Source organism: Flavobacterium fluviatile, from assembly GCF_010645065.1.
Taxonomy (GTDB): domain Bacteria; phylum Bacteroidota; class Bacteroidia; order Flavobacteriales; family Flavobacteriaceae; genus Flavobacterium; species Flavobacterium fluviatile.
This window is the reverse complement of record NZ_JAADZW010000008.1, coordinates 1-57,671: the sequence shown is the minus strand read 5'-3', so window position 1 is coordinate 57,671 and position 57,671 is coordinate 1. Positions and strand designations below refer to the sequence as shown.

The 57,671-nt window shown below is 34.1% G+C and carries 50 protein-coding genes, 1 tRNA gene and 2 pseudogenes (1 of these 53 running past the window's edge); 31 read left to right on the top strand and 22 right to left on the bottom strand.

The genetic code is table 11. The annotated features are described in order from the left end of the window. The 4 genes from GXM17_RS10485 to GXM17_RS10470 all read left to right on the top strand — a co-directional run. Positions 1–482, top strand: partial view of a transporter gene (locus GXM17_RS10485; protein WP_208796434.1) — the 3' portion only. It extends 439 nt beyond the left edge of the window; only the last 482 of its 921 coding nucleotides appear in the window; its start codon lies beyond the left edge, outside the window; its stop codon occupies positions 480–482. 449 nt (positions 483–931) lie between these two features. Continuing rightward, positions 932–1,498 carry a hypothetical protein gene (locus GXM17_RS10480; protein ID WP_163399287.1) on the top strand — a complete coding sequence of 189 codons (567 nt, stop codon included), beginning with the start codon at positions 932–934 and terminating at the stop codon, positions 1,496–1,498. A gap of 1,100 nt (positions 1,499–2,598) precedes the next feature. Beyond that, complete coding sequence (locus GXM17_RS10475; RefSeq protein WP_163399286.1) at positions 2,599–2,835, top strand: hypothetical protein; 237 nt, start codon at positions 2,599–2,601, stop codon at positions 2,833–2,835. Beyond that, complete coding sequence (locus tag GXM17_RS10470; RefSeq protein ID WP_163399285.1) at positions 2,826–3,143, top strand: type II toxin-antitoxin system RelE/ParE family toxin; 318 nt, start codon at positions 2,826–2,828, stop codon at positions 3,141–3,143. Before GXM17_RS10475 ends, GXM17_RS10470 begins: the two co-directional genes overlap by 10 nt. Before the next feature lie 502 nt (positions 3,144–3,645). Here GXM17_RS10470 and GXM17_RS10465 read toward each other — a convergent pair. From GXM17_RS10465 to GXM17_RS10435, 7 genes are all read right to left on the bottom strand, one after another. Next, positions 3,646–5,451: an acyl-CoA dehydrogenase family protein gene (locus tag GXM17_RS10465; protein ID WP_163399284.1), complete on the bottom strand. Its 1,806-nt coding sequence runs from the start codon at positions 5,449–5,451 to the stop codon at positions 3,646–3,648. A gap of 156 nt (positions 5,452–5,607) precedes the next feature. Then, positions 5,608–6,792, bottom strand: a complete 1,185-nt coding sequence (locus GXM17_RS10460) for an acetyl-CoA C-acyltransferase (RefSeq protein WP_163399283.1) — start codon at positions 6,790–6,792, stop codon at positions 5,608–5,610. Next, positions 6,785–7,786 (bottom strand): PDDEXK nuclease domain-containing protein, encoded by a 1,002-nt coding sequence (locus tag GXM17_RS10455; RefSeq protein WP_163399282.1) that lies wholly within the window; start codon positions 7,784–7,786, stop codon positions 6,785–6,787. The genes GXM17_RS10460 and GXM17_RS10455 overlap by 8 nt, the downstream gene beginning before the upstream one ends. A 2-nt stretch (positions 7,787–7,788) precedes the next feature. Continuing rightward, on the bottom strand, positions 7,789–10,179 hold the full coding sequence (locus GXM17_RS10450) for a 3-hydroxyacyl-CoA dehydrogenase/enoyl-CoA hydratase family protein (protein ID WP_163399281.1): 2,391 nt from the start codon (positions 10,177–10,179) through the stop codon (positions 7,789–7,791). A gap of 120 nt (positions 10,180–10,299) precedes the next feature. Next, positions 10,300–10,782 (bottom strand): MarR family winged helix-turn-helix transcriptional regulator, encoded by a 483-nt coding sequence (locus tag GXM17_RS10445; RefSeq protein WP_163399280.1) that lies wholly within the window; start codon positions 10,780–10,782, stop codon positions 10,300–10,302. A 228-nt stretch (positions 10,783–11,010) separates the two neighbouring features. Continuing rightward, positions 11,011–12,039 carry a helix-turn-helix transcriptional regulator gene (locus GXM17_RS10440; RefSeq protein WP_163399279.1) on the bottom strand — a complete coding sequence of 343 codons (1,029 nt, stop codon included), beginning with the start codon at positions 12,037–12,039 and terminating at the stop codon, positions 11,011–11,013. A 109-nt stretch (positions 12,040–12,148) separates the two neighbouring features. Further along, a complete protein-coding gene (locus GXM17_RS10435) occupies positions 12,149–12,763 on the bottom strand; it encodes an HD domain-containing protein (RefSeq protein ID WP_163399278.1) in 615 nt (204 codons plus the stop codon). Positions 12,764–12,857: 94 nt separating this feature from the next. Between GXM17_RS10435 and GXM17_RS10430 the strand changes: the two genes are divergently transcribed. From GXM17_RS10430 to GXM17_RS10385, 10 genes and pseudogenes are all read left to right on the top strand, one after another. Continuing rightward, positions 12,858–13,247, top strand: coding sequence for a hypothetical protein (locus GXM17_RS10430; RefSeq protein WP_163399277.1), 390 nt, complete (start codon positions 12,858–12,860; stop codon positions 13,245–13,247). A 165-nt stretch (positions 13,248–13,412) separates the two neighbouring features. Then, positions 13,413–13,530: transfer RNA gene (locus GXM17_RS10425), tRNA-OTHER, on the top strand. Positions 13,531–13,777: 247 nt separating this feature from the next. Next, complete coding sequence (locus GXM17_RS10420) at positions 13,778–16,018, top strand: hypothetical protein (RefSeq protein ID WP_163399276.1); 2,241 nt, start codon at positions 13,778–13,780, stop codon at positions 16,016–16,018. A 310-nt stretch (positions 16,019–16,328) separates the two neighbouring features. Further along, on the top strand, positions 16,329–17,750 hold the full coding sequence (locus GXM17_RS10415; protein WP_163399275.1) for an RtcB family protein: 1,422 nt from the start codon (positions 16,329–16,331) through the stop codon (positions 17,748–17,750). 301 nt (positions 17,751–18,051) lie between these two features. Beyond that, positions 18,052–18,849 (top strand): TatD family hydrolase, encoded by a 798-nt coding sequence (locus GXM17_RS10410; protein ID WP_163399274.1) that lies wholly within the window; start codon positions 18,052–18,054, stop codon positions 18,847–18,849. A 172-nt stretch (positions 18,850–19,021) separates the two neighbouring features. Further along, positions 19,022–19,522 (top strand): annotated as a pseudogene (locus GXM17_RS10405) (nucleotidyltransferase domain-containing protein); the annotation flags it as partial. Between the two features lie 46 nt (positions 19,523–19,568). Next, positions 19,569–19,958 carry a hypothetical protein gene (locus tag GXM17_RS10400; RefSeq protein WP_163399272.1) on the top strand — a complete coding sequence of 130 codons (390 nt, stop codon included), beginning with the start codon at positions 19,569–19,571 and terminating at the stop codon, positions 19,956–19,958. A 3-nt stretch (positions 19,959–19,961) separates the two neighbouring features. Beyond that, complete coding sequence (locus tag GXM17_RS10395; RefSeq protein ID WP_163399271.1) at positions 19,962–24,314, top strand: nSTAND3 domain-containing NTPase; 4,353 nt, start codon at positions 19,962–19,964, stop codon at positions 24,312–24,314. A 1-nt stretch (position 24,315) separates the two neighbouring features. Beyond that, positions 24,316–25,370 (top strand): annotated as a pseudogene (locus GXM17_RS10390) (DNA polymerase beta superfamily protein). A 64-nt stretch (positions 25,371–25,434) separates the two neighbouring features. Further along, the gene (locus tag GXM17_RS10385; protein WP_244307375.1) at positions 25,435–26,082 is read left to right on the top strand and encodes a putative polyvalent protein kinase domain-containing protein; all 648 of its coding nucleotides are present in this window, start codon (positions 25,435–25,437) and stop codon (positions 26,080–26,082) included. Between the two features lie 64 nt (positions 26,083–26,146). Here GXM17_RS10385 and GXM17_RS10380 read toward each other — a convergent pair whose 3' ends face one another. Continuing rightward, positions 26,147–27,925, bottom strand: a complete 1,779-nt coding sequence (locus tag GXM17_RS10380; protein ID WP_163399270.1) for an AMP-dependent synthetase/ligase — start codon at positions 27,923–27,925, stop codon at positions 26,147–26,149. 147 nt (positions 27,926–28,072) lie between these two features. Then, a complete protein-coding gene (locus tag GXM17_RS10375) occupies positions 28,073–28,519 on the bottom strand; it encodes a hypothetical protein (protein ID WP_163399269.1) in 447 nt (148 codons plus the stop codon). Between the two features lie 245 nt (positions 28,520–28,764). Here GXM17_RS10375 and GXM17_RS10370 point away from each other — a divergent pair, with 245 nt between their 5' ends. The 6 genes from GXM17_RS10370 to GXM17_RS10345 all read left to right on the top strand — a co-directional run bounded on the left by GXM17_RS10370 (position 28,765) and on the right by GXM17_RS10345 (position 34,250). Then, positions 28,765–29,469, top strand: coding sequence for a toxin-antitoxin system YwqK family antitoxin (locus tag GXM17_RS10370; RefSeq protein WP_163399268.1), 705 nt, complete (start codon positions 28,765–28,767; stop codon positions 29,467–29,469). 138 nt (positions 29,470–29,607) lie between these two features. Next, positions 29,608–30,795, top strand: a complete 1,188-nt coding sequence (mnmA, locus tag GXM17_RS10365) for a tRNA 2-thiouridine(34) synthase MnmA (protein ID WP_163399267.1) — start codon at positions 29,608–29,610, stop codon at positions 30,793–30,795. A gap of 47 nt (positions 30,796–30,842) precedes the next feature. Continuing rightward, positions 30,843–32,447, top strand: coding sequence for a S8 family serine peptidase (locus GXM17_RS10360; RefSeq protein WP_163399266.1), 1,605 nt, complete (start codon positions 30,843–30,845; stop codon positions 32,445–32,447). A gap of 10 nt (positions 32,448–32,457) precedes the next feature. Then, the gene (locus GXM17_RS10355; RefSeq protein WP_163399265.1) at positions 32,458–33,402 is read left to right on the top strand and encodes an NAD(P)H-dependent flavin oxidoreductase; all 945 of its coding nucleotides are present in this window, start codon (positions 32,458–32,460) and stop codon (positions 33,400–33,402) included. 19 nt (positions 33,403–33,421) lie between these two features. Further along, on the top strand, positions 33,422–33,832 hold the full coding sequence (locus tag GXM17_RS10350; protein WP_163399264.1) for a hypothetical protein: 411 nt from the start codon (positions 33,422–33,424) through the stop codon (positions 33,830–33,832). An 85-nt stretch (positions 33,833–33,917) separates the two neighbouring features. Then, the gene (locus GXM17_RS10345) at positions 33,918–34,250 is read left to right on the top strand and encodes a DUF202 domain-containing protein (protein ID WP_163399263.1); all 333 of its coding nucleotides are present in this window, start codon (positions 33,918–33,920) and stop codon (positions 34,248–34,250) included. Positions 34,251–34,278: 28 nt separating this feature from the next. Here GXM17_RS10345 and GXM17_RS10340 read toward each other — a convergent pair whose 3' ends face one another. Continuing rightward, positions 34,279–34,710: a DUF4268 domain-containing protein gene (locus GXM17_RS10340; RefSeq protein ID WP_163399262.1), complete on the bottom strand. Its 432-nt coding sequence runs from the start codon at positions 34,708–34,710 to the stop codon at positions 34,279–34,281. 95 nt (positions 34,711–34,805) lie between these two features. Between GXM17_RS10340 and GXM17_RS10335 the strand changes: the two genes are divergently transcribed. Both GXM17_RS10335 and GXM17_RS10330 read left to right on the top strand, forming a co-directional pair. Next, complete coding sequence (locus GXM17_RS10335) at positions 34,806–35,456, top strand: NUDIX hydrolase (protein WP_163399261.1); 651 nt, start codon at positions 34,806–34,808, stop codon at positions 35,454–35,456. A gap of 126 nt (positions 35,457–35,582) precedes the next feature. Beyond that, positions 35,583–36,413: a lysophospholipid acyltransferase family protein gene (locus GXM17_RS10330; protein WP_163399260.1), complete on the top strand. Its 831-nt coding sequence runs from the start codon at positions 35,583–35,585 to the stop codon at positions 36,411–36,413. Positions 36,414–36,466: 53 nt separating this feature from the next. Here the strand turns inward: GXM17_RS10330 and GXM17_RS10325 are convergent, their stop codons facing one another. The 3 genes from GXM17_RS10325 to GXM17_RS10315 all read right to left on the bottom strand — a co-directional run bounded on the left by GXM17_RS10325 (position 36,467) and on the right by GXM17_RS10315 (position 38,927). Next, the gene (locus GXM17_RS10325; RefSeq protein WP_163399259.1) at positions 36,467–37,099 is read right to left on the bottom strand and encodes a hypothetical protein; all 633 of its coding nucleotides are present in this window, start codon (positions 37,097–37,099) and stop codon (positions 36,467–36,469) included. Positions 37,100–37,108: 9 nt separating this feature from the next. After that, on the bottom strand, positions 37,109–37,603 hold the full coding sequence (locus tag GXM17_RS10320; RefSeq protein ID WP_163399258.1) for an RNA polymerase sigma factor: 495 nt from the start codon (positions 37,601–37,603) through the stop codon (positions 37,109–37,111). Positions 37,604–37,865: 262 nt separating this feature from the next. Continuing rightward, on the bottom strand, positions 37,866–38,927 hold the full coding sequence (locus tag GXM17_RS10315) for a DUF3810 domain-containing protein (RefSeq protein ID WP_163399257.1): 1,062 nt from the start codon (positions 38,925–38,927) through the stop codon (positions 37,866–37,868). Positions 38,928–39,036: 109 nt separating this feature from the next. On the opposite strand from GXM17_RS10315, the gene GXM17_RS10310 reads away from it, so the two are divergent. Next, entirely contained in the window at positions 39,037–40,497 is a 1,461-nt protein-coding gene (locus tag GXM17_RS10310) for an aminoacyl-histidine dipeptidase (RefSeq protein ID WP_163399256.1), read from the top strand. A gap of 56 nt (positions 40,498–40,553) precedes the next feature. Here the strand turns inward: GXM17_RS10310 and GXM17_RS10305 are convergent, their stop codons facing one another. The 5 genes from GXM17_RS10305 to GXM17_RS10285 all read right to left on the bottom strand — a co-directional run bounded on the left by GXM17_RS10305 (position 40,554) and on the right by GXM17_RS10285 (position 46,129). Further along, positions 40,554–41,828 (bottom strand): porin, encoded by a 1,275-nt coding sequence (locus GXM17_RS10305; protein WP_163399255.1) that lies wholly within the window; start codon positions 41,826–41,828, stop codon positions 40,554–40,556. 322 nt (positions 41,829–42,150) lie between these two features. Further along, complete coding sequence (locus GXM17_RS10300; RefSeq protein ID WP_163399254.1) at positions 42,151–42,924, bottom strand: carboxypeptidase-like regulatory domain-containing protein; 774 nt, start codon at positions 42,922–42,924, stop codon at positions 42,151–42,153. 171 nt (positions 42,925–43,095) lie between these two features. Further along, entirely contained in the window at positions 43,096–44,985 is a 1,890-nt protein-coding gene (locus tag GXM17_RS10295) for a DEAD/DEAH box helicase (protein ID WP_163399253.1), read from the bottom strand. A gap of 194 nt (positions 44,986–45,179) precedes the next feature. Continuing rightward, positions 45,180–45,758: a non-canonical purine NTP diphosphatase gene (locus GXM17_RS10290; protein WP_163399252.1), complete on the bottom strand. Its 579-nt coding sequence runs from the start codon at positions 45,756–45,758 to the stop codon at positions 45,180–45,182. Continuing rightward, positions 45,755–46,129 (bottom strand): ribosomal maturation YjgA family protein, encoded by a 375-nt coding sequence (locus GXM17_RS10285; RefSeq protein WP_163399251.1) that lies wholly within the window; start codon positions 46,127–46,129, stop codon positions 45,755–45,757. The genes GXM17_RS10290 and GXM17_RS10285 overlap by 4 nt, the downstream gene beginning before the upstream one ends. A gap of 150 nt (positions 46,130–46,279) precedes the next feature. Here GXM17_RS10285 and GXM17_RS10280 point away from each other — a divergent pair, with 150 nt between their 5' ends. From GXM17_RS10280 to GXM17_RS10270, 3 genes are all read left to right on the top strand, one after another. Next, on the top strand, positions 46,280–46,729 hold the full coding sequence (locus tag GXM17_RS10280; RefSeq protein ID WP_163399250.1) for a NanQ anomerase/TabA/YiaL family protein: 450 nt from the start codon (positions 46,280–46,282) through the stop codon (positions 46,727–46,729). Positions 46,730–46,749: 20 nt separating this feature from the next. After that, the gene (locus tag GXM17_RS10275) at positions 46,750–47,154 is read left to right on the top strand and encodes a hypothetical protein (RefSeq protein WP_163399249.1); all 405 of its coding nucleotides are present in this window, start codon (positions 46,750–46,752) and stop codon (positions 47,152–47,154) included. Between the two features lie 232 nt (positions 47,155–47,386). Next, positions 47,387–47,824, top strand: a complete 438-nt coding sequence (locus tag GXM17_RS10270; RefSeq protein ID WP_163399248.1) for a hypothetical protein — start codon at positions 47,387–47,389, stop codon at positions 47,822–47,824. Positions 47,825–47,894: 70 nt separating this feature from the next. On the opposite strand, the gene GXM17_RS10265 is transcribed toward GXM17_RS10270, so the two are convergent. Both GXM17_RS10265 and GXM17_RS10260 read right to left on the bottom strand, forming a co-directional pair. Continuing rightward, complete coding sequence (locus GXM17_RS10265) at positions 47,895–49,403, bottom strand: FMN-binding glutamate synthase family protein (protein ID WP_163399247.1); 1,509 nt, start codon at positions 49,401–49,403, stop codon at positions 47,895–47,897. 33 nt (positions 49,404–49,436) lie between these two features. After that, the gene (locus GXM17_RS10260) at positions 49,437–50,222 is read right to left on the bottom strand and encodes an NYN domain-containing protein (RefSeq protein WP_163399246.1); all 786 of its coding nucleotides are present in this window, start codon (positions 50,220–50,222) and stop codon (positions 49,437–49,439) included. Between the two features lie 284 nt (positions 50,223–50,506). On the opposite strand from GXM17_RS10260, the gene capB reads away from it, so the two are divergent. The 4 genes from capB to GXM17_RS10240 all read left to right on the top strand — a co-directional run bounded on the left by capB (position 50,507) and on the right by GXM17_RS10240 (position 54,432). Beyond that, positions 50,507–51,769 carry a cysteate-C-fatty acyltransferase gene (capB, locus tag GXM17_RS10255; protein ID WP_163399245.1) on the top strand — a complete coding sequence of 421 codons (1,263 nt, stop codon included), beginning with the start codon at positions 50,507–50,509 and terminating at the stop codon, positions 51,767–51,769. A 103-nt stretch (positions 51,770–51,872) separates the two neighbouring features. Beyond that, entirely contained in the window at positions 51,873–52,370 is a 498-nt protein-coding gene (locus tag GXM17_RS10250; protein WP_163399244.1) for a type 2 periplasmic-binding domain-containing protein, read from the top strand. A gap of 268 nt (positions 52,371–52,638) precedes the next feature. Beyond that, positions 52,639–53,103: a GNAT family N-acetyltransferase gene (locus GXM17_RS10245; RefSeq protein WP_163399243.1), complete on the top strand. Its 465-nt coding sequence runs from the start codon at positions 52,639–52,641 to the stop codon at positions 53,101–53,103. Between the two features lie 72 nt (positions 53,104–53,175). After that, positions 53,176–54,432, top strand: a complete 1,257-nt coding sequence (locus GXM17_RS10240) for an MFS transporter (RefSeq protein ID WP_163399242.1) — start codon at positions 53,176–53,178, stop codon at positions 54,430–54,432. 392 nt (positions 54,433–54,824) lie between these two features. Here the strand turns inward: GXM17_RS10240 and GXM17_RS10235 are convergent, their stop codons facing one another. Further along, entirely contained in the window at positions 54,825–55,199 is a 375-nt protein-coding gene (locus tag GXM17_RS10235) for a hypothetical protein (RefSeq protein WP_163399241.1), read from the bottom strand. Positions 55,200–55,244: 45 nt separating this feature from the next. Next, positions 55,245–56,330 carry a Ppx/GppA phosphatase family protein gene (locus GXM17_RS10230; protein WP_163399240.1) on the bottom strand — a complete coding sequence of 362 codons (1,086 nt, stop codon included), beginning with the start codon at positions 56,328–56,330 and terminating at the stop codon, positions 55,245–55,247. 477 nt (positions 56,331–56,807) lie between these two features. On the opposite strand from GXM17_RS10230, the gene GXM17_RS10225 reads away from it, so the two are divergent. Further along, on the top strand, positions 56,808–57,440 hold the full coding sequence (locus GXM17_RS10225; protein ID WP_163399239.1) for a response regulator transcription factor: 633 nt from the start codon (positions 56,808–56,810) through the stop codon (positions 57,438–57,440). Positions 57,441–57,671: the final 231 nt, after the last annotated feature.

Sequence of the window (57,671 nt, the reverse complement as noted above, 5' to 3'; positions counted from 1 at the left end):
AGACAATTTTAGGGGTGAGTTTGGTAACCTCAATTCCAACAGGGAAATATTATGGCGACAAACGAGTCAATATAGGTACAAATCGTTGGGCTTTTAAACCTGAGATTGGTGTTTCTAAACGTTTTTCACAAGTATATGCAGAGCTTTACGGAGGAATATGGTTTTATACAGATAACAATGATTTTTTAGGTAAAAAACTGGAGCAGAAGCATACTTACAGTTTGCAGGGACATGCAAGTTATTACTTTAAAAATAGTATGTGGCTAGGTTTTAATACGAATTGGTTTTTTGGAGGAAAAACAATAACAGACGGAGTCTCAGATGATAGTGAAATTGATAATTGGAGGATTGGCGCTACTTTTTCTACGCCAATTGCAAAAGGACAGTCGCTCAGATTTCAATATCATGTAGGTGCCTATACCAATAACGGACTTAATTATTATGCTCTGACTGCGGCTTATCAATATTCTTTTTTTAAATAATTTAGATAAAATTTTAAAAGGTAATTATTTATATTTCAATGTATTCTGAAAGCAGATTTAGATAAATGAAAGGGGAGGAAACAATTGTACAGCCACAACAGCTCCCTTCAACATTAGGGAAGCAATTGTACGGGTAAAACCGGATCCCTCAGTTTGCGGGAGAGTATCACAGGGTTACGACAGGTCCCCTCAACTTTCGGGAAGCAATTGTAGGGTTATGACAAGATCTGCCAGTTTAAGGGATAGAATCGCAGGAGTATGACAAGCAAACCATTTGGTAAATAACTAAGTTTATTTTGTGGATAATTCACCTTGTAAAACCTACTGAATTTTTGTACTATTGTTTTTATTACTTCTGGCGTATAATATTCTATTTTGGATGAGAATAGGAAGGGAATATGCGGTAATAGAGAAGTTAGCGGTAATTTTGGCACCCTAGAATAAACCACATGAATATAGAAATTTTAGACAATTTAATAGCTGAAGGAGAAACTTTTACTCAAACAATAAGCTTTGTTCCAGCAGGACATAATGTTATTAGAACATATTCAGTTTACACGACTCCTGACAAAGAAAAGTACCAAAATTGGCAATCTTCAGTTTTAAGGTTCGTAAAAACATACCATTCGAGCGATTTAGAAGAAGTAAAAGAAGTTTCGAAAAAATTAAGCCCAGAAAATCATAGAAAAATGATGGGAATTTTAAAAGCTATCAAATTACTTCCAAATGAACCAGAAAAATCAAATGAAACTAAAGGTTCTAATAATATAAATATTACTAACACTCAATCTGTCTCGCAACAATTGACATTGAATATATTTCTTGATTCTATCAAAGATGAAATTACAGGGAAAGATTTTAAAACTTTAAAAGAAATAATGAAAGATTATGAAAAAGAGCCAGAAAAGACAAAAAGTAAAATAATTGAAAAAATTAAAGGATTTGGCGGAGATGTTTTATCCAATATTGTCGCAAATATTTTGACCAATCCAACAATTTATAGTGGTTTATTTTAAAACAAAATACCGCTAACAGCTAGTAACCGCAAGTTAGGGTTTTGGTGACTATTGAAAGTCGATTTTGTATTTGCAAAATTTTTGTTTAATGGAAATAAATCGCATTTTTAATCCCAAACTGCGCCTAATAGCGAACGTTAGGGGTCAGTTGAAACCGAACTTACACAGAAAATATTTTAATTAAAAGATGATAGAAAATATTAAAATTCCTGATATTCTGAAAGAAGCCGTTGGAAGCGAAAAATAGAATTTTTTGTAAAAGCCAAAAAAGAACAGCCAACTAAAAATTGTCTTTCTGTAATTTATTTTGGCATATTTTGGGGTTTAGTAATATGTTTAATATTTTCAGGGTTCGTTTGGAAATTGTTTTATGGACAGTGTACCACACTTTCAATTGACGGAATTCCAACAAAAGTCTGTCCTAATGATTTATCGCCCTTAAAGATTTTATTTGTCTATTTTAGTTTTTTTATATCTCCTGGGATTATTTGTCTTTTACTTGGTTTTTTTGGTTTATTTAAATCAGGAAGCTATTTTATTGGAACTCAAAGTAAATTAATCTGTTATCGATGGGGTAAAATACAACTTCATCCGTGGAAATCCTTTACTAATGATATTGAAGTTTTTGGAAATAAAAATAGTGGCAATATAATATTCAAATTGAAAACCGGAGTTTATATCATCCTTAATCATAAAAAGTATTGTCTAACACGAAAATAAACATTGGAGACATTATTTATGCATTCGAAATTGAAAAATATTGTCGCAATAGAATATTAGAAATGGAAAGTGTAGAAATTATATAACTAAAAACATAAAACGAAAAATCCCCCGCTCGTGAACACAATCCAAAACAATATTTTTAAGCAAAGTTTCCAGATGGTATAATAAATGCGAAAATAACACGAGCAAGATGCTCGCGCCAGCAAAGGGATTTAGTGGAATTATCGTTTTTAAACACTATTTTCGTTTAGCAGAAAATACTCTGCTTCGTAACCCGAAAACCGCTTGTAGCATCAGAACGTGACAAGCTTTTGGAAAATCTGCCGACAGAGAATGAACATTTAAAGTTTATTCGTAATTTTGAAAAAAAGAAAGAAATGGACTTGCAAACTCGAAAATTAAACTTCATTAAAGATTTTCTCAAACTAGAAAGTGAGAAGGCAATTTCTCATTTAGAAAAGCTATTACAGAAAGAAACTCAAAAGAGTTCCGGACTGAAACCAATGACTATGAACGAGTTTCAGAAACGAATTGACCAATCAACTGAAGATTCTAAAAAAGGAAGATTAACTGAGAATGATGACTTAATTTCCGAAATAGAAAAATGGAGTTGAAAATTTATTGGACTGATTTTTCAAAACAAGAGCTCAAAAATATATTTGATTACTACAAAGAGGAAGCTAGTATAAATGTTGCGAAAAACATTGTTCTTGGAATTACAAAAGAAGCTGCAAAACTAAAAAAGCATTCTATAATTGGACAAGAAGAAGAATTATTGGACAGAGATCCTAGAGGTTTTCGCTATCTTGTTTATAAAAATTACAAAATTATTTATTGGATAAATTCAGAGGAAAAGAGAATTGAAATTTTCGATGTTTTTGACACAAGACAAAATCCAACAAAATTGATGAGAGTTAAATAAAACTATCCCCTGCTGGCGCGAGCGCAATGTCATTAAGTTAAGGGATATTGTCGTCAGTTCGAGTGTTTTCTTTAAAAATGCGATAGTTTTTTTTAAAGAAAATGTATCGAGAACCTTAGTATTAGAAAGCTTCTCGATACAATTTTTAATGATAAAGCTATCGCATTATGATTAAAAATCACTCGAAGTGACGTTAACTTAATGACATTGGGCGCGAGCGTCGCGTTCGTGAACAAAATCCAAAACAATATTTTATAAGCAAAGTTTCCCAATAACGCAGATTTGCAATCCGTGCCCACAACAGTAAAACACAAAACGAATCATTAAAAACAAAAGCGACAGAAATTGATTTGTTTTTTTATATATTTTCAAAGAGAATTAACCATTCTATCATGTTCTAAAACAATATGCTTTTTAAAATAATATTATAATTAAAAAAGCCGCATTTGTTTCGGGACAAATGCGGCTTTAACAAATTAAAAGCTAAAAAACTATCTTTGAATTAGAAGCAATATGAATTTTCGGCTACTAATTTTTCTGCAATTTTTTCTCTCAATGCCACAACATTTGGCAGGTTCGTATATTTAGTGAAACGTTTCAATCCCATTAACATCATTCGTTGTTCGTCTCCTTCAGAGAATGAAGCAATTCCTTCTTTTCCTCTTAAGTTTACAATGTCAACTGCTTTGTACAAGTATAATTTTGCCATAGCAATTTGCTCTTGCACTTTATCTTCGCCTTGAGCTTTTGCTAATTTCTCAGTTCTCAGGATAGTACTTTCAGCCATGTAGATTTCGATTAAGATATCGGCAGCAGCCATTAATAATTGCTGGTGAGAATCTAATTCAGGGCCGTATTTTTGAACAGCACTTCCGGCAACCATTAAGAAAACTTTTTTCAGGTTAGCCACCATTACTTTTTCTTCAGAGAATAATTCAGAGAAATCAGGCGTATCAAAAGACGGAATTCCCATTAATTCTTCCTGAACTTTCATTGCTGGTCCAAGTAAATCAACGTGTCCTTTCATTGCTTTTTTGATCAGCATCCCTACAGAAAGCATTCTGTTGATTTCGTTTGTTCCTTCGTAGATACGAGCGATACGGGCATCTCTCCAGGCACTTTCCATTGGAGTATCTTCTGAGAATCCCATTCCACCGAAAACCTGAATACCTTCATCAGAACAGTTTTGAACGTCTTCTGAAACCGCAACTTTCAGGATAGAACACTCGATAGCATATTCTTCAACACCTTTCAACTCTGCTTCCTGGTGAGAAGTTCCTTCCGCTTCACGGGCAGCGATTCTGTCTTCGATGTCTTTTGCAGCACGGTAAGAAGCACTTTCTCCCGCGTAAGCATTAGTTGCCATTTCAGCTAATTTAGAACGGATAGCACCAAAAGTTGCAATAGGAGTATTGAACTGAATTCTTTCGTTAGCATATTTTACAGCTCCGGAAGTAACCCTTCTTTGAGCATCTAAACAAGCTGCAGCTAATTTAATACGTCCAACGTTTAACGCGTTCATAGCGATTTTAAAACCGTTTCCTCTTTCAGACAACATGTTTTCAACCGGAACTTTTGTTTCGTTAAAGAAAACCTGACGAGTAGAAGAAGCACGGATTCCTAATTTATGCTCTTCTTCATTCATAGAAATTCCGTTTGCTGGATCGTTTTCTACGATGAAACCTGTAATATTTTTATCATCTCCAATACGGGCAAAAACAATGAAAACGCTGCAGAAACCTGCATTCGAAATCCACATTTTTTGTCCTGTGATAGAGTAGTATTTTCCATCTTCAGATAAAACCGCTTTTGTTTTTCCTGAATTAGCGTCAGATCCTGCGCCTGGTTCAGTTAAACAGTAAGCACCAAACCATTCTCCGGAAGCTAATTTTGGAACGTATTTTTGTTTTTGTTCTTCGGTACCGTAAAGGGTAATTGGCATCGTTCCAATTCCTGTATGCGCACCAAAAGCAGTAGAGAATGAACCCGTTGCTCCGGAAATGTAGTCGCAAACCAACATGGTAGAAACAAATCCCATTCCTAATCCGCCGTATTCTTCCGGAACTGCAACTCCAAGAAGTCCAAGTTCACCGGCTTTGCGCATAGAAGCTTCTGTGTATGCGTAATCTTTTTTCTCAAAACGATCTTTATGCGCCCATAATTCTTTGTCAACGAACTCTTTTACAGAGTCACGCATCATTAACTGCTCTTCTGAGAAATCTTCCGGAGTAAAGATATCCTCGCATTTTGTTTCTTTAACTAAAAACTGACCACCACGAGTCACGTTTTTTTCGATTGTATCTGCCATGATTATATTTTTTTATTTTTTATTTATGCTCAATCTTGTCATTTCGACGAAGGAGAAATCACACTAGAAGCTCCGCAACGTAATGTGCCAATCTTTGTCGATTCCCGAGTGCGATTTCTCCTTCGTCGAAATGACAAATAGGAGAGAATACTTTCTTTATAACACCTCGTAAACCCCTGCAGAACCTTGCCCGGTACCCACACACATAGAAACGATTCCGTACTTATTACCTCTGCGTTTCATCTCATCAAATAACTGAACAGATAGTTTAGCACCTGTACATCCCAGAGGGTGTCCCAATGCAATTGCACCACCGTTTACGTTTACGATATCAGGATTTAAGCCTACTTCGCGAATAACTGCTAAAGACTGAGAAGCAAATGCCTCGTTTAATTCCACTAAATCAATATCATTTAAAGTCAATCCTGCTTGTTTTAACGCTTTCGGAATCGCCTTAACTGGTCCGATACCCATGATTCTTGGTTCAACGCCAGAAGAAGCAAAGTTTACTAATCTGGCAATTGGCTCAAGGTTTAATTCTTTAACCATGTCCTCACTCATGATTAAAACAAAAGCAGCGCCGTCACTCATTTGTGATGAGTTACCGGCAGTTACACTTCCGTCAGCAGCAAAAACCGGTTTTAAACCTGCTAAAGCTTCTTTAGAAGTTCCGGCTCTTGGTCCTTCGTCTTTATTAACAACGTATGATTTCGTTTCTTTTTTGCCGTTTTCGTTGATAAAAGTCTGCTCAACAGTAATTGGAACGATTTGTTTGTCGAATTTTCCGTCAGCCTGCGCTTTCAAAGCTTTCATGTGAGAGTTGTAAGCAAACTCATCCTGATCTTCTCTGGAAACATTGTATTGTTTAGCAACCGCTTCGGCAGTTAAACCCATTCCCCAGTAATAATCTTCGTGACCTGCAGCTGCCACTTTATAATCCGGAGTTGGTTTGTAACCTCCCATCGGAATATAACTCATACTTTCTGCACCACCCGCAATGATACAATCGGCCATTCCAGACTGGATTTTAGCAGTTGCCATTCCGATAGTTTCTAATCCGGATGCGCAGTAACGGTTTACTGTAACTCCGGGAACATCTTCTACTTTTAATCCCATTAAAGAGATCAAACGACCAACGTTAAGACCTTGTTCTGCTTCCGGCATAGCATTTCCTACCATAACGTCATCGATACGTTTTTTGTCAAAATCAGGCAGTTCATCCATCATAAACTGAATGGTTTCAGCAGCTAATTCATCCGGTCTTTTAAATCTAAAAACTCCTTTTGGTGCTTTTCCAACTGCTGTTCTGTATGCTTTTACTATATATGCTGTTTTATTCATCGTTTTTATTTTTTATGTTATCAAGTTCAAATTGAACCCTGTCTTGGTCAATAAGTTGTTTTAATTCTTCTTCTTTAGGTAAATACAAAACATATTTTGAAGCAAAAAGATTGTTTTTATCATTCAAAACGGAATACTTTACGATAGTTTCATCTTTTTCGGTACATAATAGTAATCCAATTGTTGGGTTATCATCATCAGATTTTTTTAAGTCATCGTACATTCTAACGTACATATCAATTTGTCCGATATCCTGATGCGATAGCTCTGTTGTTTTTAAATCAATAATTACAAAACATTTTAGTATATAATTGTAGAATACCAAATCAATATAAAAATCTGAAGTATCAGTAACAATATGCTGTTGTCTTGCAACAAAAGCAAAACCTTTTCCAAATTCTAATAGAAACTTCTGAATGTGTTCTAAAATTGAAGACTCAATTTTGTTTTCAGTATTCTTAATATTATTTTCTAACCCTAAAAACTCAAAAATATAGGGGTCTTTGATTATATTTTGAATATTTATTTTCTCTGAAACCTCGTTACTATTCTTTAAAACTCTGTCAAAACTTAAAGTATTAATTTGTCTTTGTAAAGTCCTGCTGTTCCAATTTCCAGTAACACTTTCGTTTAAATAATACATTTTCTTTTCTTCAGAATCGATTCTTGAAAGCAGTCTATAATGCGTCCAGCTCAATTCTTGACGCAGTGCGTCAAGAATTGGAAAAGCCAAATAAAAGTTCCTCATATTGGTTAGGTTTGTATAATCAAAACCTTTTCCAAATTCAAAAGTCAGTTCTTTTGATAAGTTTTTCAAAGTCGCTTTTCCGTAAACCGCTTTTGCATTTCCGTTTTGCTCATGTTCAATAATTAATCGTCCAATGTTCCAATAGGTTTCCAGTAAAACTGAATTTACCATCTTATAAACTTGTTGACGAGATTGAATAATAATCTCTTTAACAGAAAGTAAAAGATTTGGATTATTGATTTCCATAATTAGTTTCTCAGCGGTTTACCTTTGGTCAACATGTATTGAATTCTCTCCAAAGTCTTACGCTCTGTAGATAAACTCAGGAAAGCTTCACGTTCTAAGTCAAGTAAATATTGTTCAGATACTAAAGTTGCTTCAGATAAATCACCACCAGCCATTACGTAAGCCAGTTTGTTGGCGATTTTCTTATCGTGTTCTGAGATGTATTTTCCAGCTTCCATTTGGTCTGTTCCTACTAAGAACATACCAAGAGCTTGTTTTCCTAACACTTTAATATCGCTTCTTCTGATTGGCTGTGTGTAACCTGCTTCTGCCATTAGTATGGCGTGTTTTTTAGCTTCGGCAATCTGACGGTCTTTGTTTACTACGATAATATCTTTACCATGCTGAAGAAGTCCTGTATCAAAAGCTTCATAGCCAGAAGTCGAAACTTTTGCCATAGCGATTGTTAAGAAATACTCCTGAAGAACGTTCAATTCCACATCATTTTTGCGGAATAAATCTGAAGCTCTTAAAGTCATTTCTTTAGAACCCCCACCACCTGGGATAACTCCAACACCAAATTCAACTAATCCCATATAGGTTTCTGCAGCAGCAACCACTTTATCAGCATGTAAGCTCATTTCGCATCCACCACCAAAAGTCATTCCGTGAGGCGCCACTACAACCGGAATAGAAGAGTAACGAACACGCATCATGGTATCCTGGAACAATTTAATTGCCATATTCAATTCGTCGTATTCCTGCTCAACTGCCATCATAAAAATCATTCCGATATTAGCTCCAACAGAGAAATTCGCTGCCTGGTTTCCGATAACTAACCCTTGATATTCTTTTTCAGATAAGTCGATTGCTTTATTGATAGCCTGAAGCACATCCCCACCAATGGTATTCATTTTAGACTGGAATTCTAAGTTTAAGATTCCGTCTCCTAAATCCTGAATAATAGCGCCGCTGTTGCTCCAAACTTTTTTGCTTTCGCGAATGTTGTTTAGGATAATAAATGAATCTTGTCCAGGAACTTTTACTTGCGATTTTGTTGGAATATCATAGAAATAAGTTGCTCCCTCTTTTACAGAATAGAAACTTTCGCTTCCGGAAGCCAGCATTTCATTTACCCATGCAGCAGGCTCTAAACCTTCTGCTTTCATGATTTCGATTCCTTTTGCAACACCAATAGCATCCCAGATTTCGAATGGACCATTTTCCCATCCAAAACCAGCTTTCATAGCATCGTCAATTTTATATAATTCGTCTGAGATTTCAGGAATTCTGTTTGAAACGTAAGCAAACATTCCGGCGAAACTCTTACGGTAGAATTCTCCCGCTTTGTCTGTTCCTTTTACTAGAACTTTAAAACGATCAATAGGTTTGTCGATGGTTTTAGTTAATTCTAAAGTCGCAAAATTTGCTTTTTTGGCAGCCCGATATACTAATGTATCTAAGTCAAGAGAAAGAATGTCTTTATCTACTTTTTTGTAGAAACCTTGTCCGGTTTTAGAACCAAGCCATTTGTTTTCCATCATTTTGTTGACAAATTCAGGAAGTTTGAACAATTCGTGTTGCTCGTCCTTCGGGCAGTTTTCGTAAATACCATTGGCAACGTGTACCAATGTATCCAAACCAACAACGTCAACCGTACGGAAAGTAGCCGATTTTGGGCGGCCAATAACCGGTCCGGTCAATTTATCCACTTCTTCAATCGTTAATCCCATTTCTTTAACTAAATGGAATAAACTCTGGATTCCGTAAATCCCAATTCTGTTTCCAATAAATGCCGGAGTATCTTTGGCAACAACCGAAGTTTTTCCTAAGAATTTAGATCCGTATTCGTTTAAGAAATCCAATACTTCTTTTGAAGTTTTTGGACCAGGAATAATTTCAAATAATTTTAAGTAACGCGCAGGGTTAAAAAAGTGAGTTCCGCAGAAGTGTTGTTGGAAATCTTCGCTTCTTCCTTCACTCATAAAGTGAATTGGAATACCAGAAGTATTAGAAGTAACCAAAGTTCCCGGTTTACGGAATTTGTCGATTTGTTCGAATACTAATTTCTTAACATCCAAACGCTCTACTACCACCTCAATAATCCAGTCCACATTAGCAATTTTAGCCATATCGTCTGTCGTATTTCCAGTTGTGATTCGGCTAGCGAATTTCTGACTGTAAATAGGAGACGGTTTCGATTTTAATGAGTTCGCCAAATGGTCATTTACCAAACTGTTGCGAACGGCCTTGCTTTCAAGCGTTAATCCTTTTTTAGCTTCAGCTTCTGTCAACTCGCGCGGAACGATGTCAAGCAGTAAAACTTCAACACCAATGTTGGCAAAATGACAAGCTATACCTGAACCCATGATTCCGGATCCAATTACAGCAACTTTTTTAATTGTGCGTTTCATATTTGTTAATTTTTTTTCTATTGGTCAAATATGTTACCGCCTTTTTATTAATTAGAAAATACTTTAAGGTTGGCGATTTCATATTTGTTTTGTTTGTATGAGAATTAGAATCTCTTATGATTATTCTTCTATATTTTCTGTTTGCTTCGCCAGTTCGCTGGCACTCGTGTGATTAAATATGTTTTTATCCTGAATTAATTCGTTGATGATTTCAGAAACTTCGATAAAATGATTCAGTTTTTCGTCTGAAACATGTTTTCTAACCGTCTCATTAAATTTCAGAACAGTATTTTTAGATAATTCTCTTTTTTCTTTTCCAAATTCGGTCAGGTAAATCAATACGCCTCTTCCGTCACTTGGATTTTTCTTGCGAACAATCAAACCTTTGTCTTCCATTGATTTTAATGTTCGTGTCAGGCTCGTGGCTTCCATACCCATTCTTGGTCCTAAAGCGGTCGATGGAGTTCCTTCTTCCTTGTCAATACTCAACAGAGCAAATCCCGTTGCCATTGTAGCATCGTATTTTGCAGCTTCTTCATTATACATTCTGGATACAGCCTGCCATGTTGCTCTTAAAATGTAATCTATCGTTTTATCTTTCATAAATAACTATATCGATTTCAAATATAATGAAAAAATACTATGCATGCATATTATTTTTTCATAAATTTTAGGTTAATTAGAAAATGTCTTTGAAATTATGGGGGCTAAAGCAATTCTTTTTAATTGAAATATACTATTCTTTTTTTATGTTTTAAAGAATTACTGCTTTAAAAAGTAGCATTATAATAAAATGGAGTAAAGAAATGTTGTTTTGTAAATAAATCTTTTTCATTTTGCTGAATCCGGTGCATCATATTTTGCCAGCGCTTTTTGCAGTGTTTCCTTCATTCGTTTTCTAAAACCTTCAGGACGCAAAATTTCGATTCCACAGCCGAATCCCAATAGCAGACGCTCCATTTCATAATTCGGAATAACAAACAGATGAATAATAATACTTTTATCCTCATTTTCCAGAATGAGCCTTTGAGTTGGATGCAAAGGCTTGGTCAGGACATACGGTGCATTATCAGCGTCAATCCAAAGTTCGATTCGTCTCGGTTGCAAACCCGAATTGACTGTAACCCCAATTACATTTTTATAATAGGATTCGGCATCAAAATCTTCTTCCAAATATAGAAGATTAAAATCGTAATCAATCGAGATGATTCTGTCCAGAGCTAAATTGGTAATAGCCTGTGATTTTTTCTTCTTCCCAACTAAAAACCATCGATTATTGAATTCCTTCAATATAAAAGGATGAAAATGAAATTTGGTTTCTTCTCTCGATTTAAAAGATTTGTACGTAATAATCAGTACCATTTTCTTGATAATCGCCTGATATATTTCATCTAAATAATGTAAGCCCTTTAGATTTTCGTTTTTGTCCAGATAAATAACCGGTTTGGTATGCGATTTTTCAGAATAGATTTTATCTTCCAATCGCTGTAAAATATCCGATACATCATTAAATAAAGAGAAATCTTTAAACTGCTTCAGCATCGAAACCGTTTCGGTCAAAACATTCATGTCGGTTTCTGTAAGAGGAATATCAGTTATCGAAAAATCTTCGTCTTCATATTTATAATACTTTTTATCGTAAACCACGATTGGCGCATTATAACCCAGTTTTTCACTTCGCATTAGCTGAATATCCATTTGAATGGTTCGTTTGCTGATCGGAATTTTACGACCCTCATATTCTTCTAAAGCCTGTGAACAGCATTCGATTAAGTCCTCCAATGTCCATTGCCTGTATTTATTCTGCAGACATTTGTCAATTGTTTTGTAGCGTATTAAGGCGTTTTTGTTTTGTGACATAAGAGTTTTGTTTGTTGGTTTTGTATTGTAGAGACGCACTGCAGTGCGTCTACGCAACGAATATCCACAATACGTTAGACGCACTTCAGTGCGTCTCTACAGATATGCTTTATGTTAATAATGAAATCTCTTTTTCAATGTTTCGCCTGGCTTTCTCATCATATAAATTCCTAAACTCATTCGTTTGAAAAATAAATTCATTTTCCAGAAAATGTTTCAAAGCTTTTGCTCGTCCGGGTTTGTATAAAAAATCGGGATAAATGCGATATTCTTTTCTGATTTGCTCAAAATAGGTTTTATAATCTTCCCAGTCTTTCGCTAAAATTTTCAAATCAAAATCTATTAGCCAGTTAATATCTTCGTTTATATTGTACGCATGAAGCTGTGTCGCACAGATTGCATCAAAAACCAATTGTTTATTTAGATTGACATTTTCAGGTAAAACCGACAAAGCATATTCAGCACTTTTCAATTCATTATCTTTTTTTGAAGCCGAATACACAAAATCATGATAAAAAATAGAGAATAATATTTCGTTTGGATTTTGAAGTCGATCACGATAGGTTTCAAAACACTCAATCATTTCTTTTAAATGTGTTAGATTATGATAATGTCTTGATTTCTTGGAGTATGATTTTTCTAAATTGATCCAGTTTTTCTGGATTTCATTTGCTGAAAAGCCAATTTTTGAGAGTAAATCAGAATAAATTTCCTGTAGATTCATCTTGTTTTTTACTCAAATTTAAAATTCTTTTTTTACTGCGCAAAATAATTGCGTAGTGGTTTTGAAATCTTTGTCATGTTAAAACGAAACAATTATGAGAACTATTAAAATTTATTGTAGAGAATGCAAAATAGAGCTGACTCAGGAATTATATGAAATTCCTGAAATGAATTTATGCTGGGAGGAGAATATGGATATTATGCCAAAAAGTAATTTTTCTCTTGTCATTAATGAACAAGGTAACAAAAAATCTATTATGGTTGCGATTGATAATTATAACTTAAAAAATCATTCTGATAAAACGAGATTTACAGGATGTTGTGGAAGTTCAAGTTTTAATAGCTTAAATAAAGTATGCCTTTGCGGAAATGAAGTTGCTACAGAAATTTCAGATTGTTGGCTGAGCCATTATATAGAATTTGATTTAAACAAAGTAATTGTTAAGGGCAAAATAAGTAATATTTATAAAGAACTACTATTATAATTTTTACTACGCAAAATAACTGCGTAATAGTTTTAAAATCTTTGTTGAGAAATAAAAAACAAACGTTCATACAAATAAAAAAGAATAAACAGGTCAAGTTTAAGTTACTTCACGAAACCATTTAAAGTCATACTTAGATCATTACCTTTTATTAAACTTTTAAAGGAAGCAGTAGCTCAGCGGTTAGAGCAGGTAGTTTTGAAATTATCCTTCAAAGGTCAATTAAAACTTACTTCGTACACTTCTAATGTCCGGGTCGTGGGTTCGAATCCCATCTGCTTCACAATTAAAGGTCAATTAAAACTTACTTCAGAACACGGCTACTTTAGGTTCGAGTCCGAAATATAGTTTTAAAAACATCATTAATAAAAAAGAGGGTCAAGATTAACTTACTTCTTTCGCGGTAGCCCGCTCCATTTTAGCTTAGTTAACTCATTACACTCCAATTTCAGGTCAAGTGTTTCTTACTTCAAAAATCTTTTAGGTAGAACTCAGAAACACCATTATCTAAATTTTAAAAATTAAAAAAAATGAAAACAACAGGATTATTAAAAATCAGTTTGCGTCAGAACGGTATTTTCATTCCGTCAGAAATGATTACGAATGACGTTAAGAATTTATCAGGAACAACCTCAGTTTTGTTAGCTAATGTTTCAAAGCTTGGATTTACATTTTCTGAATCATTATTGCATGCTTTAAATAATGTCAACCCAAATTATAAAGTTGAGGTTTTAGAAGTTTTGAAAGCAATTTTAGGAACCGATAAAAACTGGACGCCACTGGTAAAAGAATGGAATATTCCAACAAATGAATCTGTTATCGATCATATCATGACGTTTTTTGGAAATGTTTTCCAAACTAAAAACGGAACAACTTTACAATGCGGACATACAATTCCGGATAACACTTTTCCATTAGAAAAATATAATGGGTGCCCTTTCTGCGGTACTCCGTTTGAATTTGGAAAACTGGAAAAAATCGGTCAGGGAAGCAAATTGAAAGTCCTTGAATTATGGAATGAAAAAGATTTAGAGAATTTCTATATTTCGTTATTGCAGTCAAAAACCGCTTTAGACGCTACTCAGGCAGATAGTTTAAAAATAGCGATGCAATATTTGCCTTTACCAAAAATAGAAGTTGCAATGAAGGAAACTTTAATGCTGGTGATTGATCTTTTGATCGAAAATGGTAAAGAAGAAGACGCTTCTCAGTTTTTGAAAACGCCAACAGATATCTTACGATATTTGTGGTATAAAAATACAGGAATGCTTCAGATTATTGAGCCAAAAACGATTATCAAAAGAGCGGCTAAAAACGGTCAGCATTTTCATATTTCATTGGATACAAGCGTACAAACTAGAATTGCATCTCAAAAAGATTTGAAACTAAAATATTCCCGAAAAGAATGTTTGATGGTGGCAAATTGGTTGAATAATATGGAAATGGATGTAGAAACAATGTGCGAAATCATGCATCCAAAAAGAGGAATGTGGGTTCGTTTTATCCGGGCGTTGCGTTTGGCGGAATATAGTAAAAGAAAAGGATTTGAGAAATTGAATTTTTTGATGGATGTATTCTACAACCAGGTGTACGATGTCTGGCAAAGCAAAGTGAATTCGTCAAGATTGAAATTTGATGCCGATAAAACATTTGCCTTATTAAAACAGCGCCCGGGATTGTTTGCTCGTTCGTTATTTTCGAATATGCTTTGGTTTGGTGCGAAAGAAACAATCGCTCATTTTGAAGAAGTTATCGATAAGGTTCCGGCAAGACTGGTATTTACATTAAACATGTATGCCCAAAATTACTTTGATGTCAACATGCAGAGAAGCGTGAAGCCTTTGGGCGGAACTAACAAACGTGTGGGATCAAATCCGTTGTTGAAGTTGTACGATGATGCTCAGTTGGAAACAATGAAAATTCAAAGCGAAGACTTAACTATTTTGGCGATGAAAAAACGATTTGAGTCGGTTTCAAATCCAAATAAAACAATGTATATCGATCCGCAATTGTTTAATGTGCCGGTTGCTATAGGAGATCGAAGCGAGACAATTCAGGATTTACCGGTTGCTTTAATGGGAACACGTTTCCCGGTTGAAGGTAACGAAGTGCGATTGTTTATGCAATGGGGTAAGGATTTGCCAATGCAACATTTAGATATGGATTTGAGTTGTCAGATAGCATACGATGACCGTTCAGATTTTTGTTCTTACAGCCGATTAACAACTACAGGTTGTCAGCATAGCGGTGATATCAGAAGTATTCCGAGTAAAGTTGGAACTGCTGAATACATCAATATTAACATCGATCAATTGGCAAAAGCCAAAGCAAAATTTGTAACTTTTACCTGCAATGCGTACAGCAACGGAAGTATTACGCCAAATTTGGTTGTAGGGTGGATGAACAGCAAATATCCGATGAAAATTTCGGAACGAACAGGTGTTGCATACGATCCGTCGTGTGTAGATTATCAGGTCCGTGTGACGCAAAATGTTGCCAAAGGTTTGGTTTTTGGAGTGTTGGATGTAGCCAAAAGAGAAATCGTTTGGTTAGAGATGACTTTCGGAGGTCAGGTTGTAGGCGGATTGGACTTCAAAGGCGTTCAGGCGTTATTGTCAAAACTAAACAGCAAATTGAATATTGGTAATTTATTGCAACTAAAAGCTGAAGCTCAGGGTTTAACGATTATCAAAAATGAAATCGCTGATGAGGTTTACACAGCGCAATGGGCTATGAACCCAGCGGTTGTTACGCAATTATTAATTGATTAGGTACAGAGGTTCAAAGTAACAAAGTGACAAAGGTTTTGTAGAGGCGAACTGCTGTGCGTCTCTGCAAAGCTTGGTGAATTTAATCTCGCAAAGGCGCAGAGTAGCAAAGATTTTAATTTTTAAGACACAGATTATGAGGATTAAAATGATTAAAACAAATCACTTAAATCTGCGCAATCTGCGAGAGGAAAAAACTTCGCGACTCTGTGACTTTGCGAGAAAAAAAAATCTACGCAAAATAACTGCGCAGCACAAAACAACCTTTGTTACTATGTTACTCTGGAACTTTGTTCCTTAAAAAAAGAAAAAAATGAAAACACAAATAAACGGTACAGATATACTAGAATTAGGATTCCCTGAAGGAAAAATAATTGGGATTGCCTTAAAAATAAACAGTAAAAGAAACGGATTCACAAGAGACGAAATGATCACAAATTTCAAAAACGTCTTAGCAACTCCGGAAAATTATATAGACGATAAAATCTTCAGCAAACTGGCTGTGGCTTTAATCGAAAAATCGAATGAAAAGCCAGAAGATTTCATCGCTTTAAACCAAAATCCGAATGCGTATTCGGCTTACGGATTAGATCATATCGAAGATGGAGCCAGAAAACAAATGGAAGTTGCCATGAAATTGCCTGTTACGGTTGCCGGAGCTTTAATGCCAGACGCACACCAAGGTTACGGACTGCCGATTGGCGGAGTTTTAGCGACTAAAAACGCTATTATTCCGTATGGTGTTGGGGTTGATATTGGGTGTCGAATGGCGTTATCGGTTTATGATATTCCGGAGGATTTTTACTTTGAAAACGAAGCTAAATTCAAAAAGGAATTAACAGGACATACCAAGTTTGGGGCTGGCCATGGTTTTCAGGGACAATACAAATCAGATCATGCGGTTTTGGAGAATGAAACTTTCAATATGAATCCGTTTGTGAAAAATCTGAAAGATAAAGCCTGGTCGCAATTAGGATCTTCTGGTGGTGGAAATCACTTTGTGGAATTCGGAATCATGGAATTTGCCAAAGATGATGCGGTTTTAAATATTCCAAAAGGAAAATACGTCGCTTTGTTAACGCATTCTGGTTCACGCGGAATGGGAGCAACCATTGCCGGACATTATACTAAAATCGCCAAAGACGAATGTAAACTTCCGGAAGTGGCTAAAAACTTAGCTTATTTGGATATGAATTCGCAATTAGGTCAGGAATATTGGCTGGCGATGAATTTGGCGGGAGATTACGCATCGGCTTGTCACGAGATTATCCATAACAAAATGGAACGCGCTTTGGGTGCGACGATTTTAGCTAAAGTCGAAAACCATCATAATTTTGCCTGGAAAGAAATCTGGAACGGCGAAGAAGTAATCGTGCATAGAAAAGGCGCAACCCCGGCCGCAAAAGGCGTTATGGGAATCATTCCGGGAAGTATGACCGCACCGGGATTTTTGGTAAGAGGAAAAGGCGAGGAGAACGCCATTAATTCGGCCTCACATGGTGCGGGAAGACAAATGAGCAGAACTCAGGCAATAAAAAACATTACCAAAAATGAAATGAAATCCATCCTGAAAAATCATGGCGTTACGCTGATCGGTGCCGGTCTGGACGAAGCCCCAATGGCGTATAAAGATATCAATCAGGTTATGGAAGCGCAGAAAGATTTGGTAGATGTTGTAGCGAAGTTTACACCGAAACTGGTTAGAATGGCAGAGGATGGGACCCGAGAGGATTAGTGGTCAGTGTAGAGGAGTACTGCAGTGCGTCTAATGCTTTGTGGTGATTTTAACCGTAAAGTTCGCTAAGATTTACGCAAGGATATTTTCACGCATATTCAGCAGATTTTAAAATAAGGCTTTTAATCTTAATAATCTGTGGCTGAAAAAAAAACTTAGCGACTCTGCGACTTTGCGAGATTAAAAACAAAAAACTTTGCGTCCTAGCACCTTCGCGGCAAAAAAAAAATAATTTAAGGCAATAGAGAGGAAAAAACCTTAGCATCTTAGCCTCTCAGAACCTTAGAAACTTTAAAAAAATATGAATTACATAGACATAGGAATTAATTTAACCAACAAACAATTCCAAAACGACATAGACGATGTCGTACAATACGCGCTCGATGCCGACGTATCGCAAATGATACTCACAGGCACAAGCGTACGAAACAGTGAAGAATCCGCAAAGATTGCCAGACAGTATCCGGGCGTGTTATATGCGACTGCAGGAATACATCCTCATGACGCACAGCGTTTCGACGCACAGAGCATTTCGAAATTAAAGAATCTATTACAGCAGAAACAGGTTGTTTCTGTTGGTGAATGCGGACTCGATTTTGATCGTGATTTTTCGCCCCGAAACAAACAGGAAGAATGTTACAGAGCGCAGTTAGAGCTGGCGACTGAAGTTCAGAAACCGTTGTTTTTGCACGAAAGAAGCGCTTTTAGTTCGTTTATGAATATCACAAAAGACTATCTGCCGAAACTGCCAAAAGGTGTGGTGCATTGTTTTACGGGAACGCTGCAAGAAGCCAAAACCTATCTCGATAACGGATTTTATCTCGGGTTTACGGGAGCAATTTCAGATGCCAAACGTTTCAGTCATTTAAAAGAAGTCCTTCAGTACGTACCGCTCGACAGAATGATGATTGAAACCGATGCACCGTTTATGCTTCCTAAAAATGTCCCGAACAGCCTCTTGAAGAAATACCACGAACGCCGTTGCGAACCTGCTTTTCTGCCGTATGTTGCCGGAACAATTGCACAGTTTAAAGGGATTGCCTTGGATAAGGTTGCGCAGGAAACGACTAAAAATGCTAGAGGTTTCTTTGGGATTTAGGCTCAAAGAGACAACGGTTCAGAGAAACAAAGGATAAAACTTAAAACGTTCGCATAAAAAACTTTGCGCCTTTGCGTCTTTGCGCGATTAAAAAAAAAAATTAATTAGCTTTTAAATCACGTATTATTACTTGGTTTAAAGCTTTTTTGTTTATTTACATTTGAAAGCCATCATGAAAGAAAAAATACTCCAAAAATTAAAAGAAATAGTACTACAAAAAAACGTAGAAATACTTTTTGCGGTAGAATCAGGAAGCCTTGCCTGGGGATTTGCTTCTCCGGACAGTGACTATGATATCCGTTTTATCTACAAACACAAACCTGAGTATTATTTGTCGCTTTGGGAAAAGCCCGATGTAATCGAATTCATGACCGAAGACGATCTTGACGGTTCCGGCTGGGATTTACGGAAAGCCATAAAATTATTAGCAAAATCTAACGCACCTTTGTTGGAATGGCTGTTTTCGCCAACTGCGTATTTTGCAAATGATGATTTCGCAAAACAAATGCAGGAGATAGCCGTAAAATGTTTTTCGCCAATAGCGGTTTTGCACCATTATTTAGGAACTACAAAAAATTTCATGGAAGTCTGCGAAATGGAAGAAGTAAAACTAAAAAGTTATTTCTACGCCTTACGCACCGCTTTGGGAAGCGGGAAGAAGATGAATGAGGAGTTGGATTTGTTTTTTAGGGAAATGATTATTAACAAAATAAAATTACATGGAACCAATTACAATGTCAGTTATCACACCTTTTTTGATAGAATTAGGTAAGAAAGGAATTGAAAAATTTAGTGAAAAAGGATTTGAAAGCATTTCGGAGAGTACTATAAATTGGATTAAATCATTGTTTTTTAAAGATGGTGAACCAAAGAAAGTATTGAGAGAACTTCAATTAAATCCAGAGAATAAAGAAAAACAAATTGTAGCTAAAGCTATACTTGAAAATTCAATTGAAGATAATCCTGAGTTTATGACTAATTTAAATGAACTCATTGAAAAACTTCCAAAAGTTGAAAATACAATTACTAATAGCAAAAATGTGATAGCTGGAAATGTAAATACAGGAGGAGGAAACTTTATAAACGGAGACAGTAATCAAATATCTTAATTTGTGGAAGCAGGTAAAAACATAATCAGTTATTCAACAATTAATACCGAAGGTGGTGATTTTATAAATGGCGATAATAATTTTATCCAAAAGATAATTATTAACCTTGAAAATAAGGAAGCACGTCTAAGGAGCATAATCGAGCAAACTAAAAACGTTTTAAACAAAATTCAATCTGATATATCTGGAATAAAACTTAAAAGAAATTTAATTGACCATCCTGTTACAGATTTGATGAACGAAAATCAATTTATTTTTATTGACGGAGAGGCTGGTTCTGGGAAATCTGCTTATGCTAAACAAATTTTAGAATCGCTTGATGATACTTGTGTAATTTCTTTTGCTGCTGACCAATTTTTAAAAAGTTCGTTGATTAATACTTTACATGAAGTTAGTGTTGATTTAAGCATTCAAGAAATATTCAGTGAGTTTAAAGAATTTTCAAATCAGTTAATTTATATTGACAGTTTTGAAAAATTGTTAGAGGGCGATGCAGAAGCTTTTAGAGAGTTAATAGCGATTCTTAGAGAAGAGAAGAATATAAGATTGATTGTTTCCTGTAGAAGTTATGCCTTAGAGATTCTAAAATTCAATTATTTCGATAAACAATTATTACAAAATAATTCAACCGTAGTAAATGTACCTCAACTCGCAGATGAGGAATTAAATTACTTTGTTGAAAAAATTCCGGAACTAAATGGTATTGTCCACAATGCGAACTTGTTGGAAATTATTAGAATTCCTAAGTATTTAGCACTATCGCAAAAACTTATCTCAATACCTCACAATGATTTATCTGATATTGACATCGTTACATTTAAAAACAAACTTTGGAAAAACATCGTTGGTGGAACTAATGGATTATTAGAGCAAAAAAGACAAAACACGTTCATTAATCTAGCTGTAAAAAGAGCTAAAAACCTGACGCTTCTAACTTCAGCAAATGAATTTGATTCTGAAATTGTTTATGTGCTAAAGGCAGACAACATTCTTTTCGAGGAAAATGATCTATTTGCCCCATCTCATGATATTTTCGAGGATTGGGGTTTGATTAAATACATTAATTCGTTGAAAGTTGACAATCCTAAAAATGACAATTTTTATAACGCATTGTCTAACGAACCAGCGATCAGAAGAGGGTTCCGATTGTGGGTAGAATCTAAAATAGAAGAGTCTGAGAGTTGGATTTATAATTTCGTCATTGAAACTATCAACAATAAATCAATAGAAAATCATTGGAAAGATGAAGTTTTGATAGCAGTTATTAAATCTAATCTATGCGACAAGTTTTTCACGGAGCATAGAGAGGAATTATTGGAGAATAAATTAAGGTTGCTTAAAAAAATCATCCATCTGCTCAAAATCAGTGGGAAAGACTTTAATCAATCTCCAAATAATAAGGGATGGGATGTAGTTATAAAATTTCTGTTCGAGAATATTGAAGAATTGATAGAAATAAATACCCAAATCCTAAGGTTTTTGTATGACTGGGAAAACATCCTGTATTATGGTAAAATAACAAACTTAGATACTCCTCAATATGTTGGAAAAATAGTCTATAAAATATTAGAAAGTTTTGATGAAGGAGTGGACTGGATGAATGCAGGAGAAAGTAATTCGTTGACCGAGAAAGGAATAAAATTACTTCATCAACTAGCAGAATACATACCTGACGAAATTAAGATATTACTTGATAATCTATTCGCTAAAGACGAAGAGCAGAATTATAAAATCAGGAATGAAAAACGGAAACAAATAAAATATGCTCTATCTAATTTTCATTCAGGAACACTACCAAAAATTTTTCCAAATGAATTGATCGCATTAGCGAACTTAAAATGGAAATACAAAAAAGTGAAATCCAAAAGTCGATTTGGTTTTGAGCATTCAAGCTACGGAATAGATCACCATTTCGGATTAAAAGATAAGCACGACTTAAGTTATTTTCCTCAAAGTGCTTATCAGACGTTCATTTTTAAACTCCTTAAATTTCATCCCTGGAAAGCGTTAGATTTTATAATCGAGTTGACAAATTATTGCACGGAGCATTATGTTAAATCAGATTTTCTAAAAGATGATGGTTTTGGAAGAACATCTGATGATATTACTACCATAGATGTTCTGTATAATAAAAAAAGTTATTCAATTTATGGATCTGCATATCTATGGTCAATAAATCGAGGAGGGCAAATTAGTGTTCCTAATTTATTGCAGTCGGTAGTTGTTGCTCTAGAAAGATATTTATATGAGTTGGGTAAAATTGAATCAGAAAAAATTGACGAAATAATTCAATCATTTTTTGATCAGATATATACAAAAAGTAATTCTGTTGTTCTTCTTTCCGTTGTTGCAAGTATTACGCAAGCTTATCCTAAAAAAGTTGGCAATAAATTCTTACCTCTGCTAACTGACAAGCATTTTTTTGAATGGGAAAGTCAACGATGGATAAGAGAATATTTTGCCGGTTCTTTACTTGGATTACCAAATGCTTCTTGGGAAGCAGATTTGTGTGACGATGAAAGAAAAGAAGCATTGAAATGGGAACATAGACAGAAATATCATAAAGGTCTAAATGGTTTCTTAATCCAGTACCAGCTTTTCTATGGAAATCTAAATGGTGAGCTTTTTGAAATGTTTGATTATTTGGAGAATAAACACGATAAAAAAGATGTCTATTTTCTCAAATTATTATCAGAAATTGATGGAAGGAAACAAAAGGTAGAAGAAGTTGAGCATGATGGAAAAAAAGTAATTCAGATTGCACCAAATTACTCGGTTGATACTGTTCTAGAAGCTAAAATGCAACAAAATGAAGATGAAAGTAATTTCAGAAATGAACACGCTAAATATAGCTTGTGGGTTTCGCAAACTTATCAAAAAAAATCAGAAGAAAATAAAACTTATGAATATTGGAAAGAATGCTTAGAATATTATCTAAATGTTGATGAATCTAAACTAACTTTTATAGATAGTTTCCCTGTTGGTACTTTAGCCTCTTTAGGGTTTGATTTGTTTGGTGAAGAATTAAATGATTCAGAATTTGAATTTTGTTTTAATACTATTTTAGAAATTGCTGAAAAACTTTATTCTCGTAAAAGAAATGAACGTTATGATTTTGAAAATTTAGACTTTTCTATAAATATTTATGATAATGATTCCGTTTATAGTTTGTTGCCAAAATTGTTAGTATTCAAAGACAAATTGACCAGTGATCAATTAGACAATGTTAAAGCGCTTGTATTTTTCTTTTTAAGAGATATTCATACCGAATTGGATATTCATATAAAACATTTTTATGATTCGTTTAAAAGATATGTCTGGAGTGCTGATTATCAATTTGCATACAATTGTTTTATAGGCTTAATTTTATATGCTACTTTGAATAAAAAATATCCAAGACATTTCAGATATTCAGAAGAAGAAATTAAAGAGATTGAAAACGAAGAAAACGAAATTTTAGGTTTTATTGAAAATAATAAAGATGATTATGAATTTTCAGATTTGTCATATTCAAATTATTCACATTGGAATTTACATAAAGCAATACATATTTTCCCTATTAGAAAAGAATATAATTTTTCATATAGTTTTTTGAAAGCTATTTTTAACGCTCAAATTGAATCTTATTCATTAGAAGAGGAGAGATATAAATCAACTGATTATTATAAAATTGGTTCGGCTATTAGAGAAATGATTATAAATTTTTTATTTGGAATTGAGTTTAATAAAGAGACAAAATCGTTTTTTGAATTTATAATAGATACGGGAATTAATTACGATTCGAGCAAACGCAATAGTCATTACGCAATAGAATATATTGAAAATATTGTAGAATGGTTTTATTATAAAGTTGATAGCAACCATGGTGATGAAGTAATGTTAAATAATTTCTGGAATTTTTGGAATACTCTTTATGATAAAATAAATTCAGGAATCTATCTGTTTAATAAAGAATTTTTATTTTATGGAAATTATTGGAAATCAGAAGCAGAAGATTGGTTTGTGTTAAAACAAGATCACCAAGCTGATATTTATTTAAAGAAAATTAGTAAACTTGATTATATTAATATCGAAGCCTTAATGCAACTTTTATCAGGTATTGGATTTCAAAGTTTAAATCCTCAAGGGATAAAAACTCTTACTAAATATTTAAAATCTGACATTGAGCAATTACTAAGTATAAATTATTATTATGGAGAAAAACTAATTATGAGATGTTTTAAAAGCAAAATCAAGGAAATTAAAGAAGATGATTTGCTATTAGAAGAATTTTTGTGGTTCTTGAATTTAATGATTAATCTTGGTTCTTCAAAAGCTTATTATATGAGAGAGAATTTGATATTATATAAAAAGTAGAATGATTATCCAAACCTTAAAATCCCAAAACCTAATCCTTCTCGAAGTAATTTCGGGAAGTAAATCTTTTGGGTTAAATACACCAACATCTGATACTGATATAAAAGGCGTTTATTATCTGCCAAAAGAAAAATTCTTTGGGCTGGATTATATTCCGCAGATCAGTAATGAAACCAATGACGAGGTGTATTACGAAATTGGTCGTTTTACAGAGTTACTGCTCAAAAACAATCCTAATATTCTGGAGATTCTGGCTTCTCCGGAAGATTGTATTTTGTACAAACATTCGCTGATGGGACGCTTAAAAACCGAAGATTTTCTGTCGAAACTTTAGATTCTTTTGCCGGCTATGCCGTAACGCAAATCAAAAAGGCGAGAGGTTTAAACAAGAAAATCGTAAATCCGCTGCCAAAGGAAAAGAAAAGCCTTTTGGATTTTTATTATGTTTTAGAAGGTTATAAAACCGTTTCGGTATTAGAATTTCTGACGGAAAAGAATTTAAAGCAGGAACATATTGGTTTGGTCGATCTTCCCAACTCAAAAGGAATGTTTGCAATGTTTTATGATCCAGAGAAAACATTGCGTTATAAAGGAATAATTCAGAAAGAAAACTCCAATGAAGTTTCGCTTTCGTCGATTCCAAAAGGTGAAAAACTAATCGGTTATTTTTCCTGCAATCAGGACGGGTATTCAAAATACTGTAAAGAATATACCGAGTACTGGAATTGGATTGAGAAACGAAACGAAGATCGCTACGATACGAATCAAAAGCACGGAAAAAATTACGACAGCAAAAATATGATGCACACAATCCGTCTTTTGCAAACGGCAGAACAAATTCTGTCAAGCGGAAAATTAAATATTCGGGTTTCAAATCGTGAGGAATTACTCGATATCAAAGCCGGAAATAAAGAATACGATGATTTGCTTAAAATGGCAGATAATCTAATAGCTTCAATCGAAAAGCATTATCAAACATCAACTTTACAGGAAAAACCGGATGAGGCAAAAGCCATTCAGACTTTAATTCAAATTAGGGAACAATTATATTCTTAATACAACAGCCCAAAGAGGAAAAGAGAAGATAAAATTATAATCTTTATATTTGCATTATTAATGCATGAAACATGAACTACAAAATATCATTTCAGGAAAGAGCCAGGTTAGGCATGGAGATACTATCCAAACAATCTCCGGTTACCTTAGAAAAAGCAAGAGCCCAAGCGGAACGTTTGAGTCAGGCAAGCAAATCAAAAGCGAAGAAACAGCGTTAATAAAACAATTTTGTAATCGAAATAACTTTTGGATTACTTCGATAAATATCAATACTTTTATTTCTTCAGGCGCTGAGCAAAAAGTTTATCTTCAAAATAAGCATAAAGTAATCAAGTTAAACGATAGCATATATTATGAATGCTGGAAAGATTATTTAAACAATTTATTACTCAATAATTATTTTTTTTCCGATACGGCTTATCAGTTAATTGGATTTTATGAAGAATCAGATGTACTTTATGCCGTTGTGGAACAAAAATTTGTTGAATCTGATAGTGATACCGAACTCGAAAATGTAAAATATTTTCTAACTTCAAACGGTTTTGTCAATACTAGAAATAATGATTATTTCAATCCTGAATTAGGAATTATTCTTGAAGATTTACATGATGAAAATGTTTTGACTTTTCGTGGCGGTTTATTTTTATCGATACCGTTTTCTATCTTACAGAGGCATTTTACAATTCATAACCGGCGTAGAAAACTATACTAATAAAAAACGGCTATTCTAAAAAGAACAACCGTTTCCGTTTTTTGGTTATATTATTTTGATTTATTTAATTCTGACCATATATTTTAGCGTAAAGATCTTTATAGATTTCTTTAATAACTTTTCGTTTTAATTTTAGGGTTGGGGTCAATTGACCTCCATCGATAGACCAGACATCCGGAGTAAGCTCAAAACGTTTGACTTGTTCCCAGTGTCCAAATTTTTTGTTGATGTTTTCAATTTCTTCATCAATACGTTTAATCACATCAGGGTTTGAAGCAATTTCAGCAGTAGAATCCCCTAAAGAAATTTTATGCATCTTTGCCCATTCTTTTACAAACTCAAAATTCGGCTGAATAAAGGCTGCCGGCATTTTTTCGCCTTCGCCAATTACCATAATCTGATCAATAAAACGGCTTTGTTTCATGGCATTCTCAATCAACTGAGGTGCAATGTATTTTCCGCCGGATGTTTTGAACATTTCTTTTTTACGGTCGGTAATTTTAAGGAAGCCATCGCTGTCAATTTCTCCAATATCTCCCGTATGGAAATATCCGTCGATAATTGCTTCGGCAGTTTTTTCCGGATCTTTGTAATACCCAACCATTACGCTTGGTCCTTTGCAAAGGATTTCTCCATCTTCAGCAATTTTTACTTCTACATTCTTGATTACTTTTCCGGCAGTTCCAATCTTAAAGCCTCTGTTTCTGTAATCGTTTACAGAGATTACCGGAGAGGTCTCAGATAATCCGTATCCTTCCATAATATAGATTTCTGCAGCAGCAAAAATTCGGGCAAGCCTTGGCTGTAATGCGGCACTTCCGTTAACAATCAGATCTAAGTTACCCCCCAGACCTTCTTTCCATTTGCTGAAAATTAATTTGCGGGCTATTTTTAATTTTAATTCATACCAAAAGCCATTGGCACCATAAGGTTCATATTTTAAGCCGATTTCGACTGCCCAAAAGAATAACTTCTTTTTGATTCCGGCAAGATCAGAACCTTTTGCAATGATTTTATCGTAAACTTTTTCAATAAGTCTTGGAACACCTGTCATTACAGCAGGTTTTACTTCTTTAATGTTATCGGATATTTTTTCAATAGATTCTCCAAAGTAAATCGAACATCCGTAAAATTGATAGATGTAAGTGACCATTCGCTCATAAATATGACAAATAGGAAGGAAACTTAAAGCACGGCTTACACCTGGGTCAAAAGGAATTCTGTCAGCACTGTTCAATACATTTGAGACAATGTTTTTATGCGATAGCATGACACCTTTTGGTTTTCCTGTCGTTCCTGATGTGTAGATAATTGTTGCTAAATCGTCCGGGTCTATACTTTTTTTTCGTTCTTCAACTTCCTTCTGGTTACTGTTGTCTTCGCCAAGTTTCAGTAATTCACTCCAGTTTTTGCAGGAATCGATTTCATTAAAAGAAAATATTTCCTTCAAAGAAGGGACATTTGCCTTAATGTTGTTTATTTTTTCTAATAATTCAATATCGGATACGAATACGTATTTTGCTTCAGAATGATTTAAAATATATTCATAGTCTTCTTCTGTAATCGTTGGATAAATCGGTACGGTTTGAGCAGCCGTCTGCAAAATACCAATATCCATGATATGCCATTCAGTACGGTTATTAGAAGTAATTAAGGCAATTTTATCATCTTTCTGAACACCCATTCGCAATAATGCTCTGGAGACTGCATTTGCTTTAGCAATATACTCACTGCTGGATGTTTTTTCCCAAACCCCGTTTTTTTTGGTAGCCAGAGCAACCTGAAGATTGTATGTTTCTTGTTGATGATAAGGAAAATCAAAAAGACGTGTAATTGTAACCATTATGCGATATATTGAAGTTTATTGCAAATTAAATAAAAATAAGGTATGATTTTTAATTTCATGAAATAAAAAACTAAATTTTCAGGTGTATTTATAAAATCAGCGCAAACGTTTTCATTTTTGCTTTAACTTCAAATAAAAAAAATCTTAATTGGATTCCTGATTTTTTGCTTCAACGTCTCCATAGTCTTTTACACGATCCCCCATAAGGTACATTTTTTTCTTGTTTGGAAGAATCAAAAATTGCGTATAAAGCCATTCACCGGTTCCTACTAATTTGTACCAAAATGTATAAGCAGAACTGTCATATCCTTCTTTGTAGATTGGAATACCTTCGTCACTGCATTTGATTCCCCAGACCATTTCTTTTTTAGACAGATTTTCCAATTGAAAAATACCTGTACCATCAGCATTAATCTGGATAATAGGTTTTTTTGTTCCTTCAATCAAATAAATTCCTTCAATTGGCAGGCCAATGTCAGTAGTCATAAAATGTTCGTGGAATTTGTAGATAATTGAGGTAACTTTAGCTTGTGCATGTAATTGTGATGAACCCACAAAAAGGGTAAGGAGTAGTAATTTTATAATCTTCATGTTCGTTGGGGATTTACTATTTGTCTCTTTGGTCTTAGATTTTATTTTTTGCGAATATAGTTTAAATTGGAAAAGTTATTCTATAAAATTGTAAAGCTTTTTAAAATTTTATCAAACTCTAGAAAAGTAAAGTATTAACTGCTTTTTATTATTTTTTATACATACAATAAAAAGTCTTTCTGAGAATGGTTATACATTTGCAAATAATAAAAAATAATATTTGTTGTTATATACAAAAAGTAAATATGAAAAAATTTTTGATCTTGTTTCTCATAAGCGCAGCAGGTTTTGCTCAGGATTTTAATAAACTGGATGCCAACGGAAAAAAAGACGGTGTTTGGAAAGGTATTTATGAAGTTTCGAAAAGACCACGTTATGAAGGTACATTCAGCCACGGAAAAGAAATTGGAATTTTTAAGTTTTTTGATGATACTAAAAAAGGTGATGTAATAGCAACCCGCGATTTTAGTGCTAACGACGGTAGTGCATATACCATTTTTTACGATCAGAAGAAAAATATTGTAAGCGAAGGAAAGGTTGTTGGGAAAAATTATGAAGGAGAATGGAAGTATTACCACAAAGCATCTAAGGTCTTAATGACCGTTGAAAATTACAAAAACGGAAAGCTGGACGGCAAAAGAACCGTTTATTACCCAAATGCAAAAGTGGCAGAAGAAGTAACCTATAAAAATGGACTGAAAGAAGGTGTTTATAAAAAAATCGGACAAAACGGAATCATTCAGGAAGAGACTACTTATTTAAAAGACCAGTTTAACGGAGAAGCTGTTTTTTATGATTCAGATGGGGCAGTGGCTTCGAAGGGTAAATTTCTAAACGGTAAAAAAGTCGGGATGTGGCAATTTTATTTAAAAGGGAAATTAACGAAAGAAGTTAATATGAGTGATCCTAAAAGTAACTATCAGGCAGATTCAAAGCCTAAAATGCAATAGCATTTTGTGATTTTAAACAAAAAATCGTAATACAATAAGTTTTATCTCTTCTGTGATTGTATAAACTAATCAAAACACCCACAATTATCTATAATTTGATTTATCTTTGCACCCTTGTAAAAACATAAACAATTTAGAATGAAACGTGTAGTTGTTGGACTTTCCGGTGGAGTAGATTCAAGTGTTGCGGCTTATTTGCTGCAGCAGCAGGGATACGAAGTTATTGGCCTTTTTATGAAAAACTGGCATGATGACTCGGTTACTATTTCAAATGAATGTCCGTGGCTGGAAGACAGCAATGACGCTTTGTTAGTGGCTGAAAAACTTGGCATCCCGTTTCAGACCGTTGATTTAAGCGAAGAATACAAAGAAAAAATCGTTGATTATATGTTCAACGAATACGAAAAAGGGAGAACTCCAAATCCTGATGTGCTTTGTAACCGTGAAATCAAGTTTGATGTTTTCATGAAAATTGCCTTAAGCCTTGGTGCTGATTATGTGGCAACGGGACATTATTGTCAAAAAAGTGAAATTGAAGTTGATGGAAAAACTGTTTATCAGTTAATCGCCGGAACAGACAACAACAAAGATCAGTCGTATTTTTTATGTCAGTTGTCGCAGGAGCAATTAGCTAAAGCATTATTCCCAGTTGGGGCTTTGACTAAACCTCAGGTTCGCGAAATTGCAGCTGAAATGGAATTGGTAACGGCAGAGAAGAAGGATTCTCAGGGATTATGTTTCATTGGAAAAGTGCGTTTGCCTGAATTTTTACAACAAAAATTACAGCCTAAAGAAGGCAAAATTGTTCAGATTGATAAAAATGATCCCATTTATACAGTTGAAAAACCAGCTGGATTATCTTTGGAAGAAGAATTAAAAATCGAAGCTCAAAGACTGGATTATCGTCCGGAAATGGGGAAATTTATGGGCAAACATCAGGGGGCGCATTATTTTACTGTTGGTCAAAGAAAGGGATTAAATGTTGGAGGAACAACAGATCCCTTGTTTGTTATCGCTACAGATGTAGCAACCAATACAATTTATACAGGACTAACAAGCAATCATCCCGGATTGTTTAAAAAAGCATTATTTATAGAAAAATCCGAAGTGCACTGGGTCAGGACTGATATGACTTTGAAAGCGGGGGAAACTATGGAGGTAATGGCGAGAATTCGTTATCGCCAGCCTTTGCAAAAAGCAGTATTGCACCAATTTGAAGATGGAATGTATGTTCGTTTTGAGGAGCTGCAATCTGCGATTACAGAAGGACAATTTGTTGCCTGGTATTTAGAAAATGAATTAGTAGGTTCGGGAGTAATTTCATAGCTTTATACTTTTAATAAAGGTGTTCTCCCCTTAAAAAGTAAACCGTTATGAGGATTCAGTACTCTGTTTTGTTTTTATTGATTTCATGTGCAATGTTTTCGCAGGAAGATGCCTGGGTATATTTTAATGCCAAGCCAAATGCACAAACCTTTTTAAATTCACCTTCATTAATACTCTCACAGCGAGCTCAGGATCGAAGAACAAATCAAGGTATTGCTTTGAATTTCACAGATGCGCCTTTAGAAACAACATACATTGCTCAGATAAAATCAAGTACCGGGATAACTGTTCTGACTAAGTCAAAATGGCTGAATGCACTTCATGTTCAGGGAAGTCAGGCTAATATTTCGGCTTTAAAATCAATTTCATTTGTCGATAAAGTAGTTTTCGCAAATAAATCTTTGAATTTAACCGGGAAAAAAGCTGCAGAAACTAAAACTTTTCAAACAGGAAAAAAACTAAAAAAAACAGTTAATTATAACTATGGCTCTTCGGCAAACCAAATCCAGATGCTTAACGGACATCTTCTGCATCAGCAAAACTATACAGGTGCCGGAAAAATAATTGCTGTTATGGATACAGGTTTTCCGGGTGTCAATACAGCACAGCCTTTCAAAAAACTCAGGGATAATAATCAAATTCTGGGCGGATATGATTATGTTTTGCGAAATGCCAATTTTTATGCAGGAGGAAGTCACGGAACTTCTGTGCTTTCTACAATGTGCGGATATAAAGAAAATGCTTTGGTAGGAACAGCTCCAGATGCTTCTTATTATTTGTTTAGAACCGAAATTGATGCTACAGAAGAACCTTTAGAAGAATCTTTATGGGTCGAAGCCGCTGAAAAAGCAGATAGTTTAGGTGTAGATATTATTACCACTTCATTAGGATATTTCGGCGACCGGGATAATCCGGATTATAATTACACTTATAGTGATATGAATGGAGTTACTACTTTTATTTCACGTGGTGCTGAAATTGCCTTTAGCAAAGGGATTATAGTTGTTGCTTCTGCCGGTAACGAAGGTAATGCAACAGAAAAACATATTGGAGGGCCGGCAGATGCTGTTTCTGTGATTGCTGTAGGCGCTGTGAATAGTGCAAAAGCCAGGTCGTCTTTTAGTTCAGTTGGTCCAACTTATGACGGAAGAATAAAACCTGATGTTATGGCGCAGGGTTCGGCTACAGTACTTTCGGATGCTTCTGGAAATATTGTTACCTCCGAGGGGACTTCTTTTTCATGCCCAGTTATGGCCGGCATGATTGCCTGTTTATGGCAGGCTCATCCTGAAAAAACAAATCAGGAAATTAGAAATATGGTGATCCAGTCTTCCGATAAGTATTTAACGCCGGATAACAATTACGGTTACGGAATTCCTAATTTTAGTACTGCATTGTCAGTTGATGGTTTTGTAAATAAAGATTTTACGGTTTATCCAAATCCTGCCAAAACAACTATTACATTCTCGTTTTCTGATGAAATAAATAATGCATCAGTTGTTGTTTACTCAATTTTAGGCCAAAAAGTAATTGACAAAAAGATAACGGGTCAAAATCCAAATCTTTCGGTAGAATCATTAAAAAGCGGACTCTATTTTTATACTTTTGATGCAGATGGCTTACATAAAACGGGAAAAATTATAAAGCAATAATAGTTTTTGAATGAATAAAATCACGCAGCTTTTTAATATAAAATATCCAATCATTCAGGGAGGAATGATTTGGAACAGTGGCTATAAATTGGCTGCTGCAGTAAGTAATGCCGGTGGCTTAGGACTTATTGGAGCAGGTTCAATGTATCCGGAGGTTCTACGGGAACACATTCAGAAATGCAAAAAAGCAACAAATAAACCCTTTGGGGTCAATATTCCGATGATATATCCCAATATTGAAGAAATCATTAATATTGTGGTTGAGGAAGGGGTGAAAATTGTCTTTACTTCGGCTGGAAATCCGAAAACATGGACTTCGTTTTTAAAATCAAAAGGTATTACGGTTGTTCATGTGGTCAGCAGCAGTATTTTTGCTTTAAAGGCACAAGAAGCCGGAGTTGATGCAATTGTAGCTGAAGGTTTTGAGGCTGGAGGACATAACGGTCGTGATGAGACCACAACATTGACTTTGATTCCGATGGTAAAAGAAAAAATTCAGATCCCGATTATTGCAGCGGGGGGAATCGCAACCGGAAAAGGAATGCTGGCAGTGATGGTATTAGGTGCAGACGGAGTTCAGGTTGGAAGCCGTTTTGCAGCATCGACAGAATCATCTTCACATCCTGATTTTAAGAAAAAGATAGTTGATACAAAAGAAGGAGACACACAATTGACTCTTAAAGAATTAGCTCCTGTACGGTTGATTAAAAATAAGTTTTATCTGGATGTTCAGGATTTATATAAAAAGTGTCCATCAAAAGAAGATTTAGTACAACTTTTAGGAAGAGCAAGGGCAAAAAAAGGAATGCTTGAAGGTGATCTTGAGGAGGGCGAACTCGAAATAGGACAAATAGCAGGATTGATTCATGAAATTTTACCTGCAGAAAAAATAATTAATGAAATGATTGCCGATTTTAAGGCTGCTTGTCAGGAAAAAACTAAATTTGAGTTTTAATAGCCCCTATAACTACATTATGACTATTCTACGCAAATACATAATACTATTTTTTCTCGGAATCGGAATACAGCAATCCTATAGCCAGTCCTACCGTTTTAAGACTTCAGGCGTTAGTGTTCTGGAAAAAAACGATAAAGGAAAATGGGGCGAATGGTCAAACCTTGACCTGGTTAATCTTTCTGTTGTATTAGATACAGAAAAGCATCGGATTGTGGTGTATTCTCAGGAAATACAGCTCTTTAACATTACTGAATATATCGAGCGTGAAGAAAATGATACTGATATTGTCTATTCATTTGTTTGTAAAGACAATAGTGGCATTGACTGCAAAGTTTCGATTATTACCCGCAAAAAACAGGATTACCGTAAGCAATTATATATTAATTATGATAAACACATTATTGTGTATAATATTTTTAATGTGTAAATAGTCAGGTTTTATCTCAAAATAATTGATGAAAATGTGGGGCAATATTTAAATCTCTTTAAAAAATAAATAAAGACCCTTTAGTATGTCAGACTTAAAAAATTTTTTAAATTTCTCATCAGAATTTCAAAATACAGAAAAGATTATTTTGCGGGATTACTTGTCTCTGGAAAGAACAAAATTAGCGAACGAGAGAACCTTGTTGTCTTATATAAGGTCTTCTTTTTATTTGCTGCTGAGCGGAATAGCTTTGGTTCAGTTAGAAGACCTTAATCAAATTAACTTTTTGGGTTATGTTGCTTTTTTATTATCAGGTATTGCATTACTGATAGGAATCTACCGGTTTAGAAAGCTTAACAAACAACTACTGATATTTTATAAGCAGGTAAAAGATTTAGAGAAACAAGATTTAACTTAGGTGCAAAAAAAATATTCCCTGTAGCCTGTTAAATATCCTTAATAAACTCATCATACTCCAGATAAAACATTTCCAGAGCATTCATTTTTTCGAAAAAGAAATCAAAAATAGCATCCCAATTGTTTCGGTTGCTGAAGCCAACTCCAGGTTTTTCAACCCAAATCCGGCTGATCGTTTTACCGCTTTCGAGGGTATAATTTTTTTCAAAAACCAAATCACGAATAAACTCTTCTTCTAAGATATTTTTCAGTGCTTCTAATTTTTCAAAATAGGCCATTCGTTTCTCATCGCTTCGGTGTTCAATATCAATTAAAACCTGCGCTTTTTTATTATCTAAATAAAATTTAAAAGAAAAGTCTTTGATTTTAGTATCGTAAAGCACCCATTTTCTTGGATATTTTTCGGCAAAAGCCACCCAGAATTCTCTTTTTAGTTTTTGTGATTCTTCTCTGCTGTACATTTTCAGGGGTTAGATTATAGAAAACTTGTGCAACCGCGTTTTCTGGACTATATTTATATTTTCTAATTTGAAAAATACAAAAATAAGCTTTGATTATGAATTTTCAGGATTTTTTACAACATGTTCCTAATTTAATTCCGGTAGAACTGCCGGCTGAGAAAGCACATGTAAAAATGGCACCTGCAGAAAGGATTCAGTTAATGAAAAACCTTGATTTGTCAACTAAAATCCCTAGAATTGCGGCAGTCATGATGCTGCTTTATCCTAAAAACAATCAAACACATTTAGTTTTAATTGTGCGTAATGCTTATAACGGCGTGCATTCTTCTCAAATTGCTTTTCCGGGCGGAAAGTATGAAATTTCAGATGCGGATTTTCAGGAAACGGCTATGCGGGAAACACAGGAAGAAATTGGAATTTCATCTGAAAAAATAAAGATTATAAAACCATTTACATCAGTGTATATTCCGCCAAGTAATTTTTCGGTATATCCATTTTTGGGAATTTCATTGCAGGAATTATCATTTTATCCCGATGTAAGGGAAGTTGCTGATATTATTGAACTTCCACTGTCTGTTTTTTTAAGCGATGAAATTATAATTGAAGCCACCTTGTCAACTTCTTATGCTACAAATATTTCGGTTCCGGCTTTTAATATCCAGAATCATGTAGTTTGGGGTGCAACAGCGATGATTTTAAGTGAATTAAGAGAAGTTTTGAAAATTACTTTTGAAGAAAAGATTTAAAAACGTAAATTTAATGATTTGATATTCATTGCAATAACTGTTTATTTGTGGAATTGTTTATGATGATTGCCCAAAAAATAATTTTTGTATGTTTGCGACCTGACAAAAACTACATAATTCACTGCTATGGGATTGTTTAAACGAAATCCTTTCGGACATATATTATTCATCAAAAAATGGCTCATCCGCATTTTGGGTGCCATTACACACAGAAGATATAGAGGTTTTAACGAATTACAGATTGAGGGATCTGAAATCATTAAAACGCTGCCGGATACCAATGTTTTGTTTATATCCAATCATCAGACCTATTTCGCTGATGTGGTAGCAATGTTTCATGTATTTAATGCAAGTTTAAGTGGTCGTCAGGATACTATTAAAAACATTGGCTACTTATGGCAGCCTAAAATGAATATTTATTATGTTGCTGCTAAAGAAACAATGCAGGCTGGTTTGCTGCCAAGAATTCTGGCATACGTTGGAGCAATCACTGTAGAGAGAACATGGCGTACAAAAGGCGTTGACGTGACTGAAAAACGAGATGTTAACCCAAACGACACTGAAAACATCAAAATTGCCCTTAATGACGGCTGGGTCATTACGTTTCCCCAAGGCACAACAAAATCATTTAAGCCAGTTCGAAAAGGTACTGCCCATATCATCAAACAGCACAAACCAATTGTTATTCCAATTGTTATTGACGGTTTTCGCCGTTCGTTTGATAAAAAGGGGTTGCGGATGAAAAAGAAAAATATCCTGCAATCGTTTATCATCAAAGAACCTCTGGATGTCGATTATGAAAATGATACCATAGAAGAGATTGTTGAAAAAGTTGAATATGCAATAGAACAGCACCCATCATTTTTAAAAGTTATTCCGGCAGAAGAAATCAAAGCTGAAGAAGAGCTTAATGAAATGAGAAGATGGAGCTACAAAGCTCCAGAAAATGAAAATTAGATTTGTGAAAACCTTCAAGGCAGCGCCTTGAATTTTAGTTGATTTTTATCTTCTTAGAAATCTATCTTCTTTAACTCTTGGTAGTTAGCATATAACCTGCGGAGTAATGTCCCGTAAAGTAATCTGTAAAAGCACCAGAAAATCCCCAGAAATCCTAATATTACGACAATTAAAATAGTGACAGTTACAAACATTGCTTTTCCGTTTCCTGCTATTTTTTCTTTTAAAAATGCCATGTCTGGATTGTAAACAAAGGCTGCAAAAATGCTCAGTATCGTTGTTATTAATATCATGCCCAAATTATACCATACATAGTACTGTACTGTTTTTCGGGTTTTCAAAATGGCGCTCATTAGTAATTTGGTAGCAACTGTGGTCGAAATTGTCCTGTAGTTTTTATAAAAAATCCATACAAAAATAAGTACTACTACATAGTTGAAGTAGGTTAGAAATTCTAATGCAAACACAATCTCAGGATGATTTATTTTTTGTAAAACATCATCAGTATTAATAAATATATTCGAAAAAGTCCAGAACGAAATTTCCAGAATACTTATAATTAAAATCCATTTTACAATCGAAGATGATTTTCTATGAATCATATTATAAATTTCAACTTCTGAAATTTGTGCAAAAGAATTAGCATTCTTTTTCCAGTCTTTTTTTAATAAATCCAGTTCTTTCATGGTGGTATTTTAAGGATTTAATATTTTTTTAAGTTTCCCTTTAATTCGGTTCATTTTCACTCGCGCATTCACTTCACTGATTCCCAAAGTTTCGGCTATTTCCTGATAATCCTTATCTTCCAGATACATAAAAACCAATGCTTTTTCGATATCGTTTAATTGATAAACAGCTTTATACATCAATTTAATCTGCTCTTCTTCTTCATAATTATAATCAACATCTTTTACAAAATGCTGGTGGTTTTCATATTCTACAGTAGATACAGATCGCTTGGTTTTTCGGTATAGTGTTATGGCAGTATTTAAGGCAACGCGATAAGCCCAGGTCGAAAATTTGCTGTCGCCCCTAAATTTTGGATATGCCTTCCAGAGCTGAATGGTAATTTCCTGAAACAGGTCTTTATGTGCATCCTCGCCGGCAGTATACAATCTACAAATCTTGTGGATTATATTCTGGTTTGCCTGCAATTGCACAACAAAAGACTGTTCTAGGTTTTCGCTCATAGCATATTAGTAGTGCTGCTGTTTATTTTGTTACATACTTCAACTGAAATTATTATTTTTTTGAAGCAGAAAAATGAGGCACTTTTAGTAAAAACCCTCCCGCTTTTCGCTGCAATCTTAAACCCCGAACCCCGGGGCTTAAGGATTTCCACTGCAATCGGGGCTAAAAAGGGAATATTGTGTTTTTTTGCCATCATAAAAAAAGCAGCTGTTTTAACCGGTAGATAATGCGATGAATTCTTGCTAAAATACAACTCTCAATTCACAAAGACCTGGTTTTATAATAATTGACCATCAGGTCAATGAATTTGCTGTAACTTTCCATACCGTCTTTTTGATTGTTTGTTTTTAGAAAATTATCATAAAATATATGAAAACCTTCATCTATAAAAGTGTCATATTTTTTCCAGAAATCGTGGCTTTCCTGATAATTTTTTAAAATTCCGGTGTGAGTTTGCTTTTTTAACTTTTCGAAAATCTTCTCGTTTTTATATTGCCAGATTCCAAGACAATAACGCAGGGCAAAACTGTATCCGGAATATTGGTAGTACAAATTATCATTTTTTACAGATGCCAGAACGCCAATAAAATTACATTCGCTCTCGCTCGCAAAACCCATTTGATGTGCCATTTCATGCGCACTAGTCAAAGGAAAATTATACATAGGCAGCAAATCATTTACCTGGGCTTCATTGGTAAACGGATTAAGATAACCGCCAAACCCCATGTAAGTCAGAGGAATACTGAACAATGATTTTTTAACACTCAGTGTTTTGTATTTAAAATAGGGATATTCTTTAGCCAGATTATTGTAACCGTTCAGATTCATCTGAAAAACTTCTTTCTGCGTATAGGGAAAAATCACTTTTGAACTCTCATTTTTGGTAAGCTGTAGCTGAATCTCATTCGTTTTGACGATTAATCTTTTAGTGAAAGCCAGCAATTCAGTATCTGTATATTCTTTTTTAATTTCCATTTTCTGAAAAAGTGGTTCACGGTAATAATTAAATGCCCAAAGAAGATGGAAAAAAAAGTAGAAAACAGAAACTTTGCCTAAGATTGTAAGAAGATTATCCTTCCAGTCTGTCTTCCAGGTTTTTCTGATTTTCCAAAACCAGCTCACTATTGAAATAATTAAAATAGCATAAATACAATCGCCAACAGAAAACGGAATTTTGCCTAAAGCCGTTCTCAGGAAATTTGAAATTCTAATGTAAAAATTGTTGCTGTAAGCTCCTTCAACAAAATCCGGAAAGAAAGGCAGGATTTTCAAAAAGATGATCTGAATTAAAAGAAATAAAGGTAAGATGTATTTTGATTTCACTGTATGTTTTTTGGATATGTAAATATAAATACAATATTAATTAGTATCGAAAAAGAATTTAAACTTTGTAACTTTGGAGCTCTTAATTGTTAAACATCAAACAAAATATATGAGTCAGGAAATAAGAAATCTGGAACCAAAAGCACTTTGGAACAAATTTGCAGATTTAAATGCCGTTCCGCGCCCTTCAAAAAAAGAAGAACGTGTAATTGAGTTTATGAAAAACTTTGGAAACAGCTTAGGTTTGGAAACTTTCGAAGATGAAATTAGAAATGTAATCATCAGAAAGCCAGCCACTCCGGGGATGGAAAACCGTAAAAATATCGTAATGCAGGGGCATCTCGATATGGTGCACCAAAAAAACGCAGATACAGTTTTTGATTTTGACACTCAGGGCATTGATATGTACGTGGATGGTGACTGGGTACGTGCGAGAGGAACAACTCTTGGGGCTGACAACGGGCTAGGAGTAGCTACAATTATGGCTATTCTGGAAAGCAAAGATATTCCGCATCCTGCAATTGAAGCTTTGTTTACAATTGATGAAGAAACCGGAATGACAGGTGCTTTAAATTTGAAGGGCGGAATTTTGCAAGGTCAGATTTTATTGAATCTGGATACGGAAGAAGATGATGAAATTGATATTGGCTGTGCAGGAGGAATCGATGTTACGGCTACAAGAACGTATCATGAAGAAGAAGTTCCGGAAGGTTCAGTTGGTTATACCATTACCGTAAAAGGATTGAATGGCGGACATTCAGGAATGGATATTCATAAAGGTTTAGGGAATGCCAACAAAATTATGAACCGTTTGTTGTTTGATGCTTTTGAAAACTTTGGACTCCAGATTGCTGAAATCAACGGAGGAAGTTTGCGAAATGCAATTCCGAGGGAAAGTGTTACAAAAGTGATTATTTCTGAAATGTTTGATGAGGCCTATATTTTTGATATGCAGGAAATCATCAACGATATTAAAGCTGAATATAAAACAACTGAACCCAATTTGTCCATTGAGATTGTAAAAGGAGATTTACCTGAAAAAGTAATGGATTTAGGTGTTCAGGAAGGAATTGTAAGAGCTATTTATGCTGCTCACAACGGTGTTTACAGAATGAGCGCTGATATGGCTGATTTAGTTGAAACTTCAAATAATATTGCCCGAGTAGTTATCAAAGACGGAGAAATTTTGGTGGGATGTTTAACCCGTTCTTCTGTTGAATCATCCAAATTTGATTTGGCCAATTCTTTGCGTTCTGTTTTTGAATTAGTAGGTTGCGAAGTCGAGTTTTCAGGGGCTTATCCGGGCTGGAATCCAAATGTAAATTCGGAAATATTAGAAGTGTTAAAAGATATTTACGAAAAACAAAATGGTGAAAAGCCAAAAGTCGTAGCTTGTCACGCTGGTTTGGAATGCGGTATTCTCGGAACTAATTATCCTGATATGGATATGATTTCTTTTGGGCCAACAATTCACGGTGCTCATTCTCCTGATGAGCGTGCAAGTATTTCATCAGCTCAGAAGTATTGGAAATTTATTTTGGAAATTCTGGAAAATATTCCGTTTAAATAATCGTTTAAAGCAGTTTTCATTCACAGTTAATTGATTGAAAACTGTTTTTGTTTTTTTTAATAAATCCACTGAATCCTAAACTGCAGGCTATTGGTTACTCCGGTAACATCGTTTTTGTCTAAATTTCCAACTCCATAAATAAATCCTGTTTTCCAGTAGTTGGTTGCCCACCAGTTTAGTCCTAAAGAATAATGATTGTTTATGCCTCCTTGAACATCTCTAGTCTCCAAATCATTTGAACCTACACGGCCAATAATCTCCCAGGCGCCATATTTTCCTGTTGGTTTAATTCTTCTTGCGTAAGCTGCTTTTTGGTCATAAGGGCGTTGTTCACCACTAAAAATATAACTTCCTGTTACATAATAACCGCTAAACTGCTGCATACCTAAATCATAAGTAGGAGTCCAGTTATGTACATATTCCATTAATACAGAAAAATTGTCCAGACTCCATAGTTGTTCAAAGCTAAGATTAAATTGGTGTGGGGCATTTAAAGTCCCTGTATCAACATAATAGCTGGATATATTGGATTCGTTTTTGCCTTTCAGCCTGACAATGTTATTTTTTACATCTACATAGCGCATACCAATTGCTATATGTACAAATTCCTTACCTTCATTATTCCATTTTGGAAGTGCGGTTATTCTTGCTGTATAAGTCGCGTCACTGTCTGAAAAGCTTTTTTCACTTGTAGGCCAGCTACTGTAGGCACCGGCAGAAGCAGATATCCTGTTGTTTAAAAAAAAGTGACGATAAATAAGGCCATTATTTCGGCTATTAAAAAAAGGATTTAAAATTCTTTCAAAATGCGGTAAATTGGCAGCGTCTCCAACCATTTCATATATAAAGGTTTCTTTTATTTTTCCCACAATTATGTCGCTGTTTTTGGTTATCGGAATTACAAATTTTAAATCTGTTATTCCAATTTGATCAGCATCTTCTGGGCGGTCAAATCCTTTGTACTCAACACTAATTAAATATTGCCATGGATTTTTAAAATTTATTTTACCGCTTAGCATTACTCTGGCGCTTCTAATATCAAATCTGCTTTCCTGAGTACCAACCTGGTTTTTGCTGTCTTGATTTTGAAAATTAGCGTTATAATCTAAAATCGGAGCAAATCCTAATTTGGCAGTAAACCATTTGTTTTTAGTTCTTGACCATTTCATTCCTTTGTGAGAAGGATCAGGAATAAAATAACTTTTTGTGGTGTCTGGTAATATTTGAGTTTGAGAATCATCAACTAAATCGGTATGTTGAGAAAAACTTTTGCTGCTCATTAGAAAGAAGAGCAATAAAAATACAATTTTGAAAACGTAATTTTTTTTCATAATCGCGTTTAATTAATACTTGTAATTTGTTTTAAAGGTCTGTTTTTTAATATTTTACATCTATTAAAGATAAATACTATTTTTATTATAAAGGCTAAAAAAGATAAATTATTTGACCTTTTTTGATTGTAAATTTTAACGGAAGTATTTTACAGTTCTTTAGGGGATTTGAGTTAAATCTTTTTTGCAGTGATAAACAATGATATGCTGCCAATTGCCCGATTTCATTATAATTCATTTGGCTTTTTAAATATGAATTATAAAAAAAATCCTCAACTTTTTAAAAAATTGAGGATTATAATATTTTATTTTTTAAAGTAAATTAATTCCTTTTCAATACTTTATATTGCTCATAACAAGCGCTAATGGCATCCATAATCTGTAAATCATTTGCTTCCTGAATAAAAGCTTCAGAGTAACTGCAGCGTTCCAGAATTTGAGGGATTTCATCTTTGCTGATGCCTAAAAGTACAGCTACTGTTTCCCGGTCATATTTTGATTCTAATAAATTCCTGACAGTATCATCTTTCCTCATTTCTTTTAGTTTCTTGAGTTCTCTTCCATTCTTTCCAAAGAAATTATAGAGCATATCGGCCGGATTAAAAATAGAACCCAAAACTTTTCCGAAAGCGTTTGGAGAATATTCGCCTGCTTCATAACCTTGTGTAAGCCCGGAAATACTGTAACGATAGTTTTCTTTAGTTGGAATCAGTTTAGAATCTACTTCAAGATAACCGGTTAAATGAAATGGTGCAATAACAACTTCTTCAAGGGCAATTGCTTTTTCTGTAAGCTGAATTCTTGTAACTTTATTTTTTACCCAGTCGTTTGTTACCCTGATTCTTAACGATTGAAATCCTAAAATAGAAAAATGAAGTGTATCATTAACCTGTACATCTATTTCAAAATATCCTTTTGCGTCAGACATAGCGCCACGCACTTTGTTGGTATTGATAACATTAACATTAGGAATAGGCTCTTTACTATTGTCGTTGTAAATGTAGCCGGAAACCCTTTGAGGTATCGCCGATGTTGTTTCCTGAGCGAAACCTATGGCTGACAATAATGTAAAAAAGAAAATTGCGAAATATTTCATATCCTGATTTAAAGCACTAAAAGTAGTAAATCGGGATTAAATATTTTGCAGAATCTAAATATAATTATCAGAAAATTAACAAAGACAGGAGTAAGTTTCTGATATAATAAAAAAATCCCAAATTCCAATTATATCTGGAATTTGGGACTGTATTTTAGAAAATCAAATTATTTAATCTCTTCTTGGTCTTCTTGGTCTTGGCGAATCACCAAAGCTTTCAGAACGTCTTGGAGCTCTTTCTGAGCTTCCTTCGCTTCTTCTGAAACCTCCTTCTCTCGGAGCAGCATTTCTTTCGCTTCTGAATCCTCCTCCTGAACCTTCACGTCTTGGAGCTGAGTTTCTGTCGCTTCTAAATCCGCCTTCACGTCTTGGAGCAAAGTTTCCGTCTCTTCTTCCTGCATCACGTCTTCCGCCACGGTTGTTGTGGTCACGTCTTCCTCCGCCGTCATTTTTAGAGATTTCAACATTAATACGACGTCCTTCTAACTGAACGTTGTTTAAGATATCCATTACTTTATCAGTGTGCTCAGGATCTGTGTTGAAGAAAGAGAAACCTTCTTTTACATCTACTTTGAAAACGTCATCACGACCTAAGTCTAATGTTTCTTTCAGGTAGTCTTTTAGTGTCATCCAGTCAAAATTGTCTCTTGAGCCAATGTTTACAAAATAACGAACTGCTCCGTTATTATTGAATTCCCTTGGTTCAGAATCACCTCTTTCACGTCTTTCGTTAGAAGACTGAACAGAAATATCTCTGTTCTTTTTGTAGTAAGTAATGAAACGGTTGAATTCTACTGAAACCATTTTTTTGATCAGTTCTTCTTTAGATAAATCTTCAAGAACATTGTTGATTGCCGGTAAGTAGTTGTCAATTTCGTGATCAACCTCAGTATCTTTAATTTTGTTAGCTAAGTGTAATAACTGAATTTCGCAGATTTCAATTCCGGATGGAATAGATTTTTCTTCGAATTTTTGTTTGATGATTCTTTCGATAGAAGAAATTTTACGCAACTCACTTTTTGTAACAATTACAATAGAAGTTCCTAATTTTCCTGCTCTACCGGTACGTCCAGAACGGTGGTTGTACGTTTCGATTTCATCTGGTAACTGGTAGTTCACAACGTGTGTTACGTTATCAACATCTATACCACGTGCAGCTACGTCAGTAGCAACAAGCATCTGGATTTGTCTTCCACGGAAAGATTTCATTACACCGTCACGCTGAGCCTGAGATAAATCTCCGTGTAACGCAGCGGCACTATAACCGTCTTCAATTAATTTTTCAGCAATAGCCTGAGTGTCTCTTTTCGTACGACAGAAAACTACAGAGAAAATGTCCGGATTAGCATCAGCTAAACGTTTCAGGGCTTCGTAACGGTCACGTGCGTTTACTAGATAAAATTCGTGAGAAACCGTTGCTGATCCTGAGTTTTTAGTTCCGACTGTAATTTCTAATGGCTCGCTCATAAATTGTTTTGCAATTCTGGCAACCTCTTGTGGCATAGTTGCAGAGAACAACCATGTGCTTTTCTCATCCGGAGTATCTGATAAAATAGATACGATATCTTCATAAAATCCCATGTTCAGCATTTCGTCTGCCTCATCAAGAACACAGTAGTCTATGTTTTTAATGTTAACCAAACCTCTGTTGATCATGTCCTGCATTCTCCCGGGAGTAGCCACAATAATTTGTGCCCCTCTCTTTATTTCTCTTGCCTGCTCTGTAATACTAGCTCCTCCGTAAACTGCTACCACATTAATACCTTTTTCGTATTTTGAGTAGTTTTTAAGTTCGTTGGTAATCTGTAAACAAAGCTCCCTTGTTGGCGATAAAACTAATGCCTGTGTATTTCTGTTGTCAGCATCAATTTTTTGGATTAGCGGAAAACCGAAAGCTGCCGTTTTCCCTGTCCCTGTCTGAGCCAACGCAACCATATCTGTATCTTTTTCCAATAATAGGGGAATCGCTTTCTCCTGTACTTCCGACGGATTCTCAAATCCTAGATCTAAAATCGCCTTCAGTAACGATTCATTCAATCCTAATTGTTCAAATTTATTCATATGTATTTTTAAAATAGGGTGCAAAATTACTGTTAATAATTCATATAAACTAATGCAATTTTAAGATTTGTGTTTTTGTTATGATTTGATTGTCAAAAAGTTATGTTTGTGGTGTGAAACATTTTGAAATAAAATAGAAAAAAACACGTCTTAAAATATAAATTTTATCTGTTTAAATGTTTTATTTTAAACAATTATTTTGTTGAATTCAGGAAATCAATTAGTTGCTGAGTTGCTTTAGCCCGATGACTGATTTTATTCTTTATTTCAGAATCCAGTTCAGCAAATGTTTCTGCATAATTTTCAGGCTGAAAAACCGGATCGTATCCAAAACCATGGTTTCCTGCTTTATCCAAAGTAATATTTCCTTTTGCAATTCCGGTAAACAAATGTTGTGAGCCATTTAAATTTAATGCAATAACGGTCTTGAACTGTGCGCTTCTGTCTGACTCCTTTTTTAATGCCTCCAAAAGCTTATTAATATTGTCATTAGAATCTTTGTGTTCTCCGGCATACCTAGCCGAATAAACACCCGGTTCTCCGTTTAAAGCTGTCACTTCTAAACCGGTATCATCTGCAAAACAATCATAACCATATTTTTCGGTTACATAATTGGCTTTTAAAACAGCATTTCCTTCAATGGTGTCTGCAGTTTCAGGAATTTCTTCGTAACAGCCAATTTCTTCCAGACCTAATATTTGTATAGATCCGTTTAGAATACTTTGAATTTCTTTAATTTTATTTTTATTGTTTGATGCGAAAACTAGTTTCATATGTATGGTTTTTTAATGTATTTTTTTTCAATGATAAAAGCAAAAGCAGCTCCAAAAGTATAAGCTGCTAGATCTGTCCATAAAAATCCCTGACCCAGAACATATTTCCCCAAAAGAGTTTTTCTAATTGCTATAATCCAGTCTGATTGATAAAGCTGAAAGAATTCAATGCTATAGCAGATAAATAATGAAATAATGGCAATTTGAATCGGTTTTTGATTAATCAGAAAGATTCGGGTTAAAATATAAATCATAACTCCGTAAAGAAAATCTCCAAAACATAACGGAATGAAATCAATTTTTCGTGAAATGATTCCAAGAAAAATAACAATAATCAAAGAGATGAAATAAGTTATTCGGGGATTTTTCAAAGGAAATGTTTGATTGTTTTAAAGAAAATTTGCCATTCACAAAGTTACAAAGAAGTTGTAATTGATTTACTAAATCAGATAATTTATAGGGATTGAAATAAATTAAATCCTATTTTTATAAGAAAAATCAACTCAAATAACAATCGAATTATGATTATAGATTCTTTAGAGAATGCAGCAAAATACGAAATTTTGCATCCGTCCTTCAAAAAAGCTTTTGATTACCTGCGTGAAAATGATTTAGAAAATCTTTCCGCCGATTTTAAACATGAAATTGAAGGAGTAAGATTTTTCGGATTTCAGGGAAAAGGGAAAACAGTTGAAGAAAGCTTAAAAACTTTTGAATGTCATGATAAAAATATTGACATTCAGTTTTGTATAAGTGAAACGGAAACCTTTGCGTGGAAACCAAGAGCAAATTGTAAAATTCCAAACGGTACTTATAATGATGAAAAAGATGTCTGTTTTTTTAATGATGCACCTGATATGTTTTTCAAGTTAAATAAAAATCAATTTGTAATTCTTTTTCCGGAAGATGTTCATGCTCCGATGATTACAGGCGGTATGCTGAATAAAATTGTGATAAAAGTTGAAATATAGCATCATTAAACCACATCGAAATGATTAATAAACTATCCAAAATCGTATTTGCCATTCTTGCTGTAATGGTACTGATCGGCTGTAAAAACACTAAACAAAAACTCCAGGAGTATGTGGTTACATACAACAATACTATTGCTCCGGGTTTTAGAGCCGAAAATGTAACGCTGACTACAGCAAGAGGTTATATTAATGATAACAAAATAGAATTGCGTTTTGAAACTGATTTAAAACAAAGTGAAGCCAAAAAAGCTGCTGTTTCTGTAGCATTTGCAAGAATGAGACAATCCATGATTAAAAAAGATCAGATTCCAACAGAATTAATAGCAGAAGGAGTAGAATTTCACCTTTACTATTTAGCTGATGATAATACTGTTTTAAATAGGGAAGTACTTACAAAGGAATCGCTTCAATATTTAAAATAATCAATCATTTTTTTTAAAATATACACCGACTAAATTCCAAGCACTTTGAAATTTTATTATTGAGATTTTTTCGTGATCTTTCGGCTAAAGTTTTGTTAATCTTATTCTTATATATTATTCCGGGCAGTAATTTCTTGTTTTTGTTAAAATTGTATAAATGTTGTTTTTGTGTTAATATTTTATTATGTTTGAGTGAAATCGAATAAAAATTAACCTAAAAACCTAAAAAATTATGATTAAAATTACCCAAATCGCATTTGTGTTTGCGGCTGTACTAATGTTAGTAAGTTGTAAAAATACAAAACAAAAAATTCAGGAACATGTAGCTACATACAATACTTCAAGTTCTATAAAAGGTTCAAATATTACCAGTACAGCTGCAAAAGCATTTTTAAGCGAGAATAAAATTGAGATTAGAATTGAAACCAATCTGGAGGAAACAGATGAGAATAAACAGACTTATAGCGAGTCATTTCCGGATTTGTTGAAAGGAATGATTGACAACGATCAGATTTCTAAGGAGTTGATTGAAGAGGGGGTGAAATTTGATGTTTATTTTTTAGCTTATAACAATTCCATAATAGCACAAAAATTAATTGGTCAGGAAGAATTAGCAGCTTTAACAGGTTCAGGAAGCGCAGATGAAAATAAAGTAACAGCAAAACTTTGATCATTATTTTTTGGACAGCTCAAATAAACGAAGCCTCTTTGTCAAATCAAAGAGGCTTTTGTATTTAATTTCATCTGGTAACATTTTTCAAATTGTCCGGAAAATATAATTCTGATAGATTTGTAAATTCATCTCCTCTCATAAATATATTAATATCTACATCTCCAAAAGACGTTTTGCCGGCTGCAGCCAAAAGTTCGTTTGCGGCATGAAGTGTGTTTTTATGAAAATGGTACACCCGTTCGGATTTATCGGTAACAACCAAACCTTTCATCAGCATTTTGTTTTGAGTGGCAACTCCGGTTGGGCACTCGTTATTATGACAGCGCAACGCCTGAATGCAGCCGAGTGCAAACATAAAGCCTCTTGCACTGTTGCACATATCTGCTCCTAAAGCAATGGCGTGAAGAATAGAATATCCTGATATGATTTTCCCGCTTCCTATAATTCTGATTTTGTCTCTGATGTTTAAGCTAACCAAAGTTTTGTTTACAAAGATTAAAGCCGGTTCGAAAGGCATTCCGACTCCATCGGCGAATTCTAACGGAGCTGCTCCGGTCCCGCCTTCAGCACCGTCAATGGTAATGAAGTCGGGATAAATATCTTCAGCGATCATTTCGTGACAGATGGCTTCAAATTCTTCAGTGTTTCCAATGCATAACTTAAATCCGATTGGTTTTCCGTTTGATAAATCACGTAATTGTTTTATGAAATGAACTAATCCTTTCGCATCTGAAAAAGCATGATGGCCTGGAGGAGAAAGTATCATGGTATGTGGTACAACGCCTCTGATTTTAGCAATCTGCTCAGTGTTTTTAGCTGCCGGAAGTACACCTCCATGACCTGGTTTGGCACCTTGCGAGAGTTTGATTTCGATCATTTTTACGGTTGGAAGATTGGCTTTTTCAGAGAATTTTTCAGGACTGAAATTCCCTTCCGCATCACGGCATCCAAAATAACCGGTACCAATTTGCCAGGTAATATCGCCGCCGCCGGCCAAATGATATTCGGTCAATCCGCCTTCTCCTGTGTTTTGGTAAAAATTGCCTTTTTTGGCTCCAATGTTTATGGCACGAACGGCATTTTCGCTCAAAGAACCAAAACTCATTGCCGATACATTAAATAAAGAAGCAGAGTAAGGCTGTTTGCAGTCTTTTCCTCCAACCAGTACACGAGGTAATTCTTCGTTTACTTTGGCCGGAAAAATAGAGTGTTTGATTCCTTCGTAACTATCTGTATTTAAGTTTTGCTGTGTTCCAAAAGGTGTGTTAGAGTCTATGTTTTTTGCTCTTTGATAGACCAATGAGCGCTGATTTCTTGAAAAAGGCTTTCCGTCTGTGGATCTTTCAATGAAATACTGCTGAATTTCAGGTGCAATCGTTTCAAATAAATATCTGAAATACCCTAAAACAGGAAAGTTTCTTAAAATTGCATGTTTTTTCTGAACGGAATTAAAAATTCCTATAACCAATAAAACAGGCAGGATTATCAATAATAAAAAGCCAACTTTGAAATAATAATAAATGGCTGCAACTAATAGAAAGAATAAGATTCCGTAGACAAAGAATTTTTTTCTCATGTTTTTTAATCTTTAATAATGTAATAATCTGAATTAATTGAATCTTAGCCGGACGTAAACATGTTTGATTCCTTTTTTATCAGACTCTCTTTCGTCTATTTCCAGAATGTCGGTTAAGGATTTCAGCATTGGTGTTAATTTTGAAAATCCATAATTGCGGGGATCGAACTCGGGTTTTTTCTTTACAATTAAGTTTCCCACATCACCTAAAAATGCCCAGCCATCATCATCTTCAATGTCTTCAATAGTGGCTTCTATAAGTTCGATAGTTGCAGCATCGATTTTCGCCAAAGCTTTAGCAGCTGGTTTTTCGATAGGTTTTTTAGAATCGGTTGTTGTTGTAACAGCTTTCGGTTTTTTCTTCTGAATAGCACCATCCAGAACTTCAATGTAAATGAATCTGTCGCAGGCAACAATAAACGAATTGGGAGTTTTCTTTTCTCCAATACCAATTACTTTCATTCCTGATTCGCGAAGACGTATAGCAAGACGCGTAAAATCACTGTCGCTTGAAACGATACAAAAGCCGTCCAGTTTTCCTGAATAAAGCAAATCCATGGCGTCAATAATCAAAGCCGAGTCAGAGGAGTTTTTGCCTACGGTATAGCTATATTGCTGGATCGGAGTTATGGCGTGTTCTAACAAAACGCCTTTCCATCCGTTAGAATTTGGCTTGGTCCAGTCGGCATAAATTCTCTTTGTGGTAGGGGTTCCAAATTTGGCTATTTCTTCCATCATGCCTTTTACATTGCTGTAGGGAACGTTGTCGGCATCAATAAGAACGGCTAGTTTTAGGTCTTTAGTATTGGTTAAAGCCATTATATCAGGTATTAAGATTTTTTATATAAAGTGTTTTAAAATTAGTAAAAAATAAACAATTCTGAGTGATAGTGCTGAATTTATAACTACTTTAAATTGTTAACCCGGTTTACTTGAATTTTTAAATTTTACGAGGAATTTTATTTCAAGTCGGCATATTTCACTTTAAAAGTTTATTAAACAGCCATTTTTGGATACGAATCATTTTTAAATTATTATGATACCATAGAATAAATATTTATTTTTGCTCGCTGTTTAAGTTAAAATTATTACTTCACTATATTATGGTAAAAGATTTATTCGAAAGAATCCAGAACAATAAAGGACCATTAGGAAAATGGGCTTCGCAGGCAGAAGGTTATTTTGTATTTCCAAAATTAGAAGGAGATTTGGGACCAAGAATGAAATTTCAGGGAAAAGAAGTTTTAAACTGGAGTTTAAATGACTATTTGGGTCTTGCAAACCATCCGGAAGTTCGTAAAGCAGATGCTGATGCGGCGTTAGAATTCGGTGCTGCTGCCCCAATGGGAGCACGTATGATGAGTGGTCATACTAAATTCCACGAACAATTAGAAAAAGAACTCGCTGCTTTTGTAATGAAAGAATCTGCTTATTTATTGAATTTTGGTTATCAGGGAATGGTATCAATTATTGATGCCCTGGTTACCCGAAATGATGTAATTGTATATGATGTAGACGGGCATGCCTGTATTATTGATGGAGTTCGTTTGCATAGTGGAAAGCGCTTTACGTACAAGCACAACGACATTGAAAGCATGGAAAAAAACCTTCAGCGTGCTACGAAATTAGCAGAGGAGACAGGCGGAGGAATTCTTTTTATCACTGAAGGTGTTTTTGGGATGCGTGGTCAGCAAGGAAAGCTGAAAGAAATTGTAGAAATGAAAAAGAAATACAATTTCCGTTTATTGGTTGATGATGCTCACGGTTTTGGAACACTTGGTAAAACGGGTGCAGGAGCAGGTGAGGAGCAGGGTTGTCAGGACGGAATAGATGTTTACTTTTCTACATTTGCTAAATCAATGGCAAATATTGGTGCTTTTGTTGCAGCTGATAAGGATATAATTGATTACTTAAAATATAATTTACGTTCTCAAATGTTTGCTAAGGCTTTACCAATGATTCAGACTATTGGTTCATTGAAACGTCTGCAATTATTACGTGACAACCCGGGATTAAAAGATAAATTATGGGAGAATGTAAATACTTTGCAAAATGGTTTAAGAAGCAAAGGATTTAATATTGGAGATACCAATACTTGTGTAACGCCAGTTTATTTGGAAGGAAGTGTACCGGAAGCAATGGTAATGGTTAATGACTTAAGAGAAAACTATGGTATTTTCCTATCCATTGTAATTTATCCTGTTATTCCAAAAGGGATGATTTTATTACGTGTTATTCCTACGGCATCTCATACTCTGGCAGATATAGAAGAGACCTTAACTGCTTTCGAAGCTATTCGTGAAAAATTAGTTAACGGTACATACAAAGAGATTGCAAGCAAAACTACAGTAGATTTAGACGCTTAAAATTTCCTGTATGGGAATTATATAAAAAGCCATTCTTACAAAGAATGGCTTTTTATTGTTTAGAGGTTACATTTATAGTGTAAAATAACTAAAAAAGAGTAGCATGAAAAAAGTAATATTAGTATCAGCAATTGTCCTTTCAGTTTTTATTTCTTGTAAAAAAACAACTACCACTTCTACCGGCTCTACAGAAATTGCTCCAAGTTCACCAAAAGAAGCAGAAATAGTTGAACCTTCAGGAAATCAATGTTTTGCTTCAACGGCAAACAATAACACAATTGAATTAAATTTTAATGTTAATTCTCATCAGGAAGTTAACGGAAATTTACGCTATAGTTTATATGGAAAAGATAAAAATGAAGGAACTATAAATGGAAATATGGTTGGCGATACATTAATTGCTGATTATACTTTTAACTCAGAAGGTACATCTTCCGTTAGGCAAGTTGTATTTTTACAAAATGAAGGGACTTTAATAGAAGGTCACGGAGATGTTGTTGAAGCAAATGGAAAAGTTAGCTTTAAAGATAGAAAAACACTTAAATTCGATCCAGGAAATACACTTATAAAAGTTGATTGTGATAAAACGATTAACAAATAATAAAAGCCAAAAACGTCCGAAATTTTTTTCGGACGTTTTGTTTTATAGCTATTCTGTGGCTGATTATATGTATAAATAGCTTTTTAAAAACTACTATTGATGCCAGATCTAAATGGCTGTTGACTTATTTGTATTTTTACTCCTAATGTAGTTTTAATTCTACAACAGCAGAAATTTTATTCGGTTGAAAAGCCTCTTCTTTTTGGCTTATAAAAATTAAATTTGCGTCTGTAAATCCAGTGTAAATCAATGTTGGTGGATAATTTTTATGAGTAAATTAAATGATGTATTTGAGATTACCGCTGCAGATTTTGATTCGGTAAAAGATATTATTTATGAATCTAAACTAATCGATGAAAAACTCCTTAATTTAGAAAATGCGGTATTGTTTATTAAAGATAAATTAAGCCGCAATAAAGCAAAGATTTTTGTAAAAAAAGAACAGGATCTGGTAGTCGCTTTTGCCGTATTGCATTATAAAATAAACCCATTGTCTATTGCTGAATTCAATTGGCATATATCGTATCTCTATGTTAAAACAGATTTTAGAAGAAAATCTATTGGAAGGGAAATTATGACAAAATGTTTTGAGAATGCCCGTGAAAATAATGTCAGGCAAATTTCATTAAATACGGATACTGAAAATTTTGCCGCCCATCATCTTTACGAAAGTTTTGGTTTTGTCAGGAAAAGCTTTATTTCAAATTATTATTACTATGAAATCAAGTTATGACAATTCAATGTTTCTTAATAGAAAGCAAAAACATTCAATTTAAAATTCAGAATAAATACAAGTGCTAAACATATGATACTAAGATTATTTAAGAATTATATTAAAAATTTCACCCAATTTTCTGTCGAAGTAAAAGTTCTGGCTGTGACCACATTTGTTAACAGACTCGGCGCAATGGTTGTACCCTTTCTGTCTAAATATATGTTAGAAGAATTACACTTTAGTTATAGCCAGATCGGCTGGGTCATGGTGTTTTTTGGTATTGGTTCTTTTACCGGAACCTGGATAAGCGGTAAGCTCTCAGATAAAATAGGTTTTTATAAAGTAATGGTTTTCAGTCTTTTTATCAGTGGTTTAATCTTTATTCTGCTTCAGTTTCTGACTACTTTTTACAGCTTTTGTTTTGGGGTTTTGGTTCTCACTACAATTTCAGATATGTACAGGCCGGCAATGCTGGTTTCATTAGATACTTATGCAGATAAAAAAGAACGTACAAAAGCAATATCCTTAATTCGTTCCTCTGTTAATTTAGGTTTTATGTTTGGCCCTTTGATTGGCGGAATTATTATTACACTTTCAAATTACAGTTTTTTGTTTTATATCGACGGATTAACCTGTATTTTAAGTATTTTGCTGTTTGCTTTTTTTGTAAAAGAGAGAAAGCTACCATATAAGCTGAATGCATTTAAATACTTAAAAGAAGAAAATTCATTACTGGAAGACAAACCATTTTTAATACATCTGGCAGTTACGCTGATAACTGGTATTTTGTTTTTTCAAATGTTTACAACGTTATCGCTTTATTATAAAGAGGTTTTTAATTTTAGCAGTATCGAAAGCGGGTTGTTTCTGGCTTTAAACGGAGTACTAATATTGCTTTTTGAGCTCTCAATTGTGTCGTATGTTGAATCGCGAAATATCAACAAACTTTTAATGGTTTCGTATGGTATCCTTGCGATGAGTATTAGTTATTTATTTCTGTTGATTGATCATAGTGTAGGCGCATTAGTTGTAATGATGATTTTTATGACAATTGGTATCATGTTCACTTTTCCGTTTGCAAACTCATTTGTTAAAAAGAGGTCGCTTAAAAAACAGGAAGGCAAATTCATGGCTGCTTTTACAATGAGTTATAGTGTGGCTCATATATTAAGTACCAAATCCGGAATGGCAATTATTGAGCAATACGGGTATAAAGCGAACTGGATATTTTTATCATGTCTTGGTTTTGCCGGATCTGTTTTGGCATACCGGCTGATCTTTATTGTAAAAAAAGAAAAAGAACATATTAAAGCTAAGATTATTCAATCATTATTTTCTGAATCATAAATAGATTAGGAAATAATCCGTTGGGTGAAATTATTTTTCTTCAATACTATTAAATCAGCTTAGATATAAATCTGTCTAAATCTGCTTTAATCTGTATGAATCTGCGCGAAAAATTTATAGATAAAAGTATTTCACGCAGATTTTAAAGGATTTCAGCAGATCAAATTAGATTTTTAATTCTTGAATGAAGCTATTTTATTCTATTTCATACAACGGGTTAGGAAATAGTATTATTATAGCAATTCTGAATTTATTAAATGCAGTACAATTAAAAAAAAGCTTATTGAAATAACTCTCAATAAGCTTTTTAATTTACAAGGCAATTCTCAATACATTTGAATGAGAACTTAGATTCAGTTTCATCAGATTTAGTAATCAGTCATTGCAAAGAATTATAATTTCCCTGAAATCTCTTTTTTGTATTTGTTCAGTAAAGCTCTGGTTAATCCTAAATTTGCTTTAGTAGAATCGACTGCCAGATAAATAAAATATTCATTGTTTTCTGAAATATCAATGATGTGAATCTGTTCTGTAAGCGAAATCATAATTTCATCTATTGACTGGGATAATCCTAATGCATTTATAGCATTTAGTTTTGCTTTAACTACCTCAAGATTGAAAGCAGAAGCTAATTCAGGATCAAAACCTATAACTGCAGAGTTGCTGTAATAAGAAATACCACTTTTAATTTCGGTTATGGCAATTGCAATATAACCTGGAACGTTTTTTTTGATTTCGTCCCCAAACTGTTGTAAAAAATCTGACATATAAATTGTTTTAAATTATTATTGATTGAAATTTACTTCTAATTGCTAAAAAACATTCTTAATCTTTTTTGAACGGTCAACTACGTACGATACTAGCCATGCAATTTGCCCTTCTTTCGCAAAATATATTTTTTTTGATTTCAAATTAGGGATACTTTCCAGACTGGCTATCAAAATAGTATTGGCAGCAATCAAATGCTTCTGACTATAGGTATTTATAACCTTATCCGCATTTTTGCTGGTTTTAGCTAAGTTTTCAAATACGGTAAAATTGTTTTTCAAAATGGCATCATAGTCAATGATGTCCTGCAATTGCAGAGGTACATAATGATCATCCTCATTGTTTTTGTTGTAAAAAAGAGTAGTAAAAGCCCAAAGAGCACCGCCGGACAAATAAATTTTCTTTTTATTTAAAGACATTGGTTTCGAGTCCAGTATATTCTTTATTTTCTCTCTCAATATTGGGGCATATTCAAATGTTTTCTCGTTATAGACAGACATATTATTGATCTGTCCGGGAATTAAAATGGTCTTATTTATGGCTTCTGTTAAGGTAATCGTGCCATATTCCAGGTTTAAGGGAAAGAACTCAAATTTATTTTCCAATACATTTACGTATCCTCCTTTTGTATTTCCTCCGCCAATGTCAAGAATCAGGGCATCAGCATATTCTGTGGGAGGTATAGAACCTTTCAAAAGCATTTTGCCTTCAGTATCAGCATCAATAAAATCAAGATCTTTATTCGTTAGGGATTTTATTTTATTGATTAAATCTATAGTATTATTCGCCATCGCCACTCCGGATGATCCAACTATAAAAATATTTTCATCAGGAACATTATACTTTTTTTTAATGGTCAGCAAATTTCCGTAAACAATGTTTGCTGCATTATTTATATCGTCCTGAGCAAGGCTGCCATCGATAGAAATATTTTTGGCAATGCCAATATTTTCCGTCCAGAAAGCAAGAATGGTGTAGTCTCCTTTTTTAATGTTATCTACATCAATTACCGAAAATTTTATTCCTTTACTTCCAATTTCTATTCCCGCATAAATATCCTTTTGAGCAAAAGATTTCAGGGAGAAAAAAAGAACAGCAATTAACAGATAAAGGATTGATTTTTTTTGCATTGTGTTTCTTGTTGAAAAATTTAATAATCGAATTATTTTTAAATGCAGGTTATCAATTAGTGAAGTGTTTTAAAACTGCAAATTTCACCATTAATTGTTAAGAAATTTGTAGTCAGTCAATTCATCTTGAGTAGAATTAATTCTACAATATTTTGGTTTCTTATTTTGTAGCTTTGATAAGTAAAATGATTCTAAATAAAACATTTAATTTCCAAATTGTCAAATCTGCTTTAAGATGACGAGATTTAAAAACTTAAAACCTGAAAATTTCGTATGTGTTATTAATGAATTTAAAACCCAAAGATGTTTGTTCAGGAACAGGATGCTTACTACGAGGTTTATTAACTATTAGTTAAAGTTAAAGTAACTCACTCAGTAATTCAATTGATAAATTATTATAGAAATTTGCAGCAGTAATCATTTAGAATTTTGAGATTAAATTAAGAACAATTTGAATTTCAGAATTATTTTAGCCCCATGAAAAATAAATTTAAAGTTTTATTAGTTGACGATCATAGCGTAGTGAGACATGGTCTTACTTTGTTATTACAAAGCATTTGCAAAGAAGTTGAAATCACTCATGCTGATAGTTTTGAAGATCTTACTAATAAATTAAAAGAAAAGCAGGATTTGATTTTTTTAGACATCAGTATTCCGGGAGGAAATAGCACAAAAATGGTCGAAGAAATCAGGTTAAATTATCCTGATTTGTTGATTATGATGTTTTCCGCTTATGATGAATCGCACTATGCATTGCGTTATATTCATGCCGGAGCCAATGGATTTTTAAATAAATACAGCAAAGACGAAGAGATTATCCTGGCTGTAGAATCTGTGATTAAAACAGGGAAATACATAAGCAATGTTGTAAAAAACAAAATTATCGAAAACGCTTTGTATAATCTTCCGGTAAACCCGTTAGAAAAACTGTCTGAAAGGGAAATAGAAGTGGCGGAGCTTCTGGTAAAAGGTGATGGAAATCTCGAAATATCCAATAAATTAAACATTCAGATGACTACTGTTAGTACCTTTAAAAGTCGAATTTTTGAGAAACTCGGAATCAATAATGTAGTTAAGTTAATAGATATTTTAAAGATCTATAATAATTAATTTTTGCAGCATTATTGTTAAAAATACTCATTAAAACATCATATAGTGAAATGAAAGTACAGAGTAGTGCTGTTTATTTCTATAAAAATAATTATGCGTAATTCGGGATTACCAACGATTGAAAAAGTGGATAATCATAATGTTTTAGATTAGCGACACTATCCCAAAAAGTGTGTAAGTTGAAAAGTTTAGGCTTCGGTTTTTATAATCGGAGCCTTTTTTCAAATATAA

Excerpts from the sequence above, each read along its gene's own strand:
- GXM17_RS10480 (WP_163399287.1), top strand. The coding sequence starts at position 932 with ATGAATATAGAAATTTTAGACAATTTAATAGCTGAAGGAGAAACTTTT.
- GXM17_RS10475 (WP_163399286.1), top strand. The coding sequence starts at position 2,599 with ATGGACTTGCAAACTCGAAAATTAAACTTCATTAAAGATTTTCTCAAA.
- GXM17_RS10470 (WP_163399285.1), top strand. The coding sequence starts at position 2,826 with ATGGAGTTGAAAATTTATTGGACTGATTTTTCAAAACAAGAGCTCAAA.
- GXM17_RS10465 (WP_163399284.1), bottom strand. The coding sequence starts at position 5,451 with ATGGCAGATACAATCGAAAAAAACGTGACTCGTGGTGGTCAGTTTTTA.
- GXM17_RS10460 (WP_163399283.1), bottom strand. The coding sequence starts at position 6,792 with ATGAATAAAACAGCATATATAGTAAAAGCATACAGAACAGCAGTTGGA.
- GXM17_RS10455 (WP_163399282.1), bottom strand. The coding sequence starts at position 7,786 with ATGGAAATCAATAATCCAAATCTTTTACTTTCTGTTAAAGAGATTATT.
- GXM17_RS10450 (WP_163399281.1), bottom strand. The coding sequence starts at position 10,179 with ATGAAACGCACAATTAAAAAAGTTGCTGTAATTGGATCCGGAATCATG.
- GXM17_RS10445 (WP_163399280.1), bottom strand. The coding sequence starts at position 10,782 with ATGAAAGATAAAACGATAGATTACATTTTAAGAGCAACATGGCAGGCT.
- GXM17_RS10440 (WP_163399279.1), bottom strand. The coding sequence starts at position 12,039 with ATGTCACAAAACAAAAACGCCTTAATACGCTACAAAACAATTGACAAA.
- GXM17_RS10435 (WP_163399278.1), bottom strand. The coding sequence starts at position 12,763 with ATGAATCTACAGGAAATTTATTCTGATTTACTCTCAAAAATTGGCTTT.
- GXM17_RS10430 (WP_163399277.1), top strand. The coding sequence starts at position 12,858 with ATGAGAACTATTAAAATTTATTGTAGAGAATGCAAAATAGAGCTGACT.
- GXM17_RS10420 (WP_163399276.1), top strand. The coding sequence starts at position 13,778 with ATGAAAACAACAGGATTATTAAAAATCAGTTTGCGTCAGAACGGTATT.
- GXM17_RS10415 (WP_163399275.1), top strand. The coding sequence starts at position 16,329 with ATGAAAACACAAATAAACGGTACAGATATACTAGAATTAGGATTCCCT.
- GXM17_RS10410 (WP_163399274.1), top strand. The coding sequence starts at position 18,052 with ATGAATTACATAGACATAGGAATTAATTTAACCAACAAACAATTCCAA.
- GXM17_RS10400 (WP_163399272.1), top strand. The coding sequence starts at position 19,569 with ATGGAACCAATTACAATGTCAGTTATCACACCTTTTTTGATAGAATTA.
- GXM17_RS10385 (WP_244307375.1), top strand. The coding sequence starts at position 25,435 with ATGAAACATGAACTACAAAATATCATTTCAGGAAAGAGCCAGGTTAGG.
- GXM17_RS10380 (WP_163399270.1), bottom strand. The coding sequence starts at position 27,925 with ATGGTTACAATTACACGTCTTTTTGATTTTCCTTATCATCAACAAGAA.
- GXM17_RS10375 (WP_163399269.1), bottom strand. The coding sequence starts at position 28,519 with ATGAAGATTATAAAATTACTACTCCTTACCCTTTTTGTGGGTTCATCA.
- GXM17_RS10370 (WP_163399268.1), top strand. The coding sequence starts at position 28,765 with ATGAAAAAATTTTTGATCTTGTTTCTCATAAGCGCAGCAGGTTTTGCT.
- mnmA (WP_163399267.1), top strand. The coding sequence starts at position 29,608 with ATGAAACGTGTAGTTGTTGGACTTTCCGGTGGAGTAGATTCAAGTGTT.
- GXM17_RS10360 (WP_163399266.1), top strand. The coding sequence starts at position 30,843 with ATGAGGATTCAGTACTCTGTTTTGTTTTTATTGATTTCATGTGCAATG.
- GXM17_RS10355 (WP_163399265.1), top strand. The coding sequence starts at position 32,458 with ATGAATAAAATCACGCAGCTTTTTAATATAAAATATCCAATCATTCAG.
- GXM17_RS10350 (WP_163399264.1), top strand. The coding sequence starts at position 33,422 with ATGACTATTCTACGCAAATACATAATACTATTTTTTCTCGGAATCGGA.
- GXM17_RS10345 (WP_163399263.1), top strand. The coding sequence starts at position 33,918 with ATGTCAGACTTAAAAAATTTTTTAAATTTCTCATCAGAATTTCAAAAT.
- GXM17_RS10340 (WP_163399262.1), bottom strand. The coding sequence starts at position 34,710 with ATGTACAGCAGAGAAGAATCACAAAAACTAAAAAGAGAATTCTGGGTG.
- GXM17_RS10335 (WP_163399261.1), top strand. The coding sequence starts at position 34,806 with ATGAATTTTCAGGATTTTTTACAACATGTTCCTAATTTAATTCCGGTA.
- GXM17_RS10330 (WP_163399260.1), top strand. The coding sequence starts at position 35,583 with ATGGGATTGTTTAAACGAAATCCTTTCGGACATATATTATTCATCAAA.
- GXM17_RS10325 (WP_163399259.1), bottom strand. The coding sequence starts at position 37,099 with ATGAAAGAACTGGATTTATTAAAAAAAGACTGGAAAAAGAATGCTAAT.
- GXM17_RS10320 (WP_163399258.1), bottom strand. The coding sequence starts at position 37,603 with ATGAGCGAAAACCTAGAACAGTCTTTTGTTGTGCAATTGCAGGCAAAC.
- GXM17_RS10310 (WP_163399256.1), top strand. The coding sequence starts at position 39,037 with ATGAGTCAGGAAATAAGAAATCTGGAACCAAAAGCACTTTGGAACAAA.
- GXM17_RS10305 (WP_163399255.1), bottom strand. The coding sequence starts at position 41,828 with ATGAAAAAAAATTACGTTTTCAAAATTGTATTTTTATTGCTCTTCTTT.
- GXM17_RS10300 (WP_163399254.1), bottom strand. The coding sequence starts at position 42,924 with ATGAAATATTTCGCAATTTTCTTTTTTACATTATTGTCAGCCATAGGT.
- GXM17_RS10295 (WP_163399253.1), bottom strand. The coding sequence starts at position 44,985 with ATGAATAAATTTGAACAATTAGGATTGAATGAATCGTTACTGAAGGCG.
- GXM17_RS10290 (WP_163399252.1), bottom strand. The coding sequence starts at position 45,758 with ATGAAACTAGTTTTCGCATCAAACAATAAAAATAAAATTAAAGAAATT.
- GXM17_RS10280 (WP_163399250.1), top strand. The coding sequence starts at position 46,280 with ATGATTATAGATTCTTTAGAGAATGCAGCAAAATACGAAATTTTGCAT.
- GXM17_RS10275 (WP_163399249.1), top strand. The coding sequence starts at position 46,750 with ATGATTAATAAACTATCCAAAATCGTATTTGCCATTCTTGCTGTAATG.
- GXM17_RS10270 (WP_163399248.1), top strand. The coding sequence starts at position 47,387 with ATGATTAAAATTACCCAAATCGCATTTGTGTTTGCGGCTGTACTAATG.
- GXM17_RS10265 (WP_163399247.1), bottom strand. The coding sequence starts at position 49,403 with ATGAGAAAAAAATTCTTTGTCTACGGAATCTTATTCTTTCTATTAGTT.
- GXM17_RS10260 (WP_163399246.1), bottom strand. The coding sequence starts at position 50,222 with ATGGCTTTAACCAATACTAAAGACCTAAAACTAGCCGTTCTTATTGAT.
- capB (WP_163399245.1), top strand. The coding sequence starts at position 50,507 with ATGGTAAAAGATTTATTCGAAAGAATCCAGAACAATAAAGGACCATTA.
- GXM17_RS10250 (WP_163399244.1), top strand. The coding sequence starts at position 51,873 with ATGAAAAAAGTAATATTAGTATCAGCAATTGTCCTTTCAGTTTTTATT.
- GXM17_RS10245 (WP_163399243.1), top strand. The coding sequence starts at position 52,639 with ATGAGTAAATTAAATGATGTATTTGAGATTACCGCTGCAGATTTTGAT.
- GXM17_RS10240 (WP_163399242.1), top strand. The coding sequence starts at position 53,176 with ATGATACTAAGATTATTTAAGAATTATATTAAAAATTTCACCCAATTT.
- GXM17_RS10235 (WP_163399241.1), bottom strand. The coding sequence starts at position 55,199 with ATGTCAGATTTTTTACAACAGTTTGGGGACGAAATCAAAAAAAACGTT.
- GXM17_RS10230 (WP_163399240.1), bottom strand. The coding sequence starts at position 56,330 with ATGCAAAAAAAATCAATCCTTTATCTGTTAATTGCTGTTCTTTTTTTC.
- GXM17_RS10225 (WP_163399239.1), top strand. The coding sequence starts at position 56,808 with ATGAAAAATAAATTTAAAGTTTTATTAGTTGACGATCATAGCGTAGTG.